This window comes from Acinetobacter sp. V102_4 (assembly GCF_031799005.1).
Classification (GTDB): Bacteria; Pseudomonadota; Gammaproteobacteria; order Pseudomonadales; family Moraxellaceae; genus Acinetobacter; species Acinetobacter calcoaceticus.
On record NZ_JAVQNR010000040.1, the window covers coordinates 1 to 57,620 of the forward strand.

Consider the following 57,620-nt stretch of genomic DNA (forward strand, 5'->3'; position numbering starts at 1 on the left):
ACCAACTGCACCAACTGCACCAACTGCACCAACTGCACCAACTGCACCAACTGCACCAACTGCACCAACTGCACCAACTGCACCAATTGTTTCGATGAAGAAACAATCTAAGGTTTCAAAACAGACAAAAATAAGTAAAGAAGAGTCTGAAGTTATCGATCAAAAGTCTAGTTTAGCGACTACTAAAGAAAAAACAGTAATAAAGGATTCTGCTTCCCAACAAAAGATTGAAGAAAAAGTAAAGTCAAATCCTGTTCCATCTTTGTCTAAGGAAGCCGTTACTTCATCCGTACCCGCACCTAAAAGGGATGAGACGAAGTACACTACCATTGATGGAGTGGAATATGTCAATAATGAATATTTAGAAAATCAAGAGTTTAATCTAGAGGGTAAAAAACGTTTCTATATTATGCCTGATGGGTTAGGCCGTACTGAATCTATTGAGCGAAAAAAAGGGGTTGGTCAGTCTATCCTCGATAATGTATTACATCGGTCACGAGAAGACCAAGTTTCCTCTGTTGTGTTGGCGCCTACATATTTACGACTTTCACAACAAGAATTGGCAAATACTTTTGAAAATGATTTGTGTTTTATTAAAGATGATAACAAATCAATTAAGAAATTGAGCCAGAATAAAGAAGTTGGGCTATGGCCTAGAAAGCCTTTGAAAGAAAAGTTTGAATACGAAGTCGTAAAAGTAGATTCATCTATTAAAAATATACAAGTGGCTTCCTATGCTACAACCAATGACAAGCCTGTATATTATTGGCCACTTGCAGTTTTCTTGGACGAAAAAGGTTGTGTTTTAGAGGGTGCAAGTGGTTTTAAAAGTAAGTCGTATCCTGCAACGATATTACAACATGCGTCGATTTCAGGTGTCTTACAAGTGCCAGACCGTACGCAGTATATTATGTTAACCCCTTTATCTTCGGCTATAGATATGCCGGATCAAGAACTATCTAATCAGGGACAAATTAAAATTTCGGTATTACGTTAAAAATAAATAGGAATGATGATGAGTAAAATTTTTTTATTACCTTTTGCATTATCCACATTGGCAATTGTATTAAATGGTTGCGGTGGTGGTGGCTCAACAATTAATGAAGATCCTACTCAAGGTGGAGGTGAGATTCCAACCACTAATTTGGATTGTAAAGCAACAGATGAGACATGTCTGAATTTTGAATTAAATTATCCAATAGCTGGTTTGAATTTCGACTGTAGCTTATCTCCTAATCAGCGTTATATTACTAAATTGGTTGGTAACTCGGTTGGCGGTGCCTGTAGTATCAGTAGCAGTAAATCTGATGAAACAATTACGCTTTATCTACAAGGCAGTAATACCCACAAGATTGCATTAGGTACGATAAAACTCGATACACTAGGTAAATATGGAACAACACATTTAACAGTTTTAGATATGGCAACAGCATTAACTGGACAAGCTCCAGCTTCAATGAGTAACGCTGATCCAACTATTAAAGTGGCAATAGCTTTGGTTAAGTTATTCCAAAGTATTGGTGTTGAACGTGGCGATAATGTGGTGGGTGATTTACAACCAACCCAATTTACTCAAGATAAGAAAAACCTGTTGACTAGTTTGACACAAGATATAACCGCAACGGAATGGAAGAATGGACAATATGCAACTCTTCTAAAACCTTGGTTAGATGTAAGCAAAGTGTCTGATGCACAAGCTTATGCGCTCGTAGTTCAAGTAACGAATTTGGCAAATGCTGCATTATTTCAGGCAAATGAAGCGACTTATGCAGGGATTGTAGATCCTGTAAGTTCGCCGCTACCACTCGGTTTTTATGGCTGTAATCAGGCATTAGCAGATTGCTTTAATAAATCTACCACTAATTTACGTCATATGATGGCTAATATGTTCATGCTGACTGACCGTGAAGGTTATGCAATGGGTTATGGCTTACAATGGCGCGGTGATGCTACTTTATACAAAGATAAGGACGGAAAGGTGACTGGTGTTGCTCCACCAGTTTTATTGTGGACCAAAGCAAAACCAATGCAAATGCTCGTTGCTCCACAGCAAAATGATTGGCTGAACCCAATTTCAAAAGATATTCAATCGACTCAACCATTACGCTTAAGCGTTGATAGCAATGCAAATAATGATTTGCAAATCTACCAAGGTAAGTTTATGAACGATTATGCTGTTGCGGGAAGTGAAGGTTTTTATAAACAGCTAACACGCTCGACAACAGGAAATATTCAGCATTATGGTTTATGGCGTCAAACAGTAGGCACAGAAAACTATAAGGGTTCACTTGATATTATTAAAGCCAATCCGATTAGTTATCTTGGCAAAGAAATTTTTAAAACAGCAGCTAACGTCAGTTCTGGTCAACGCTATGTCTTCCCATTATATGCGACTTTAACATTCAGATTTGATACTACTGGGATAGCACCTATCGATTTAGGTATTGTCGTTGATGAAAAAGGAAATATTCGTACGGATATTAAACCAAATGCAACTGCAACCGATATGTCTGGTCAATGTGCAACGGTAGCAGACAACGGCTTAATCGATAGTAATGGCGTACAACAGTATCGACTTGGTACTACTGGTGGAACAGAGTCATCTGATAATGATAGTTCTATTACTGTTCGTATGATTTTATCAAATCCTCAGCTAGGTAATCTTAATGGGATTTTGATGGGACTTAACTCTGTGGTGAGACAGGATACTAATCCAGACGATAATGTAAACGATTCAGTTTCAGTAAATGGAGCCAAAATTAACCTCTATAACTTATTAGCAGGTCAAAACAGCAGTAATAGTATTAATTTAAGTGATTATGCGAACAAGACTGCGCGTTGGATTAATCTCTATGCTTTCTATCAAGCTGTTTATAATAATATTAAGGATATTAGCCCAGCACCAACAGATGCTGAAAAAGCTTTGGCTCAACGCCTGTCTGGCACGGTGTCCATTAAACTAGCCAATCAGTCTATTCCAGCTTGTAATGCAATTAAGACAAAACCTTAAAAATAAGAGACAAATAAAAAAGACCGTCTAGCGGTCTTTTTTATTATCTAATTAATTAACCTGTATGATCTAAACGAGTACCTAAAGTTTCAAGATGTGTTGGGAAAGCTTGTTTTTTTCGGTCTTCAAAATAATGTCTTAGTGTGTGTTCAACGCTAGGGAAGGCTAGCTCTCCCCATGGAATTTCATGCTCTTCAAATAAGCGACTCTCGATACTTTCTTCACCTGCACCAAAAATTCCATCTTTCAGCTGTGCTTTAAACAACACATAAATCTGACCAATACGAGGAATATTGTACATACAATAAAGTTGTTCTATTTCTATCTCGGCTTCTGCTTCTTCACGAGTTTCGCGTGCTGCACCTTGTTCCATGGTCTCGAACAACTCCATATAACCAGCAGGCAATGTCCATAAACCATAACGAGGTTCGATAGCACGACGACAGAGTAATACTTTGTCTTCCCATAACGCTAAGGCACCGCAGATTACTTTGGGATTTTCATAATGAATATTGCCACAATGAGTACAAACACGGCGTACTTTATGATCACCTAAAGGAATTTTTTGTTCGGTTTTATGCCCACACGCTACACAGAAACTCATAATTATCATCGAGTATAGAGATGACTCAGCATAACTGAATTTTTAGACTTACGCATCAACTCTATGTCTTAAGTTTATTTTTCAGATATGATGCAAAGAGAGACAAAATAATAGGTGAATGGTATGGAAGAGCACTTGCTAACACAAAAGTTACAGCAAAGATTGCGCTTTTCCACCCGCATACAAGAAGCACAAGCAGCAGTACTGATTGCTATTACAAATGAAAATGATCCTAAGGTACTGCTTACACGCCGTTCAATACATATGAACAACCATGCGGGGGAAGTTTCTTTTCCGGGTGGAAAGCGTGACCCCAGTGATACCAGTAATATCGTTGTAGCGCTAAGAGAAGCTCAGGAAGAGACCGCTTTAAATCCTTTTGATGTGCAGTTGCTCGGCGATTTACCGATGCAACGTGCAAGAAGCGGGCTATCTGTAAAACCTATCGTTGGGCTTATTCCCCCAGAGGTTACTTTAATACCTCAGCCTACCGAAATTGATCGAATTTTTTTTGTGCCTTTGCAAGAATTAATTGATACAAGACCCATGCCTTACGAAGTACGTTATGCCCATCAATCTTTATACTTTCCGAGTTTACAGATTGATAATGAAATTATTTGGGGTTTAACTGCTCGTATGTTAGTTGCTCTGTTTAAATATGGATTGGGTTATCAGAAAGAGTGGCCATTTTTACTCAACTCACCAACATTTGGTATGCCAAAATTTTCTCATAAGAATAAATGATCAGGATCGATAAATTATGATGTATAGCTATCAAGGACAGCACCCAAAAGCATTATATGAACCATGGGATGGTTGGGTTGCTCCAACAGCAACGCTAATTGGGCAAGTGGAATTAGGTCGTCAAGTCAGCATCTGGTTTGGTGCAGTAGTTCGTGCTGATAACTGTGTAGTTCGAATTGGTAATTTTTCTAATATTCAAGAAAATTCTGTATTACATACCGATGCTGGACTTGAGTTAAATATTGGTGAATATGTCACAGTCGGTCATAAAGTCATGCTACATGGCTGCACGATTGGTGATAATAGTTTGATTGGTATGAACGCCGTAATTTTAAATCGGGCTGTGATTGGTAAAAATTGTATCATCGGAGCCAATGCCTTAATTCCTGAAGGGAAAGTCATTCCAGATAATTCAGTGGTGATGGGATCGCCAGGCAAAATTGTTAAAACTTTAGATGAAGACGGTGCAGCAAAAATACGGTTGAGTGCATTGCATTATGCTGAACATTTTAAAAGTTATAGTGATTTAAAAGAATTTCACTTTTAACTCTTTTTTAGCAATATATTTTTTATGCCAAGTTAAATCTTGGCATTTTTATTTAGACAGAGAACGACTCGCCTATCGGAGCCGAGTGGGGTATCATAACTCCCGTTTTTAATCTGATTTAATACTAAGGTTGTGCATGAAATTGCTGGCGTTGGAAACTGCAAATGAGCAGTGTTCTATCTCATTAGTCGATGAAACCCAAGAACTGTTTTTTCAACTCGATACGCGGGCGAAAGCACAAACCCAGACCATTTTGCCGATGATTGAGCAGGGGTTACAACAAACAGGTCTTGAGGTTGCTGGTCTGGATGCAATTGCCTTTAGCCGTGGGCCGGGTTCTTTTAGTGGTGTCCGAATTAATGCAGCTGTGACTCAGGCTTTGGCATGGTCACAAGATTTACCCGTTATTCCCGTTTCGAGTTTGCAAGCTTTAGCACAAGCAGCATACCGACTTGAAGGTTTGGAACAGGTGACTGCAGTTCTCGATGCCCGTATGAATGAAGTTTATATTGCAAGTTTTGTTCTAGATGAGCATGGAATTATGCAATGTATTGATGAAGAAAAATTAATGGGCTATGAGCAAGCGACGGCTTATGCAAAACATTGCTTAATTGGTTCAGGTGCAAAGCTCCTTCAAGCTGATGCAGAGCATCAAACAATCACTGCAACTGCACAAGACATTGCTTCTATTGCACGTGTTTATGCAGCGAAAAAGCAGTGGGTTGATGCTGAACATGCTTTGCCAGTTTATTTACGTGATGATGCATGGAAAAAAATAGCAGATCAGGGTAAAGCAAAATAAAGGCACTACTCATGCACATATATTTTGAAGTAGATTTTCAAGAGCAAGCACAGCATTACCAAGCTGTGCTTTGTTCTAGAGGTGTGACTGTCGATTTGCAACCAGTTGAAAAACTGAATGCACGTTTTTTGCGTTTAAATCCTGAGTTGGCACTTTGTGTAGATGAAAACGGGCTATGGTTATCTGCAAATGGTATGAAAATGCAGCCCGATTGGAAAGCCGAAATTTCCCGTTTAAAACGTGCAAGCCTTAAATCAGAAATGATTGCTCGGGCTTGTCAGTTAGGTGAAAAACCTATCTTAATTGATGCTACGGCTGGTTTAGGCCATGATAGTTTGCTCATGGCCTATCTTGGCGCACAAATACAATTGGTTGAGCGCCATCCAATTTTATTTACCTTACTTGAAGATGCAAAAGTACAAGCTGAACAAGACAGCTTTTTAAGTCAGTTTATGGATCGGATTCAACTGATCTTTGCTGACTCTGCAAGTTATTTACAAGAGTTACAGCAAACAGCTCAAATGGTTGATGTGGTTTATCTAGACCCAATGTTTCCTCAGCGTGATCAGAATCACCAAGCCATCAAAAAACAAGCTCAAGTTAAAAAACAGATGCAGCTTTTACACCTACTTTTACCCGAAGATGGGGAAATGGATTTAGGGGATAATTTGCTGGTTTTGGCACAGAAAGTTGCTAAACGTGTAGTGGTTAAACGCCCACGTCATGCTATTTTCTTGGCAAATCAGGAGCCAGCTCATCAATGGCAAGGAGATGCTTGTCGTTTTGATGCGTATTTTCAGTAGGCTTATGTAAGGTTAGGTTTTATTGCTTGAATAATGCACAAATATATGTGATATAGTTCAAAAGCATGATTGCTAAAATTCTTAGCAGGCATACACTTAAGATGCCTGACAAAAACGAAATTTTTGAAAACCTTTTATGATTGATCTTAAACCCTCCATTAACTTTTGGCATGATTTTAAAAGCAACCAAATTGCCGGAATGTGGCTGTTTTTGGGATCAAGACGTTCTTTACAAATTGTACATCCATCAATTCTTCAGCTCATTGTCTGGGGAATTTTAGGGGGATGTACTAACTCTCTTTATAGCTGGCTTGTGGCTGGTCAAATCGGTGATTTCAATTCACAAGGTTTAATTGGTTACGCACTTTGGCCATTCATTGCTTTAATTGTCGGTATATTTTTATCACAGCGCACCAACCAACCTCGCTTAATGCTAGTACCTACTTTACTTTGGTTAGTTCTAGATACAAATATCTTATTAATTCAATGTTTAATTCAGTATTTAGGTTCTAACGGTTATCTCAATTTTATTCCCGATGCTATTTATAACGGAATTTTACCGAGCCTATTCGTGGCTTTATTCGTATGGCAAAGTTTAGCGGTGATTTGGGTTTTCTCACGTGAGCTCAAGTGGCCTTGGTGGGAACGCGCACTCGTCATGGTTGCGACTATTGCAACGATGGTGGTTTGGCAACTTTCTGTAAAAGATCAACCGATTTGGAAGGTCGAAGATTCGGCTCCGACATTTGCTGAAGATGCTTTTTACGCACAAAGTAAGTTGCTGAACGATTCTTTAGAGCAAGTCCAATATGGCGAGCAGGCAAAAAGTCATTGGTATTTTTTAGGCGTGGCAGGTGATAGCTATCAAGATGTTTTCAAGTCGGAAGTAGTCCGTATTAAAGAACAGTTTGATACTCGCTTTGGTACGGTGGGTCGTTCGATGATGTTGGTCAATAATCCAGATACCCGTACAGAAATCCCGATTGCCTCTAAAACCAGTATAGAGTTAGCCCTACGCCGTATGGGGCAGCAAATGAACCGTGATAGTGATGTGCTATTTCTATATATGACTTCACACGGTGAACAGAATCACTTCGAAATTGAAAATGCGCCATTAGATCTAGGGCAAGTAGACCCTAAATGGTTGCGTGAAACACTTGATAAATCCGGTATTCGTTGGCGTGTAATTGTCATTTCTGCCTGTTATTCAGGAAGCTTTATTCCTGCCTTACAGTCTCCTGATACTTTAATTATTACTGCATCTGCTGCTGATAAAACTTCTTTTGGATGTAATAACGAAGCTGACTATACCTATTTTGGTCGAGCTTTCTTTGATTTGGCTATGAGAGAGCAATCTTCGATGAAAGATTCGTTTAGTACAGCTAAGCAAACGGTAACCAAATGGGAAGTGGCTCAAGGTGTAGAACCTTCAGAGCCTCAGTGGATGATTGGTAAAAATATGGAACTTATGCTACCTCAACTGGAAAAGTATCTATTTCCTCAGCAAAATACTGGTAGTGTAGATATTGCTCAAACAAAAACAGAGGCCAAAAACGATGCAACTCCTGCAAAAAAACCGCTGCTTTGAAGGTGAGCAACGTGTTTACCAATTTGAATCTCAGTTATTAAAAGGGCCAGCTAAGTTTGGTGTGTATTTGCCACCAGCCGCTTTAGAAGGTAAAACCTGTTCAACCTTGTTTTATTTAGCAGGTTTAACTTGTACTGAAGAAACCTTTGCCATAAAAGCGCATGCACAACATATGGCGGCACAATTAAGCCTAATACTGATTACACCCGACACCTCTCCTCGTGGAGAGCAGGTTGCTGCAGGGGATAATTGGGATTTAGGTCAAGGCGCGGGTTTCTATATTAATGCAACGCAAACACCTTGGTCTGAGCATTATCAAATGGAAAGCTATTTGATTGATGAGTTATATCCACTCATTTTGAAAAACTTTCCAGTAAATGCTCAACAAGTCGGTATCTTTGGGCATTCGATGGGTGGTCATGGCGCATTAACTTTAGCGTTTAAATATCCCGAAAAGTTTAAATCGGTATCTGCTTTTGCACCGATCTGTGCACCAACTGAATGTGCGTGGGGTGAAAAAGCCTTTAGTCATTATTTAGGTGCAGATCGCGATAGCTGGTTGGCTCATGATGCCACAGCTTTAGTCTCAAAAAGTGGTGCAGTATTTGACGAAATTTTGGTTGATCAGGGATTGGATGACCAATTTTATGAACAGCTTCACCCTGAAAAATTTAAGCAAGCATGTTTAAAAGCAGGACAACCTTTAACTTTAAGACAACATGCTGGCTATGATCATGGCTATTACTTTATTCAAACCTTTATGGATGAGCATTTACAGTTTCATGCAATCCAGTTAGAAAAGGTAAATGGCTAATTAATGTTGCCATTCCACCTGAAATTCTTGTTGAGCCATGCGGTTTAGATGATCAAGCACGACTTTTTCTAAGTGGTCATGGTCATCTAGCTGACTATCAATAGCAACGTTTAGTTGCTCTGTTTCTGGTGCAAACGTAATGGTTGCTGTAGGCATTAAAATTTTGAAATCTTGTTCAGTCTCTTGTACTTCAAATTTGTGTTTCCAATGATTAACTAGACGTTTTGCAATACGTTTACCATCATTTGTTAATAGATGAGTTGTGCTTTTCATTATCAATCCTCACATTACTTTAATGTACCTTAACAAATTCATTTAGCGCTTAGCATTCTAATGTTGCAACGTAACGTTGCAAGTTTGAAATGTTGCGATTTGAGCAAGGAAGAGCAGGCCAAGTAGGCGGTTTTTTGTTATAATTTTAAGCCTCTCCTTAAACTCTTAGCCAGGTCATCCACTTATGTCCAAGCCTTATTTGATTGCTCCTTCTATTTTATCTGCCGATTTTGCTCGTTTAGGCGAAGATGTAGACAAAGTGTTAGCCGCAGGTGCAGATGTAGTGCATTTTGATGTAATGGATAATCACTATGTTCCAAATTTAACTTTTGGTGCTGGCATTTGTAAGGCTTTAAAAAATTACGGGATTACAGCGCCTGTTGATGTGCATTTAATGGTGTCTCCGGTTGACCGCATTATTGGAGACTTTCTGGAAGCTGGTGCTGATATTATTACGTTTCACCCAGAAGCCTCTCATCACATTGACCGTTCATTACAGCTGATTAAATCAGGTGGTGCAAAAGCCGGTTTAGTATTTAACCCTGCAACGCCATTACACTATTTAGATTATGTGCTTGATAAAGTTGACCAAATTTTAATCATGAGTGTGAACCCTGGCTTTGGTGGGCAAAAGTTCATTCCAATGACCTTAGAAAAATTGCGTGAAGCTCGTAAAATTATTGATGCGAGTGGTCGTGATATTCGTTTAGAGGTAGACGGTGGTGTTGGCCCTGCAAATATTCGTGAAATTGCTGAAGCTGGGGCAGATATGTTTGTTGCTGGTTCAGCCATTTTTGGTCAACCAGATTATAAAGTTGTGATTGATCAAATGCGTGCAGAGCTTGCGAAAGTAGGTAGTGTTAACGCTTAAAAAAAGTATGTTTAATCAAGGGTAGGCTTGTGGATAACTTTGTTTATAACTGTATGGATAACTGTGTTGATAACCATATGGATAAGATGTTGGTAAAATAAACAAAATTAGATCAACTGCTTATTCTCTAGACCGAATGTATGAAAAAAGAACGTTTTGGCGTTCTTTTTTTATGCGGGTTGGATATTTTATTACCTGATTTTTTATTAAGCTTTACTAAAAAATAACCTGTGCAAAAAACGATAATATTGTGTGGACACCTTTTTAGAAATATATGGATGTAAAACTGTAAAAGTGTCATGAAAAATAAAGCTAAATTTGGTTTAATAAGATTTTAGTAAGAGATCTAGATAATTAATGACGATAAAAATTTTAGCGGTAGATATGGATGGGACTTTTCTTAATTCTAAGAAGCAGTACAATAAAGCACGTTTTTTAAAACAGTACGAACAACTCAAACAAAATAATATTCATTTTGTGGTTGCCAGTGGTAACCAACTTGCAAAGCTTGTTACCTACTTTCCAGAAATTAGTCATGAAATTACTTTTATTGCAGAAAATGGTGCACATGTTGTAGATGCAGGGCAAGAAATAGCTTTTGCTCATTTAAGTCAGCAACAATTTATTAAGACATTAAAAGCAATTGATTCAACCTATACATCTAAAATGGTGATCTGCGGAAAGCAGAGCGCTTATGTACACAAGTCTATGCAGGCCGATGACTATGCTAAGGTCGCTCGATACTTTGAAAAGCTAATAGTTGTAGAGGATTTTTATGCATTAAAAGATTTAGTGTGCAAAATTACTTTTATTGCTCAGAAAAACGAAAGTTTTGCTATTTTTCAAGATCTTCAGCAGCAAAGTTTTGTTGCAGATCGATTGTTAGTTCCCGTTTCAAGTGGTTTTGACTTTATCGATCTTATTCTTCCTGACCAGCATAAAGCACATGGTTTGAAGCTTTTATTAGAAAAATGGAAGGTTGAACCTGATCAAGTCGTTGCGATTGGCGATAATAATAATGATATCCAGATGATTAAAGCAGTAGGTTATGGGTTTGCGGTTGAAAATGCAGTAGAAGCTTTAAAAGCAGTAGCGCCTTATGCGGCTGCGAGTAATGAGCATGAGGGTGCATTGCAAGTGATCGATTTAATGCTTAAGCATGAAGCTCCATTTTCTTAATTGATGAAGATCAATTGCCTAGAGTTGAAAATTGTATATCAGTAGAAACTTGGTTATGCTAGTACTATTAAGATTATCCGTTTGCTCTAGGCAATAAACGACAATGGCCCTACAACACCTACGCAAGTATGCTTGGTTTGTGTTCCTAATGACTTTGGTCATTGGGTGGAGTGGTGTATCTATTGCTCAGACGCCTATGCAGCATGATCTTCACACGATGCCATGTCATAGTGAAAAAATGACTGATCACTCTGTACATGTTCAAGCAGATGATCAGACTGTATGTCATCAAACCATGACCCAGTCTCTTCATTCGCACAGTGAGCATTGTAAGGACTGTAACCCCGTACATTGCCAAATTGTGAATCTGGCATTGCAGCAAGCTGTACCAGACCTTGAATCACAATTTGTTCCCATATCGTCTCAATTTAGCAGTATTTATCACGCTCAGCATTTAGCCGGATACTGGCAAGAAATTTTACGTCCTCCTAAAGCTTAATCCTTTCTTACTTATTTTTTAATTAAAAAGGATTACAGCAATGTCTCATAAAACAATTAGCAGCTTAGTCGCTGTATTTGGGCTATTGGTTTCACCATGGTCCCTCGCGGCAATTAAGGAATATCACCTTAATATTAATGAACAACAGGTAAATGTTACTGGCCAACCGCTAAAACGAATTACCGTAAATGGAAAATTTACAGCACCACTCCTTGAGTTTGAAGAAGGGGATGATGCTGTTATTCATGTGCACAACCAATTAAAGAATCAGGATACGTCTTTGCACTGGCATGGTTTGTTATTGCCAGGCTTAATGGATGGTGTACCGGGTTTTAATAATTTCAAAGGAATTGCTCCAAACGGAGATTTTGTTTACCGCTTTAAGGTGAAACAAAACGGCACTTACTGGTATCACGCCCACAGTAAAGGCCAAGAACAAGATGGCTTATATGGCCCACTCGTGATTTACCCGAAAGGGAGAACACCAGTTGCAGCCCATGAAAAAACTGACCGTGATTATGTTGTGATGCTTTCAGATTTTCATAATTCATCTAGCGATAGCATTATGAAGAATTTGAAAAAATCTGCTGAGTATTATCAAAATCGCCGTGAAACCGTATCTGATGTCTGGAAGCAGGTTAAAGCACAAGGCTTAAAAGCAACTTGGCAAGATCGTTCGATGTGGAACCAGATGCGGATGTTAAAAACCGATATGTCTGACGTGACGGGTTATACCTTCTTAGTCAACGGTAAGACACCGCAGCAAAACTGGACAGGTGATTTTAAGGAGGGAGATAAAGTTCGATTACGATTTATTAACGCTTCTGCCATGTCATTTTTTGATGTCAGAATTCCAAACTTAAAAATGACAGTTGTGAGTGCAGATGGGCAGCCAGTCAAGCCTGTGGCAATTGATGAGTTTCGTATTGGCACAGCCGAAACCTATGATGTGATTGTTGAACCTAAACAGGCAAATTATCAGATTGAGGCTGAGTCAATTGACCGTAGCGGCTTTGCTATCGGTACTTTGCATGATGAAAATACTCAGGCGGTTGGTCCAATTCAAATGCCACGACCACGTCCGCGATCTTTATTGACCATGGATGATATGGGCATGAGTCATGGTGATGGATCAAGTGATGAACATGCTAGCCATCAAATGAATATGCAGCATGACATGTCGGCGATGCCTGAAATGAAAAAAGAGACAAGCCATGCCAATCATGATCATGCAAGGATGAACATGGACCATGGCATGAAAGATATGTCATCTGAAGAACATGATCATTCTATGATGCAAATGAAGCACGACATGTCAGCGATGCCTGAAATGAAACACGATATGCAGGCAAAGCCATCTAGCGAGCATGATCACGCTATGATGAATATGAATCATGAAATGCCAGCTCAATCTGAAAGTACGACTAAAAAAGATGAGCCAGTTTATGGCTGGGCAAATGCTTCAACACCAGCGGGAATGAAAGCACTGCAATATAGTGATTTGCAATCTTTAACACCTCAACCAGACACCCGTGCGCCGGAACGCGAATTAGTTATTCGTTTAGGCGGCAACATGGAGCGTTATATCTGGACCATTAATGGCAAGAAATTTAGCGAAGCTGAGCCATTGCAAGTTAAATATGGCGAACGTATTCGCTTGAAGTTCGTGAATGACAGCATGATGGCTCACCCAATGCATTTACATGGCATGTTCATGCAATTGGAAAATGGTCAACAAGCTGAAAACTTGCCAAATAAACATACTGTTATTGTTCCACCAGGAAAGACAGTTACTGCGTTATTGACAGCCGATGCATTAGGAGAATGGGCGATTCATTGTCATCTGCTCTATCACATGAGTGCAGGGATGATGAATAAATTGATTGTGGCTCAAGTGAATGATGGAGCAGTAGATGCATCTCAAGCACCTGTTCAATCTGAAAATGAGAAAGGAGCTAGTCATGCGCATCACTAAGTTATTTTCTCAAATGATATGTTGCGGTGCTTTCTCGAGCATATCTGTATTTACTTTTGCTCAAGAACCTTTAACACATGATCATTTACGCGAACATGGTGGTCAAGTTTATCAGGCGACTACGATTGATACGGGCTGGACTCAAAATGAAGAGGGAGAAGGGAGTTTTTCTTCTGAATTAGAAACTTGGGTGGGAACGGATGAAAATAAATTGTTCATTAAAGCCCATGTTGAAAAGGCCGAGTCAGAAGATACTAATTATGGCGGTTCAGTGCTTTACAGCCGAAATGTAGCTGACTATTGGGATGTACAGGCCGGTGTAAACTATGAGCGTTTACAGCGGGAAGACCAAAAGCAAGATCGCTGGGCTGGTGTAGTTGGTTTACATGGCATGGCACCTTACTTTTTTGAAACCGATGCCTATCTCTATGTAGGTGAAGATCAGTTATGGAAGTTAAGTTTAGAAACAGAAAGGGACTTACTCTTTACCCAAAAGTTAATTGGTAAACCTTATTTAAAAGCAGATGTTGTTTTACAAGATGAATCTCGTTATGCCAGTAAAACAGGGCTGTCGAGTTTACAAGCCGGCTTTCAAACCCGTTATGAAATCAACAAAAAGGTAATGCCATTTGTTGATGTCGGTTATGGTTATGAAAAAGGTTTAAAACAAACTGCTTGGCAAACTGGAACCGACTCTGAACATGGTTGGTATTATGGAGCAGGGTTAACACTTAAATTCTAATTGCAGAACAAAAAGTAAGCTTAACGACATGCCATTGGTTTATACTAATGGCATTGTTTTTTGTGTCAGTTATGGTGCACAGATGGCTTTAGAAAAACAAGAGAATCAAATACATTTAAGTAAAAGTAGTTCTAGCTGCGGGTGCTCAAGCATGCCTTCTCAGGAGTATTCTACGCCAAATGAACCTGTGGCTAAGAAGAGCCAATGGGTGAGTTATTATCATATTCCTCACATGGATTGTGCAGCCGAAGAGCAAATGGTACGGATGGCTTTAGCCTCTTACGCTGACGATATTCAGGAACTTAATTTTGACTTACCAGCACGCCATTTGGCGATTTATCACAGTGCTCAAGCTGAAATGATTACCCAAAGCCTACAGCGTCTAGGATTAGGAGCCGAGTTACAACAAACGCAGCCACATTATGAACCTGTTGAAAAACCTAAAAAGGTTAGAACCAGTTCTTCAATGAATGCAGCACAAAAGCAAGTTTTACAATGGTTATTACTTATTAATGGGGTCATGTTTGTCATTGAGTTTATGGCAGGCATCATTGCATCATCGACAGGGTTAATCGCCGATTCACTCGATATGTTCGCAGATGCTGCAATCTATGGTATTGCCTTATTTGTGGTAGGTAAAAATCTTAATGCTCAATTAAAGGCTGCACATCTTTCTGGTTGGTTGCAGTTCGGCTTAGCCATAATTGTGTTAATTGATGTCCTGCGCCGCTTTATATATGGCAGTGAACCTGTTTCAATTTTAATGATTTTAATTGGTGGATTGGCTCTTGCGGCGAATATTACTTGTCTTTATTTAATGAGTGATCATAAAGAGAGTGGGGCACACATGAAGGCGAGTTATATCTTTTCTGCAAATGATGTCATCGTAAACTTAGGTGTTATTGTTGCGGGAATATTGGTCGCAATGACAGGTTCTCCTTATCCTGATTTAATTATTGGACTCATTATTGTTTTATTTGTTTTAAATAGTGCCCGAAAAATTTTACAGTTAAAAAACCAATAAGATTTTCTAAGACAGGCTAGCTTTAGATAGGGTTTGCCTTCGTTTTTTATTTTAAAGTAAACTGAGTCCTCACATAAAGGAGGAACGACCTCCCCCATAATGGGTCATCATGTCGGGACGACCTGACGTTATAAAAATTAGTGAATGTTATGGCTTGGGCTATTTTAATTTTAGCAGGTGTATTTGAAATCATTTGGGCATATTCTATGAAAATGTCCGAAGGTTTTACACGCTTAACCCCTAGTATTATTACCGTAGTTTTTATGATTTTGAGTGTAGTTCTACTTTCAATTTCAATGAAAACTTTACCTCTTGGCACTGCCTATACGGTTTGGACAGGAATTGGTGCAATTGGATCATTTTTAGTTGGTATATTTTTTCTCAATGAACCCATTGGAGCTATGCGAATGATTGCCGCTGTATTGATTGTGTCAGGTTTGGTTTTAATGAAAGTTTCGTCGCCGTCCTAAGAGAATAAACTATGTTGCTGTCTTATAAGTATATCAATTCGCCTGTTGGGCAATTAAAGCTGGTTGCGAATGAAAATGCTTTAGTGGCAGTACTCTGGGACAATGAAAATCCAAAACGTGTTCGGCTGGCTGAGCTGGTCGAACAAGTTGAACATCCAGTTTTATTAAAAACTGAGCAACAATTAGAAGAATATTTTGAAGGTAAACGCCACCACTTTAATTTGCCGTTAGATTTTGAAGGAACCCTGTTTCAAAAACAGGTATGGGCTGCGTTACTGACAATCCCTTATGGGGAAACAAGAAGTTATAAAGAAATCGCAATTCAAATTGGTAATGAAAAAGCTGTACGAGCAGTGGGCGCCGCAAATGGGAAAAACCCGATTTCGATTATTGCGCCTTGTCACCGGGTAATTGGTGCGGGTGGGGCATTAGTTGGTTTTGCTGGTGGTCTTGATAAGAAAGATATTTTATTAAAGCTAGAGCAACAATGAGCCGTTTTGCGCTCGATTTTTTTAGACTTTTCTACTAAGCTGTCAACAATGATATTTCATGAAGAAGGTGCTTCATTGCATCCCTTTTTTGAAATATTAATCTTATTCATAACAAACTCTGGATGTTCTAAAAATGGCTGTCGGTGACGTAACAATGCCACAAATGCATGTGGTAAAAGGTGTAAAAATTGGCTCAACAGAAGCATATGTACGTTACCCAAACCGACGAGATTTAGTCATTTTTGAGTTTGCAGAAGGTTCAAATGTTGCAGGTGTATTTACCCAAAATGCATTTTGTGCTGCACCTGTTCATGTCTCTAAAGCCCATCTTACCCAAGGTAATCCTCGCTATTTAGTGATTAATACGGGTAATGCCAATGCAGGTACTGGACCTACAGGCTTGAAAAATGCTCAAGATACTTGCGCAAAATTAGCTGAGATTGCTGGGGTAAACAGCTCAGAAATTTTACCGTTTTCTACAGGTGTAATTGGTGAGCAGCTTCCAATGGAGCGTTTACTCGCTGGACTTCGACCTGCATTAAACACTTTGCAAGAGGCTGCTTGGTATGATGCAGCGTCTGGCATTATGACCACAGATACAGTGCCTAAAGGCGCATCTGAACAATTTGAGCTTGATGGCATTACTTACACCATGACAGGTATTAGTAAAGGCGCTGGCATGATTCGTCCAAACATGGCAACCATGTTGAGCTTTGTAGCTACAGACGCACCTATTAGCCGTGATTTAGTACAAAGCTTATTAAAGACAACAGTTGAGCATTCATTTAACCGTATTACGATTGATGGTGATACCTCAACCAATGACTCTTGTATTTTTGTGGCAACAGGTCAGGCGGGTGGAGCTGAAATTACTTCAATTAACGATGCACGATATGCTCAAGTGTTAGAAGTACTGGCTCGTGTTATGAATCGTTTAGCACAGTTAATTGTACGTGATGGCGAAGGTGCAACGAAATTTATTACTGTTGCGGTAGAAGGCGGTGCCAATACCCAAGAATGTTGTGATATTGCTTATAGTATTGCGCATTCACCACTCGTCAAAACTGCACTTTTTGCATCTGACCCGAACTGGGGCCGTATTTTAGCTGCGATTGGCTATGCTGGAGTGAAAGACTTAGACGTATCTAAAATTCAGGTATGGCTAGATGATGTACAAATCTGTAAGGATGGTGGAGCTGCCGAGGACTATACCGAAGAGGCGGGTGCGCGTGTTATGGCACAAACAGAAATTACCATTCGAGTTGATTTAGGACGCGGTCAGGCCAAAGACACGGTATATACCTGTGACTTATCTTACGACTATGTCAAAATTAATGCTGATTACCGTTCTTAAATATCAGTTATAATCAAGCCTCGACAAAGAGGCTTTTTTATTAGCCCCATCTTTTGATATTAAATGATTCAAGTTAGTAAATCATTTAAGCAGTAACGTTATATGCGAGCAGGTATGCCAGCATGAAGGATAGAGAAGACGTTTTATGAGTGATGCGACTTTAATTGCCAACGATGCAAAAAACATTGTACAAGCGCATTTAGACCGTTTAGGTGAGCCAAAAGACAACCGCTTAAGTGAAGAAGCAAAACAACAAAAGTTTGCTCAGATCGAAGCAGAGCTCAAAAAACGTGATGCTGTCCTTGTTGCTCATTACTATTGCGACCCTGAAGTACAGGAACTTGCCGAAAAAACAGGTGGGTGCGTTTCTGATTCTTTAGAAATGGCACGTTTCGGACGAGATCATGCTGCCTCTACACTAGTTGTGGCAGGTGTTAAATTTATGGGAGAAACAGCAAAAATTCTGTCTCCTGAAAAAACAATTTTAATGCCGACACTCGAAGCGACGTGTTCACTCGATTTAGGTTGTCCGGTTGATGAGTTCACGGCCTTTTGTGATCAGCACCCAGACTACACCGTAGTTGTCTATGCCAATACATCGGCTGCTGTTAAAGCACGAGCAGATTGGGTAGTGACTTCAAGCTGTGCTGTCGAAATTGTTGAACATCTTGATAGTTTGGGTGAAAAAATTATTTGGGCACCAGATCAGCACTTAGGCCGCTATATTCAAAAGAAAACCGGTGCTGATATGTTGCTTTGGGATGGCGCATGTATTGTGCATGAAGAATTCCGTGCACGTGGCATTGCTAACATGAAAGCACTGTATCCAGATGCGGCTGTATTGGTACATCCAGAATCGCCAGAATCGGTTGTAGACATTGCAGATGCGGTAGGTAGTACTTCTCAATTGATTAAAGCTGCGCAGACTTTGCCAAATGAAAGACTTATTGTGGCAACTGACCGTGGTATTTTCTACAAAATGCAGCAAGCTGTACCAAATAAGATTTTAGTTGAGGCGCCAACAGCAGGTGAGGGTGCAACTTGTCGTTCATGTGCTCACTGTCCGTGGATGGCAATGAATGAACTCGATGGAATTTTAGAAGTTTTACAAAAGGGCGATCAGGAAATACACGTCGAACCAGCGCTTGCTGAACGTGCCAAAATGCCTTTAGATCGAATGTTAGCCTTTAGTGCATCGTTAAAGCGTTAAAAAACCTCAAAATGCTTGTTAAATATACATTTGATAAGGATTTTTAACTTTTTTTGACAATAGGTGTTGACGTCTGAGGGCGTCGCGCCTAGAATGCACACCGTACCGCACGATGTGCGATACAGCAAAAGCTGAGATAGATCGGAGCATAGCACAGCCTGGTAGTGCACCTGGTTTGGGACCAGGGGGTCGTAGGTTCGAATCCTACTGCTCCGACCACTTAAAATAATATTTTAAGATCGGCGAAGTATCGCATGATAAGCATCATCGGTTAAGCGCCTGTAGCTCAGTTGGATAGAGCATCCGCCTTCTAAGCGGATGGTCACAGGTTCGAATCCTGTCAGGCGCGCCACTCGGTAGCTTGGTACATAGAACTATTTGATGGTGGATGTAGCTCAGTTGGTAGAGCCCTGGATTGTGATTCCAGTTGTCGCGGGTTCGAATCCCGTCATTCACCCCAATTTCGGAGCATAGCACAGCCTGGTAGTGCACCTGGTTTGGGACCAGGGGGTCGTAGGTTCGAATCCTACTGCTCCGACCATATTTAAAAGCGTTCAAGCTTTAGAAATATCCCAAATATTAAAAAGAATTTCTTCTTATCTTATAGATAGAAGGAATTTTTTTGTTTTCTATTTCAAAATTTTAATTCAAACTCACTCCAATATTTGAACTCGTATTCCTTATATACATATAACCTCTGTTATTGATATTTCTGTCTTAACTCATCTTTTTCTTGATCTGATAAAAATGCGATTTTAAGTCCATTTTCCTGAGCTGTATAAATTTGTTCAGGGCTTAATCCTGCCAGTGGGGCAGCACTTAAATATTCATGTTGTATCTCAATACCTTCTACAGCAGGGTCATCTGTATTAATAGTGGCAAGAACGCCATGTTCTAAAAAGGTCTTTAATGGGTGTTGTGCTAGTGAGGGTACTGTGTTGGTTTGAATGTTCGAAGTCAGGCAAGACTCAATGCCAATCTCATGTTTTGCTAAATAATCTAAAAGTTTTAAATCTTGAACTGCTTTAACACCATGTCCAATTCGTTCAGCACCTAATTCTTCAATGGCTTGCCAAATACTTTCTGGGCCGGCAGCCTCGCCTGCATGCACCGTAATGTGCCAACCTGCATCACGTGCTTTTTTAAAGTGATTGATAAATAAGTTGCCCGGAAAGCCAAGCTCATCTCCAGCGAGATCCAACGCTTTAATATCATTTTTATGGACAAGTAGAGCATTTAATTCTTTTTCGCAGGCTTCTTGACCAAACGTACGACTCATAATGCCAATTAAATTCGCTTTTACCCCGTAAGTCTGACTGCCTTCTTTCACACCAGCAATAACCGCTTCAACGACTCCCTCAAGCGGTAGTTGATGCGTCATTCCCATATAACCTGGTGAGAAACGAAGTTCTACATAGTCTAGGCCTTGTTGTGCTGCATCTTGCATGTTTTCAAATGCAATGCGTTTGCAGGCATCTAAACTGGCTAATACTTTTACCCCCCAATCCAACTTCGATAAAAAACTTAATAAGTCAGGTTGGTTGTCAATCACTTGTACGTGTGGGCGTAAAGATTCAATGTCGTAGGCAGGCAAATCTAAATGGTATTGTAACCCTAACTCTAAAATAGTTTGAATACGGATATTGCCATCGAGGTGGCGGTGTATATCTGTAAGGGAAAGTGTTTTTGTAATCATAGGTTTCTTCTTATCTGTTCATATCAATTCATCATGCCTGTTTAGGGGCACTGATAAAAGTTTGGATTTGCTATGTTTTTGTGAAAAGGGGTTTAGTTGAGCTTTTTGAACTTAAGATATTCGTTTAAGTTTTAATTTTGATGACATTGTTCTGGCCTAAGAAGATAACGCAGTCTGTGTAAGATACAAGCACTAAGATTTTTATTGTTTTAATCTCGCTGAGCCTGTCTATTGTTGACTATTTAAGAATGGATTGGCTAAAGAATGGTCATTGGTATTTCGTCCGTTACTTGTAAAGATGAGCAAAGGCTTGCTAAAGACCAAACCGATAAGGCGATTAATTTATCTGTAGAAATCTATTTCTGGCAAGTAAATGAAAAGAAGAAATAGGAAGCGTTCAAATGAAGTCGGTACTTTGTCATCAAGCAAAATTAGAAGTGGTGGACCAACCGAAATTAACTCCTACAAAAGGACAGGTGTTATTAGAAGTGGTTCGATGCGGGATTTGTGGCTCTGATTTGCATATGCAACATCACTGCGACCACATGCATGATTTAGCCGCACGTGTCGGGTTTAATGGTTTAGCTAAGTCTACGGACCCGTTTGTACTGGGACATGAGTTTTGTGGCAAAGTTTTGGATTATGGCCCAAAAACTCGTCATAAATTTAAAGCCGATACACTCGTTTGTGCGATGCCTCTTTTGAATGTAGACCAGCATGGTTATTTATCTACAGGGCTTTCTCCAAATGCTTCAGGTGGTTATGCCGAGCAGGTACTTGCTCAATCGAGCCTGATGTTTGAAGTGCCGAATGGCTTAAATGCAGATAGTGCAGCCATGACTGAACCTATGGCGGTTGCATTGCATGCCGTTCGCCGTAGCCGTGTTAAAACCAGTGAACCTGCTATTGTGATTGGCTGTGGACCTGTCGGGCTAGGTGTTATTTTAATGCTTAAAGCAGCTGGGGTTAAAACTGTAGTTGCCAGTGATTTTTCGCCAAACCGCCGTAAGCTTGCTGAGCAATGCGGAGCTGATATTGTGGTAGATCCGAAAGAAACATCGCCATTTGCTAACTGGAAAGAGTTTGGTTTGCTTGGCAATGTATCTGATGCAATTAACATGGGCATGGGGCTGTTTGATAAGTTGCAAGCGACACGTTTACCATGGTGGCATGGATGGCGCATGATTGATAAGTTAGGTGCTCTGCCAAAACGTCCGGTTATTTTTGAGTGTGTGGGTGTACCGGGTGTTTTACAGCAAATTATTGAAGGTGCACCTTTGTTTTCCCGAATTGTCGGGGTGGGCGTGTGCATGCAAAGTGACAAAATAGAACCCGCACTTGCAATTAATAAAGAGTTAGAAATTCAGTTCGTGTTGGGCTATACACCACTTGAGTTTCGAGATGCGCTACACATGATTGCAGAAGGTAAAGTGAACTGTTCACCACTGATTACCGGTGTTGTTGGTTTAGAGGGTGTTACGAGTGCATTTGAAGCGTTACGCGACCCTGAACAGCATGCCAAAATTTTGATTGACCCGAAACGTAGTGGTTCAGATATTCAATTGATGAGTCATTAATTCAAAGTAAATTACGGTTAATTAAAAAGGTTGTGATCTCATTAATCACAACCTTTTTTTATGAGTATAAATTGCAATATTGGGTGTTCAATAATAGCTATAGAGCTGTGTTACTTTTTAGCTGCTCTAATTCGTAGTAAATCCAGTCGACAAATTTCTGAATGGTCGGTGTGATGTCTTGGCTCGAGTGAATCAGGTAGTACTTTCGGCTGCCTTTTAATTTTTTATTGGAAACAATCACAAGTTCTTTTTTTTGTAGTTCCGACTCAATCAACATTTGCGGAATTAAGGCCATTCCCATGTCATGACTGGCGGCAACGGCAAGCATTGAAAATAACTCGTGGCGTTGTCCATCAAAAGGCTTTGGATGTTGCATGTGATGAGTCAGAAACCATTCTTGCCAAATGCTAGGTCGAGTGGTTTGTTGCAGCAGGGGAATTCTTAGTAAATCTTCGGGGCTTAAATCATAGGTATTTTCATTGATCATGATGGCATCTGGAAAATACTTTTCGATCAGCCTTGGGGAGCATACAGGTACAATTTCTTCATCCATTAAATAATGCGCTTGTATGCCGGGCCAGTGGTCAATTTGCTGCTGCGTACCTGCAAAAATCGCAGCATCAAAAATATTGTCGTTAAATAAAAAAGGCTTGGTGCTGGTTTCTAAGTGAACTGTAATTTCAGGGTGTTTTTGATTTAAAAGATGAAGCTTGGGTAACAGCCAGCGCGTTGCAAAGGTAGGCACCACGCCTAGCTTTAATGTTCCGCCTAAACCTTTATGAGAAATGACATCGGCCGTACATTTCTCTAGTCCTAATAAGTAAGGCTTAATGCTTTTAAAATATTGTTGGCCCGCAATAGTTAACTCGACGCCGTGCCGAGTACGTATGAATAATTCAACACCCAAGAAATCTTCTAGCTGCTGAATTTGGCGAGAGACCGCACTTTGGGTAATACATAACTCTTGCGCAGCATAGGTATAACTTAGATGTTTTGCTGCACTTTCAAAGCAAATCAGGCCCTGAATTGAGGGGATACTTCTTCGCATAAATAAATCCTTTTATTTGTCGTCATATTTCAAAACAGCATATGACCTAAATGCAGATAGCAGAGTTTAGTCTAAAAATAAGCCATTTTTAATGAAATACAACGAATTAAATATTTAAATTTTAACCTTCTTATTTTAAATATGCGTAAGTCGCATATCTGCATGAACATTTATCGTTTGATTACTGCATTTTTCACGCATAACATCGAGTTAAATAAAGAAGATCAAATCAAGCAGAGGATGCGATGAATCACATGGTGACAACAAAAAAAGCAAAAGTTCAATTTAACTGGCAAGACCCATTTTTAATTGAGCAACAGCTTACCGAAGATGAACGCATGATTCGTGATGCGGCTCATGCCTATTGCCAAGAACGCCTGCAACCACGTGTACTTGAACAATTCCGTCATGAAACAACAGATCCGTCTATTTTTCGTGAAATGGGAGAGCTTGGCTTATTGGGACCAACTATTCCTGAGCAATATGGCGGTGCAGGTTTGAACTATGTGAGTTATGGTTTGGTCGCACGTGAAATTGAATATGTCGATTCGGGCTATCGCTCTATGGCGAGTGTGCAAAGCTCATTGGTGATGGTTCCGATTCATGAATTTGGTACCGAAGAGCAAAAGCAGAAGTACTTACCTAAACTTGCCACTGGTGAATACATTGGCTGTTTTGGTTTGACCGAACCTGACCATGGCTCAGACCCGGGCAGTATGATTACACGTGCTAAAAAAGTTGACGGTGGTTATCGTTTAACTGGCGCAAAAATGTGGATTACCAATAGCCCAATTGCCGATGTGTTTGTAGTGTGGGCAAAAGAAGTTTCTGCTGAAGGTAATGTTGGTGATATTCGAGGCTTCATTTTAGAAAAGGGCTGGGAAGGGCTATCTGCGCCTGCCATTCATGGCAAGGTCGGTTTACGTGCATCGATTACGGGCGAAATTGTGATGGATAACGTTTTTGTGCCTGAAGAAAATGCATTCCCTGAAGTTCGAGGATTACGTGGTCCGTTCACTTGCTTAAATAGTGCCCGCTATGGCATTGCATGGGGCGCAATGGGAGCTGCCGAGTTCTGTTGGCATACCGCACATCGATATACAATGGACCGTAAACAGTTTGGCCGTCCGTTGGCTGCAAATCAGTTGATTCAAAAGAAACTGGCAGATATGCAAACTGAAATTGCATTAGGTCTGCAAATAGCTTTACGTTTTGGGCGTATGAAAGATGAAGGTATTGCGTCAGTTGAAGGTACATCTTTAATTAAGCGTAACAACTGTGGAAAGGCACTTGATATTGCTCGTATGGCACGTGACATGATGGGTGGAAACGGTATTAGTGATGAGTTCGGTGTGGCCCGTCATTTAGTTAATCTTGAAGTTGTGAATACCTACGAGGGTACACATGATGTTCACGCCCTGATTTTAGGCCGTGCGCAAACAGGCATCGCGGCATTTAGTAACTAACTCATTCATTTTTAAAAAATAGAGGTGTTCTTTCAAGAGCACCTTTAGGGATTTTTACGCAAAAATTTATGGATAATGACAAGATTCATCGTAAGGATACTCATGTGAAGATGTACCTCTGTGTACTTAAAATTGAATATAAGATGATGAAAAGTATAGAAGATTAAGTCATACAGAAAACATAAGTAGGCTATCGATGACTCATTTGGGAAAATGAGGAACTAAAGATGAACAATGACGTTCAAGTAATATCGAAAGAGTTAAGAAATATATTTCCAAGTAATCTTGGAACATATGAAAAGATTGGACCACATACATGGAAATGGGCGTTGTTATTTGCCTATTTTGCGATGGTGGTCGATGGCATTGATATTATGCTGCTGTCTTATAGCTTGACCAGTTTAAAGGCAGAGTTTGGTTTAAGTACCTTTCAAGCAGGTGCATTGGGCAGTGCTTCTTTGGCAGGAATGGGCGTTGGAGGTATTTTAGGTGGCTGGGCATGTGACAAGTTTGGTCGTGTACGGACCATTGCCAACTCAGTGACCTTCTTTTCGGTAGCGACTTGTTTATTGGGTTTTACGCAAAGCTTCGAGCAATTTATGGCTTTACGCTTTATTGGTGCTTTAGGAATCGGAGCACTCTATATGGCCTGTAATACCTTAATGGCTGAATATGTGCCGACAACTTACCGTACAACCGTATTGGGCACGTTACAGACTGGCCAAACAGTGGGCTATATTGCTGCGACGTTGTTAGCTGGTGCAATTATTCCCGATCATGGCTGGCGTGTTTTATTCTTCCTGACCGTAGTTCCTGCTTTCGTTAATATTTTTCTGCAACGATTTGTGCCAGAGCCAAAATCTTGGCAACTCACCAAAATTCAAAGCTTGCAAGGCAATAGACAGCCTAAAGAAATTGTAGCGACTGAGAAACCAAAAAGTAGCAGCATCTATAAGCAAATTTTTAATAACTTTAAGCACCGTAAAATGTTTTTGTTGTGGATGACTACAGCATTCTTCTTGCAGTTTGGCTATTACGGTATTAACAACTGGATGCCAAGTTACTTAGAAACAGAAGTGCATATGAACTTTAAAAACTTAACCAGTTATATGGTGGGTTCATATACTGCAATGATTTTAGGGAAAATTTTAGCGGGTTATCTTGCTGATAAATTTAACCGCCGTGCTGTTTTCGTGTTTGGAACAATTGCCAGCGCCGTGTTCTTGCCAATCATTATTTTCTTCAATACCCCTGACAATATTTTGTATCTATTGATCACCTTTGGCTTCTTATATGGCATTCCATACGGTGTGAACGCTACCTATATGGCTGAAAGTTTTTCAACTGATGTGCGTGGAACAGCCATTGGCGGTGCCTATAACATTGGTCGTGTTGGGGCAGCGATTGCACCAGCCACCATTGGTTTCTTGGCATCGGGTGGTACGTTTACTATGGCTTTTATTGTGATGGGTGCTGCGTATTTTGTTGCGGGTGTGTTGCCAGGCTTATTTATTAAAGATCGTCAGTACGATCCACAAAAACAATCATAAACAATGACAGGAAGGTGCATTGAGTGCTTTCTAAAAGATAAGGGTATCGTTATGGGTGCATTACAAGGAATTCGGGTTTTAGATTTAAGTCGTGTGCTTGCTGGTCCGTGGTGTGGGCAAATCTTGGCAGACCTTGGGGCGGAAGTGATTAAAATTGAACGTCCTCGAGTTGGTGATGACACCCGCATGTGGGGACCGCCATGGATGCCCGATCAAGATGGAAACATGACACGTGAATCTGGCTATTTTCAGTGTACCAACCGCAATAAATATTCTGTTGCTGTGGACATTACAACATCAGAAGGTCAGGCCTTAGTTTATGAAATTGCCAAGACTGCCGACGTAGTAATTGAAAACTACAAGACAGGATCTTTGGCTAAATATGGTTTGGACTATGCCTCATTAAGTGAGCTCAACCCAAATATTGTTTATTGCTCGATTACTGGGTTTGGGCAAGATGGTCCGCGTGCGGAAGAACCTGGTTATGACTTTATTATTCAGGGTATGTCTGGCTTAATGAGCATTACCGGTGAACCTGATGATGTGGCAGGCGGTGGTGCACAAAAGGTTGGTGTGGCTGTGGTAGATATTCAAACTGGTTTATATTCAACCATTGCCATTCAAGCTGCTTTGATTGCACGCTCGCACACAGGGCGTGGTCAATATATTGATATGTCATTGCTGGATGTGCAGGTCGCGGCATTGGCAAATCAGGGAATGAACTATTTAGCTTCGGGTAAAGCACCGCAGCGCATGGGTAATCAGCATCCAAGTATTGTGCCGTATCAAACCTTTAAGGCTAAAGATAAAGAATTTATTATTGCATGTGGTAACGACAAACAGTTTAAAGATTTATGTATTGCGATTGGTTACCCAGAGCTGCTCGAAAATGAAAAGTTTGTGCGTAATCAAGACCGCGTAAAATATCGAAATGAACTGATTCCTTTATTGTCGAAGCACTTTTTGCAGAAAACTGCCAAAGAATGGGTTGAGATGATTCATGCTTTAAAAGTACCAGTAGGTGTCATCAACTCTATTGAAGATGCCTTGGCTGAACCACAAATTCTGCATCGTAATTTGGTGGTCAATATTCCTCATCATTTAAATGAAAACTTCCAAACCATTGGTTCACCGATTAAGTTGTCTGATACTCCGGTTGAATACCATCATGCACCGCCAGAGTTAGGTGAACATACTGCTCAAATCTTATCGAGATTTAAAACAGTAGAAGAGCTGGCTGCATTAAAGGAGAAGGGCATTATTGATGGGAAAATTGCCTAATTAAAATTCCATCTATTCAATTGCAGCTCTAGGGCTGCAATTATAAATTTTGGTTAATATTAAATAATTGATTAATAGAATTTTTCATGTTTATCGCAAGTGTTTCATCGAAACCATCGACTAAAAAGCGGCTAATTAACCCTTCAATCACCGTATAGATCAGCTCAGATAAAGCTTCACCATTGGGTATATTGCAGTTTTGTGCAATCAGTACTTTAATCCATTGTTTATGGGCTTTAGAAATAGAAATAATGTCTTGATCATCTTGGTTAGATTCAGCGACTGCTCTTACAAATAAACAGCCTTTAAAAAAATCTTGTCTAAACCAATTGGTGTGCCAATCAAGGATTTTATTGATGGCCTCTAACCCCGTTGCATCTCCCACATAGCCTAAAAGGCTTTGCTTAAACCGTTCATCACGAGCAATCAGTACAGATCTCACCAACTGATTTTTATTTTTATAGTACGTGTACATGGTGGTTTTGGAGCAGCCAGATTCGTCGCGTATCAGGTCAACGCCAACTCCGACAAAACTATTTTCGTTAAATAACTTCTCGGCTGTATCTAATATTTTTAAGGCAGATTTTGACATAAAATTTTTCCAAAAAATAAAATAGTACAGATCTGTACTATTTTGGATTTTATCTATATGCTTTTTAAAAAGCAAATTTTTGTTTGAGGAAAAAACCATGTTCTCGATCTTTTATGGCAAAGAAAAACTGGCTCCATCGCCCAATAAAATTGATATTTTAAGAAGTCTTATTGGTGGAACATTGAGCATCTTTATACTTTTGTGGTTGAGTAAGCTCACACACAATATCTTTATCATGGCGCCATTTGGTGCGACTTGTGTACTGCTCTATACTGTGTCCCAATCACCTTTGGCACAGCCGAGAAATATCATATTTGGGCATCTTATCTCGGCTTTTGTAGGTTTGTTTTTCCTAAAATTTGTGGGTGTTTCTATTTTTACAATTGCTTTTTCAGTGGGCTGTGCCATTGCACTCATGCAGATTTTTAAGTGTATTCATCCACCTGCTGGGGCCAATCCTCTGGTTATTTTGCTCACCGCGAGCAGCATACATTACCAGTGGAGTTTCTTAATTTTTCCTGTTTTGGTCGGTGCCGTGTCTTTAGTCTTGGTGGCAATGCTGATTAATAATATTAAAGCGAGCACCAAGTGGCCCATGTATGGCTTAGGAATTTTAAATAGTAAAAAGTAGGGAAGGCATGAAGTATTCTGAGCTTAAAAATAATGAAAGTATTCACTACCTGCATAGTGAATACTTTTGAGTAAAATTATGATTTTTTAGAAATACGCTCTTCGATGGCAAATTTGAGTAAAGAAGCACTGCGGTAAAAACCATGTGCGAACTTACCAAATGGCATGGTAATAAAGAATGTCATGACCGTGGCTAAATGGAAAATCAGTAAAAGTGCCATGTAAGGGGTATTGCGAAATGCCATGAGTGCTAGCCCTGAAGCGCTAACGATAAGTAGAAGGAAAATAAAGCCTCGATCTACAGGTTTTTGCTCGCGGTCACCATGCAATGGGTGGCGTTTAAGATTTAAATAGAGCAAGCCAGATGGCCCAACCACTAGGCCAAGTCCACCTAAAGTGCCCAGAATAACAGGCAAGCTAAAGATAGGGTAAGGCGCATGCAGGTTAAGGAAATAGTGATATAAAGTCGCGACACCTGTGGCTGCAAAGCAAAGCATAAAGCCATAAAAAGTCAGGTGATGGAACACGCGACGGATTTGTGTGTAACGGTCATCTTGTTCATTACAACCTTTGCCATGCCCACCATCTAAATATTTAAGCGTTAATACATTTTGAGTAGCTTGAACAAGGTCTGGTTTCTCAACTTTGCCATGAATGACTTTAGATGTTTGTCGCCAGAATTTACTAATTCCAATGCCGAGCAGAACAATCGCAACTGTAAAGGTCGCTCCAAAAAGTAGAGCTAAAAAGTTATGCGGGAAAATCGCATAGAAATTACCGTGGTAGCCTGCAAATAGGTCGGTGCCTTTGTACCACACCACAGCTAACATACATAAAAAGAAAATAAGTGTTAATGCCGAGACAAAAGGAATCCCGACAGACTTATAAAGTCGGCCTAAAGGCTGAGGTGTAGCAAACTCTTGATAAGTTTCTAAACGTACTTGCGCCATCGCTTTTGGAATATTTACACCAAACTCATGCGGTGGGGCATATTGGCAAGCATGTAAACATGCACCGCAGTTATGGCACAAGTTTGCGAGGTAATGAATATCGGCTTGATTGAACTCAAGGCGCTTAGTCATCGCCGCAAATACAGCACAAAATGACTCGCAGTAGCGACAAGCATTACAAATCTGTAGGGCTCTTTGAACTTCCTGCTCATGGTCAGAGAGCTGAACAACTGGAATTAGGGCTTTAGTACTAGCATTCATGTTCAACTCCTTGTGAAAGTGCATAGTGGGCTGCATTTTTTCCGGCAATGCGTCCAAAGGTCGTTCCAATCGACATGCCGACTCCTGCGGTATAACCCTGACCGAGTACGTTACCTGCCATCATTTCACCTGCAACAAACAGGTTACGGCTGGCTTTATTGTCAAAACGTACCGCAGCATCGTCTTCGACTTTTAAACCTAAATAGGTAAAGGTAATGCCGGGCTTAAGCGCATAGGCATAGAAGGGTGGGCGATCAAGCGGAACGGCCCAATGGGTTTTATTAGGAACAATATTTTGGGTGGTGCAGTCATCTAAAACCGTATGGTTAAAGGTACCTTGCACGCAAGATTGGTTAAATTCTTCTACGGTGTGGCATAAGGTTTTTGCGTCTAGCCCGATTTTTTCGGCCAGTTCTTGAATGCTATTTGCTTTTACCCCCGCAAACACAGGTGGCATAAAGCGACCAATCGCCTTTGAGTCGATAATCGAATAGGCAATTTGCTGAGGCTGTTTGGCAACAAGGCGGCCCCAAATCGCATAACGTTTTGGCCAGAAGTCTTCGCCTTCATCGTAAAAACGTTCGGCTTTGTTATTGACCACAATACCCAGTGAAACGCAGTCAATACGGGTGCAGATGCCGCCGTCATATAATGGTGCACGTGCATCTACAGCGACGCAATGTGATTGTGATGGGTCACCAATAATATCGGCGCCTTGATCTATCATAAATTTGAGCAAGTTGCCCTGATTAAAGCGGGTTCCACGAATAATGAAATTATCGGCAGGCCATTCACCGTTTTCATTTTGTCCCCATGCTTCTCTTAACCATTCCAGATTTGACTCAAAACCACCTGCGGCCAATACACAGCTTTTCGCTTTAAACACACGCCCATCTTCCGCAATTGCAGCTTCAAAATGTCCTTGGTTTAACTTTAGATCTTTAATTTTTGTGTTGTATAAAATGTCGATACCAAGCTCTTGGGCACTACGGTAATACGCATTAATGAGGGCTTTACCGCCACCCATAAAAAAGGCATTGGTACGTGCAACATGCAAAGCACCCGATAGTGGCGGCTGAAAATTCACACCATGTTTACGCATCCAGTCGCGACATGTTGCCGTGCTACGAATGACCAGACGAGCTAAGTGCTCATTAGTTTTTCCAGCAGTGACTTTAAGTAGGTCTTGCCAATATTCTTCTTCTGGGTAGGCATCGACTAATACATCTTGAGGAGCATCATGCATGCAACGGAGATTACGAGTGTGTTGTGAGTTACCACCACGCCATTCTTTAGGCGCTGCTTCTATGACAAGCACAGACGCGCCACTTTCTTTTGCCGTGAGCGCGGCACACAGTGCGGCATTCCCACCACCAATTACAATCACATCATGCATGGATTTCTCCCTTTCTCAGCTAGGGCTAATGTAGCTTTAAAAGGGATGATGAAGTGAGAGGCTAAGCTTGAATGGGTGTTTAGTAAAAATAAACACTAATGGCTTAAGTGTTTATGAGTTTCGCACCGGGCCAGCGCTTTTCATTAATCAGGTTGGTCACACAAGCACGAATCACTACTTTGGTGGCTAAAGTTGCAGGCGAGAGTTCTTCTTCAGACAGACTAATTAAATAGTTAATGCGTTCAATGGCAGGTTCTACAATACGTAGCAAACACAGGTCTTGCCTTGAGTTTAATGAGGCACCGGCAGGTTGAATGGTTGCCATTTCGAGTTGGCTAATGCTTTCCATTAACAAATGCAGCCCATCAATTTCATAGGCCACTTTAAGCTGATGAATTTTCTGTTCGAGCAACAAGCGTAGTCCATGTCGTTGACTCGGTAAAATCAGCGGAAGTTCTTTTAGCTGTGAATGAGTAATGGTTTGAGTGTCTATACAACTTTCAAGGTGGTACTGACTCAGCACTTCTTTAGGTGAGATTAAAAACATCTGTTCTTTGACTAAAGGCTGTATGGCCCACTGTGGGTCGACATCGTCACTAAAGATGATCGCGACATCGAGCTGCCTTGCATTAACTAATGCCTTCAGGTCACCCGATAAGCCTTCAATTAAACGGACTTTAATGTCGGGATAACGGTTTCTCATGAGTTTTAAAAAGTGGGTGCCTATAACCGACGCGACACTCGGTGAAAAACCGACGGTGACATGACCACTTAGGCGTGAAGAATGTGCAGAGTCTACGGCATGGTCTAAGTGTCTAAGCGCCAGTTGAATCTGTTGAAAAAAAGCTAAACCCGCAGGGGTGGGAACTGTACCCAAAGCAGTACGTTGTAAAAGGCGAATAGAAAGCTCGCTTTCTAATTTTGAGATTTGCTGACTTAATGCAGAAGTTCCAATATCGAGATTTTTTGCAGCTTTACCCAAGCTTCCTGACTCGATCACCGCAATAAAATACTTTAATTGTTTGAGTTCCACGGCAAATACTACATAGTCCTTTATTGGTTATTCTACACTGGTTTATCGCTATTCATTTTATTCTATTACGCTGAGTAAACCACCAACAGAGTAAAGGCAACATCACCTCAAGATGTTGCCTTTTAGAGCTTTTATTGTTTAACCTGCTCAAGACCCTGTTCTTCAATAATTTGTGTTGCTTGAGGCGATTTCACAAATTTGATGAGTTCTTTTGCGACTTTTTCATGTTCAGAGTTTTTACCAATGCCTGCTGCAAATACAGTGACTTTTTGATAAGGAGCAGGAATTGGACCGACTAAATCAACTTGACCATATTGGCCAGTAAAAGGTTTGATTTCACTAATTTGCTGGAAACCAATATCGAACTGACCTTCAGCAATACGTTTTGCAACGCGGTCACCGACCACTTTTTCTGCTTTACCAGAAATCACTTTGTACTCGACAGGTGGGAAGCTTGGGAAAACATCTTTTTCAAGATGCGTACCGCTCGCACTTGCTGAATAGCCTATGTGCTTAGCATTTAATAAAACTTTTTCGAATTTTGCCGCAGAGCTAATATCTGGTTTTGGTGCACCTTTAGGCACAGCCATACCAATGCTTGAATTGACTAAAGCACTTTGTGAATTTGGGTCTACATAACCTTTTTCTGCAAGCTTGTTCAGTTCAGGAGCAGCCAACACCACCACATCAAAATGTTCACCACGATCGAGTCGATTTGGAATTGCGGTTGGCGACGCGCCCATTGATGAACCAGATGAAAGGTGAACCGTGTGACCAGTTTGCTTTTCAAATATTGGAATAAGTTTTTCCATAGATGAATAGAAACCGCCTGAACTAATCACTTCGAGTGTATCTGCGTTAGCAAGCGTTGAGCCTAAGCCTGCACCAGCTAGGCAAATGGTCATGAAGATAGGGGACTTTTTCATAGTATCTCACTTTAATGATAGGAGAGCACAGTACGGAGACTTAAGATCTGCCGTACTGTTCATTAAAATTTCAGGTTAAGTTGTTGTTTTAAGCGCTAACCTTCACAGGTTCAGCAATTGGGTCTGCATTCTTCTGCTTAGAACCACGACATAGATATAAGCTTGAGATTAAGCTACATACCGCTGCTAACATCAGCCAGAATGCTGGTGTGCTTGCATTACCTGTGTTTTCGACAAGGTACGTACAAGCCATTGGCGTCATACCACCAAAAATAGCGGCTGCAAGGCTGAACGCTAAAGAGAAGCCAACTGTACGTACACGTTTTGGCATTACTTCGGCAAGTGTTGCTACCATGGTGCCGTTGTACATACCAAAGAAGAATGAGAAGTAAGCAAGCGTAATAATTAGATTGGTAAAGCTAATGTCACTCACTAACCAGCTTAAAACTGGATAAGTTGTAAAGATGGCAAGGGTTGTAATGCCGACTAAAACTGGACGACGACCAATTTTGTCTGAAAGTAAGCCACCCATTGGTAACCAGAAGAAATTGGATAAACCCACAAATACGGTTGCTAAAAGGCTATCCGTTACCGACATTTCTAGAGTACGTTTTGCATACACAGTGGTGTAAACCGTAATGAAATAGAACGTGGTTGTGGTCATGGCACTCATCATCATGCCCGCAAGTACGATGCGCCAGTTGCTCGCAAGCGTGCTGAAAATTTCTTTGGTCGATGGATGAGTTTTTTGCGCTTTAAAGTCTTCAGTTTCTTCTAACGTACGGCGGAATAAGAAGATTAAAGGAATAATCAAACAACCAATTAAGAACGGAATACGCCAGCCCCATTCACCCACTTGAGCAGTAGTTAAAATGGTGTTGAGCCAGTAGCCAAGTAATGCTGCAAATACAACCGCAATTTGTTGGCTGCCAGATTGCCAGCTTGTGATAAATCCACGGTTTTTATCTGTTGCAATTTCAGCTAGATAAATCGATACACCACCAGATTCAACACCTGCCGAGAAGCCTTGTAATAGACGTCCAATCACCACCAAAATTGGCGCAATAATACCAATGGTTTCATAACCCGGTACAAAGGTAATTAAGATGGTTCCGATTGCCATAAGGCTTAAAGTCACAATAAGACCTTTACGTCGACCAACTCTGTCGACATAAGCGCCCAAGAATATAGCGCCGAGAGGACGCATAAGAAAGCCCGCAGCAAACACGGTAAATGTCATCATTAAAGAGACATATTCATTTTCAGAGTGGAAAAATTTTGCTGCGATATAAGTGGCATAGAAACCAAAAAGAAAAAAATCGTACTGTTCTAAAAAGTTGCCACTCGTTACATTTAATATTTTTTTAAAAGTAGCCCTACGGTTATTCACGACATCCATTGGAGACCTCCTTGGCCTGACAAAATGGAAACATTCACGATCTTCAATAGAGGACCTTAAATTGACTCATTCAATAAACCTAAATAGCAAATGGTTTAGAGATGAGATTTAAAGGTGGCCTTCGTAGAAAATGTGATGCCTTGTTTCCAGTTCAAACTACACATCTATAATTCGATAAACAGAAATTCACTTATCATTCGGAGGAAAATGTAATCTTAAAAAGCAGGAGGGAGTGAGAGGGCAAAATTAATTAGGTATTTAATAAAATTAATGACCCTTTATAAAATAATTTCAGAACATGGCCAAATTTGGTTTTGAATCAACTCTTTCACACAGGCTTTAATTGCCGATTTTGCAGCGAGTGCAGCAGGTGATAATTCTTCTTCGGCAAGGCTGACTAAGTAATTGATTCGCTCAACTTCAGGATCGATCAATTTTAGTAATTGAAGTTTATGTTTGTATTCTTGTAGACAGGCACTTCCGGGGCGAACACTTGCAAGGTCAAGGTGAATCAGACTATCCATCAGCAAGTGCAGGCCATCAATTTCATAGACGACATTGAGTTGTCCAATCTTGTGCTCAAGCAGTTTTCTTAAACTATGACGCTGCCGTGGCAACACTAAAGGAATATCACCAATTTGTTGAGACCGAATAATTCCACTTTTGATGCACTCAGCAAGACCGTATTTTTCGAGCACTTCTTTTCGTGCCATTAAATACATTTGCTCGCGTACCAGCGGTTGTATGGACCACTGTTTATCAATTTCATTGGTAAAAATAATGGCAATATCAAGCTGACGTGAATTAATCGACTGAATCAGGTTGCCCGATAGAGTTTCCACAATTTCTAGGCGAATGTCTGGATAGCGTTCAGACATTAGTTTCATTAAAGGGATGCCAATTAAAGCGGTAATGGTGGGTGGAAAACCAAGGCTCACGTGGCCTGAAAGCCGTGCCGAATGAGCAGCATCTACCGCAAAGTTAATCTGACGTAAAATGAGTTGAGAATGTTTTAAAAAGGCGAGGCCTGCGGGAGTAGGGGTCACACCAAAAGCATTACGCTGTAATAGGCGAATGCTTAGCTCTTGCTCTAGCTTGCTAATTTGTTGACTGATTGCTGACGCACCGACATCGAGTTTTTGAGCAGCTTTACCAATACTGCCTGCTTCAACCACCGTCAAAAAATATTTTATTTGCTTGATTTCCATAATAAATGTATTCGCTCATCATCCTTGATTTATAGAGATATGAAGGATTGGGAAATCTATCATGCGCTTTAATATTAACAGCAATAAATACAAAAGTTTCTTAAAAAATTATCTGAAAGTTTTAAATCTTTGTCGTCTTTAATCTTGAGTTCAAAGGAACTTATCTCATTTCAGAGAGGCAATCGTATAATTTTTAAATATGGCATCCACAGTCAACGATTTGGCGTTTGGGGCTAAGCACACCACTCAAAATCTAAATAAAGTGAACAATCAAAATAAAAAAATCCAGGATGGATCCATGATTTTTGTCGTAAGAAATAGAACATTAGTATTGGGAATCGCTTCAATTTGTACAAGTGCATTACAGGCTGCTGCATTTGATAAAACAGGCCAATCCGTATCAGCATTTTTACAACCGGGAAATTACTTTGAAGCCAGTTTAGGTGTGACAGATACTGATTTAAGAGGAGTGGAATCTGGTACTAACCCTTCACATCAGTCAATTTCAGATATTGCCAATACAGATTATCGGCCGACTGCGGCTTTAAAGTTTCAGCTTGCACCACAGTATTCATTTGGGTTGCTTTACGATCAGCCTTTTGGTGCTGACACAGAATATTCAGGTGTAAATGGCTTTGTCGCAACGCCGAAAGACACAGTTATGCTTCCCGGTATTACGACTACAAGCCTTGCAAATGCTACTTCTGGTCAAGTTCCCACAGGAAATGCAAAATCGGAATTTGATATTCAAAGTTTCAGCTTCATTGCAGGATATCAGCCTAATAAAAACTGGAATATTTTTGCAGGGCCGGTTTATCAAACCTTCAAAAGTCAGGTCAATTTAAGAGGCAATGTATTTAGTCTTTATAATGGTTATGACTTTCAAACTAAAACTGTGGGCGATTGGGGCTGGTTAGCTGGACTGGCTTATCAAATTCCTGAAAAGGCCGTTAAAGTTTCGCTTACCTATCGTTCTGCCATTACCCACAAAGTAAACGCAACTGAAAATGCGCCGTTAATTGATATGTTAACGACTCAGCAAGGACGCGATTTAGTTAGCCAACATCTCGACTATATGATTTCTATCGGGCAGATGACCGAGCAAAAGAAAAACTATTTAAATCACATTATTTCAGAGTTACCTAATGGCGAAGGGTCTGGCACAACCAAATTTAAATCTCCAAACTCAGTGAATTTAGAATTTCAAACAGGTTTACGTCAGGGAACTTTATTGTTCGGTAGCTTGCGCTGGGTAAATTGGAGTGATTTGGCGCTACAACCTTACCGTTTTGGTGAAATTTCAGAAGTTGTCGGGGTGCTATCAACACCAAGCCGTCCAGAAGGGTTTAATTTGGTTCGTTATGACGATGACCAATGGACTTTAAATTTGGGAGTAGGGCAACGTTTTTCACCTAAATGGTTAGGCTCTATGTCAGTGGGTTGGGACTCTGGTGCAGGTGATAAAGTCTCAACGGGTGGCCCAACCAAGGGATATTACAACTTAGGAGTGGGAGCCCAATACAGTCCAACATCGCAATACTTTATTTCTGGTGGTGTGAAATATTACTGGTTAGGCGATGCAAAAGGTCAGCTTGGCGCACAGGCGGGTAGTGACTATTACGTGGGTGAGTTTAAGGACAACCACTCGATTGGGTATGGACTCAAGATTGGTTATAAATTCTAAATAATACAAAAAATTAAAAAGGAAGAAACGAATGGATTCATTGGTAATTACCGTATTCTTACCCATAGCTTTGGCCATTATTATGGCCGGCATGGGACTCGAATTAACCCTCAATGATTTTAAACGTGTTCGTCAGCATCCTAAGGCAGTGTTTGTCGCACTGTTTTGCCAGCTAATCGTTTTGGTGAGCATCGCTTTCCTCATTTGTAAGGTCTTTGTTTTACCTCCAATGATTGCGGTGGGGCTGATATTACTCGCCGCTTCGCCAGGTGGTCCAACTGCAAATTTATATAGCTATTTATATAAAGGTGATATTGCCCTCAACATTACTTTAACTGCCATCAACTCGGTGATTGCCGCTTTTACCTTGCCATTGATTGTTAACTTTGCCTTACAACATTTTGTCGCGAGTGAACAAAATGTTGGGCTACAGTTTTCTAAAATCATTCAGGTATTCGTGATTATTTTAGTTCCCGTCGTGATTGGGATGTTGATCAGACATTTTTCGCCTCATTTAGCAGAGAAGCTAAATAAGCCTGTTCGTGTTTTCGCGATCATATTTCTACTTTTTATTGTTTCACTTGCGATTGCCAAAGATTACCAAAAACTTCTCAATTACATTGGGCTAGTGGGTGGAGCCACCTTACTTTTCTGTATTTGTAGTCTTGCGATTGGTTATTTGGTGCCTCGTTTATTTGGTATTAATAGCTTTCAAGCCAAAGCCTGTGCTTTTGAAATAGGAATTCATAACAGTACCTTAGCTTTAACGATTGCTTTAACTGTTATGGCGAGTTCAGACGCAGCTATGCCGGCAGCCGTGTATTCAATCTTAATGTATGTAATGGCAACTCTATTTGGTACATTGTTGAATCGATTAGAAAAGAAAGAATTAGTTAAAAGAAAAGTACTTATTAACTAACTGCAAAGATTATTAAAACGGAGCTTTATTCATAATGAACAAATTTTTTAAAAACAGCCTATTTTTAGGGTTATCGACTTTGATTGCAGGTTATGGAACTGTCCTCCATGCGGAAGTAAACTCATCTAATTTACCTGCCGTCTCACAAAAAGCGTTAACGATTATTGATGGCCAAACAGAATGGTTAAGTAAGGTTTATAAAGATATTCATGAGCACCCAGAACTTGGGTTTATGGAAACGCGTACCTCTGCCATTGTTGCCAAAGAGCTTAAGTCATTAGGGTTTGATGTTAAAACCGGAATAGCCAAGACAGGTGTGGTCGGGATTTTAAAAAACGGTGATGGGCCAACGGTCATGTACCGTGCCGACATGGATGCCAATACGGTTCAAGAAGCGACTGGTTTACCTTATGCAAGTAAAGTGCGGGTAAAACTTGATGATGGAACCGAAACACCTGTTGCACATATGTGTGGTCATGATGCACATGTGACATGGATGCTCAGCATGGCAAAAACCTTAGTCGCTTTAAAAAAAGAATGGAGCGGAACTATTATTTTAGTCGCACAACCTGCTGAAGAGCCTATAACGGGTGCTAAAGCCATGGTGACTGACGGTTTGTGGACAAAATACAACTTACCAAAACCTGATTATTTCTTTGCAGTGCATACCACACCAGCACCTGTTGGAGTGGTCATTAATGCGCCGGGGCCACGCATGGCGGGAACCGATCAGCTCGATGTTTTATTTAAAGGCGTGGGTGGGCATGGTTCATTACCAATGCTAACCAAAAATCCAATTAGTATGGCGGCAAATGCAGTAACTCAATATCAAACTATTATGGGTAACGCAGTCGACCCTCAACAAGCAGCAGTTTTATCGATTGGCTCGATCCAAGCTGGAAATTCGAATAACGTGATTCCTTCTACTGCACTGGTCAAAATGAACTTGCGTTGGTTTGATCCAAAAATACGCGAAACCATGTTAAATAACATTAAGTTCATGAGTGAAGGTGCTGCCGAAATGCAGGGCATGGGTAAAGATCAATTGCCTACTTTTACCTTTAAGGGTTCAAGTACGCCTGTAGTCAATAATAAAGAATTCTCTGCGCGTTTAAATGGACCTTTAAAAGCTTTGCTAGGCGACAAACATGTTCTAACTGATTATCCTGCGGTTATGGGGTCGGAAGATGTTCATCATCTCTTAGGTGATCAAAAAGACATTCCGTTTAACTTTATGTTCATTGGCGTGGCAGATCCGGTTGTGTTTGCAAATGCAGTCAAGCAAGGCAAACCCGCACCTTACATTCCGCACAGTCCGAACTATGTTGTAGATTTAAAAGCCTTGCCTGTCGGGGCTAAAGTCACCACGGTGTCTATGCTTGAACTGTTAAATAAAAAATAAGATATTCATAAAAAAAGATGCACATGAATGCATCTTTTTTTTATCTAAAATTTTTAGAAATTTAAGAGAAAGACAGATGTTTTTCCCGATAGTGTAGCGGTGATAAGTCTGTCCAGCGTCGAAAAGCACGGGTAAAACTACTCACATCGGTAAAGCCAAGAATATAGGCAATTTCGGTAATATTGTGGCTTGAATTTTTGATATACGACAAAGCCAGTTCGTACCGTGTATTGTCGAGTAGCTCGCTATAAGAGGTATTTTCTGCCGAAAGCTTGCGTTGCAGACTGCGTATACTTAAGCCTAAACTTTTTGCAACGTCTTGTTGTTGAAAGTCACCTGTAGATAATTTTTCAATGAGTTTTACTTTCACACGAGCCAATATGTTTTCTTTATCAAACCGTGCGAGATAACGATTAATAATCTCATCATATTCTTGGGTGAGGCTAGGATTCCCACCGTCTAAAGGCTGCTCTATGGTGGCTGTGTCAAACACAATCATGTCTTTGGGCGCATTAAACACAATCGGGGCTTTTAAAATGCTTTTAAAGTTTTCCAGATCTTCTGGCTCTGAGCGTCTTAGTTCAATGCGTAAGGGCGAAAAAACAGAACCTTGTAACGCACGACTTGAACGAATAAAAACAGAGATAAAAGCATCGATAGATTCGGGTTGAACTTCGTCGGGAACATGAATAACGAAATAATGATTTTTTCCCTCGCCATAAAATTCGAGTTCAGGAATGTCGGTCACTATGCGGAAGTAACGAATAATTCTTAAAAACATTTCTTTTAGTGTGGTGCTGGTAATGAGTGAATGGCCCAACACATGAAATGTATTTTGGTTGACTTGGCTGGCAACTTTAAGGCCAAAGCATGAGTCTTGAGTCGCTTGAACGGCTAATTTCCATAAATTCGCAGTTTGTTTTAATGAATAGCGTGCATCTGGATCGTTTAGGGCCTGAACATCTAAACCTGCTTGTTTTAATAAAGGTTGACTATCCACACCTGCTTTCTCAAGCGCTTTTTGAATCGCTTTAACCCAGCTAGCCAGTGCCGTTGCTGTCTGTGGCATGTTATATCCTATAACTTGTGACTCATATTCCTCACCACATTATAAAAGATTTCAAAAATAAAAGATGTTTTGTTTGCCTCTACTTCTGACATTTTGGCATCCATAGCCAATAGATTGGCGTTTCGAGCTAAGCGTACAAAGGTAGATATAAATAAAGTAGGGACATGAGAAAACTGAGGAATAACGGATGACCTACATATATAAAAATCCTGCTGGAATGAGTGATAGTGAAAAAACGGAACACATTAAAAAAGTAGTCACAGCGGAAGGTGTGGCTTTACGCAAGCGCCATCCCATTTTGAACCATCAAAACGCAATAGGGGCGATGATTCTACTTGTTTCCCTCGTTGGAATGATTGCTACAGCGGTACTCTATATCAATCACCAGCTTTCAGCGTGGTTCGCAATTCCAATTATTGCGTTTTTTGCATCTCTTACCCATGAGTTAGAACACGACCTCATTCACTGGATGTATTTTAGAAAGAAACCATGGGCACATCACCTTATGATGGGATTAGTGTGGTTAGCTCGCCCAAGTACCATTAACCCGTGGAAACGCCGTGAGCTTCATTTTAATCACCATAAAAATTCAGGCACTGAAGTCGATTTAGAAGAAAGAGCGCTAACCAATGGAGAGCAGTGGAGCATTCGTCGACTCGTCGCCATCGGTGACAATGGTTTTGCAGTTTTGCTACGCATTATTGCTGCAAGCAATTGGACTGTTAGAAAAGTTATTTTTAAACGTGCGTTCTTAGCTTATTTTCCACTTGGAATTATTCATTGGTCTCTTTGGTATATCTTCTTAGGCTTCCATGCAGTTGATATGGTTTCAAGCTTGGCAAATGCACCGATCGCATGGTCAGCTACAACGCTAAATGTTATGCATGTGATTAATATTTTGACTGTGGTGTGGATTGCGCCAAATGTGCTGCGTACTTTCTGCCTGCACTTTGTGACAAGCAACATGCATTACTACGGTGATGTTGAATTAGGCAATGTGATTCAACAAACGCAAGTGTTAACACCGTGGTGGATGATGCCGTTCCAACTCTTTTGCTTTAACTTTGGTTCGACGCATGCTATTCATCATTTTGTGGTGAAAGAACCATTCTACATTCGACAAATGACTGCGCCTGTTGCCCATAAAGTTATGCGTGATATGGGTGTTCGATTTAACGATGTCGGAACATTTAAAAGAGCGAATCGTTGGAATGTAAGTAATTTATCTGAATCGAATACTTAAAAAATAGATTCTTAACTCGCTTGAATGGACTGAATTCTGTACACAGGACTCAGTCCACAATCTACAGTCTCTTAAAATTCATTGGCTTTATTGAAACTTAGTAAAAAGAAGAATCACACCTAAAATACATAAAATTGAACCAATCACCTTATTAATTTGCACTTGTTTGGCTAACATTTTTTGCCTTAACAGCATGGATGAAAACAGCACAGCCACCAGTGAAAACCACACGAAATGGGCAAAAGACATAAAAAAGCCATAAGCCAAAAGAATCGTTTTAGGCGTAGTTAAACTTACAATTTGAGTATAGGTGCTAATCACAAATAGCGTGGTTTTCGGGTTGAGGGCATTGGTAAAAAAGCCGTATTTTATGGCTTGAAAAGTACCTATAGAAGTTAAGGTAGCTGTGTCTAAAACTGGTTTTTGAGTAAAAGTTTTATAGCCGATATAGATCAAATAAATCGCGCCAATATACTTAACAATATTCAAAATTTGCGGCGTATAAGTCATCACAAACGCAACAGCAATTAATGTATAGGTCACATGCACCAACACGCCAAGCGATATTCCCAGTGAAGTCAAAACGCCTATTTTTCTGCCGTACAAATAACTATTTTTAGTCACAATCGCGAAGTCAGCACCGGGGCTAACCACCGCCAAAATCGTAATAAGAATAACCGCAATAAACTCTGCCATTATCTTGTGCCCTCACTGAAAATGAGGGAATCACTCTGTACTTTTTGGAATGTATATAAGAGGGCGAAAACACTACTTAAAATTGCTATTCTTTTTGCAAGAGATGTCGGGGTTTTAGGTTTGTGAAGATAGATATCGATATTCAATATGTTTTTCATCATCTAAAATAGGTTTTAATAAAGATGATTTTTATTTTGAACAGAAACCTAGAAATAAAAATCGATAAAAACGACTAACCACTCATGAGTTTTTGGAATGATAGAAAGAGTATCGCTGAATTCATTAAAATTTTTCTATTTTGTGGCGAAGTATGGCAGCGTGACTTTAGCTGCAAAGAAATTATTTGTGACGCAAAGTGCGGTCAGCAAACAGATTTATAATTTAGAAGAAGCTTTAAATACGACTTTGTTCGATCGAAAAAACAAAACACTTGTGATGACGGAGTACGGTGAAACTTTATTGAATTGTTGCCATCAGGTTTTTGGTCAACTCGATGAATGTTTAGTACAACTCAGCCAACCTAAAACCGAAAACAAACAACTGGTCTTGTCGTGTGAACCGACGCTTTCGATGAAATGGCTCATTCCACGGTTATCAAAATTTAAAAAGCTCGGTCATGATTTTGAGGTTGTGTTACTCACAGCAGGTGGAGTAGTCGACTTTGAAAAAGATAATATTGATATCGCAATTCGCAGAAATGATTTTGATTGGGGAGAGCATATTTATAGCGAGAAAATTGCCGATGAATACATCGCAATGATTCAAGCAACTACATCATCGGACACAAAAGACGTACTTATCTCGACCTCTAGACCAAATTTTTTCAAAAGCATAAGCCGCATTGCTGAGTTAAAACAGAGTTTAAAAGGGTACGCTAAAGTTGAACTTGAACATTTTTATCTATGTTTAGAAGGATGTTTGGCTGGACTCGGCGCAACGATCATTTCAATTTATATGATTGAAAAAGAGCTAGAGTGGAACGTACTGCAAAAAAAATCACCAGTCGTACAAGACGGTTCAGCCTATTTTTTACTTTCTCATAGAGCTTTTGAAGAAGACCCACGAAAGATTATCTTTCTAGAATGGCTAAAAACAGAGATGAGCGAGAGTCAGCATAAATTACTTTAAGTCTAGGCATTTTATCTAAAGTTATATTGTTTAAATTATTGAAAGTAATAATAAATATTTGAGTTTGTAAAGGTGGTTTGCGAGCGCCGTATATTGAATTTTTGCTGTCTAAAATTCCTCAAGATGAAAAATATTTAACTTCATACTTCTTTATTAAACCCTAAACGTGAATTTCACTCAGTTTTGAATGAGACTAAATCATTTTTATTCATGTTGTGATTGCGGTATAAATCTATTCACGCTCTGAAGCGTTCTAGTAATTCAGTTTTGATAAGACCATAAGGCACAAATCTGACAAGGCTGGAAAGTTTAAAAAGAGCTCGAAATATTTTTAGGTTTATCTCAGAAATTAGGGTACTGATCAAAATGAGTAAAGAATTTACATTTACGATTAAGAGTATTTGTTTCGATGAAAACTATCGTCCAGCAGACAATACGCGTATTACAACCAACTTTGCTAACTTGGCGAGAGGGATGAGCCGTCAAGAGAATCTGCGCAACACATTACAGATGATCGACAATCGTTTTAATACTTTAGCTCATTGGGACAACCCTAAAGGCGATCGCTATGCGGTTGAACTTGAAATCATTTCAGTTGAAATGAATGTTGATGCTGCAAGCCATAACAGTGCGCTTCCTTTAATCGAAATATTGAAAACCAATATTGTTGATAAAAAGACCAATGAACGCATTGAAGGCATTGTGGGCAATAACTTCTCGTCTTATGTACGTGACTATGACTTTAGTGTGCTTTTGTTAGACCACAATAAAAATCAGTCTACTTTTAGCACACCAGAGAAATTTGGCGAATTGCACGGTAACTTGTTTAAGAGCTTTATTAACTCTGAGACTTACAGAGCAAACTTTAAAAAAGCGCCAGTGATTTGCTTAAGTGTTTCAACAACTAAAGTGTACCACCGCACTGAAAATGAACATCCAGTTTTGGGTGTGGAATACAAGCAAGAAGACTATTCATTAACTGATGAATATTTCCAAAAAATGGGCTTAAAAGTTCGCTATTTCATGCCGAAAAACAGTGCTGCACCTTTGGCATTCTATTTTACTGGTGATTTGTTGAGTGATTACACCAACCTTGAGTTGATCAGCACCATCAGCACCATGGAATCGTTCCAAAAGATCTACCGCCCTGAAATTTACAATGCAAATTCAGTTGCTGGAAAATCTTATCAGCCAAGTTTGAAGAACGAAGATTACTCACTTACTCGAATTGTGTATGACCGAGAAGAACGTAGCCGTTTGGCTATTGAGCAGGGGAAGTTTGTTGAAGAGCAATTTATCAAACCATACCAAGCGATTCTTGAGCAGTGGTCTGCTAATTACGCTCCTAATTAATCAACATACGGGTCATTGATCATGAAAAAATTACTACCGACTTCAACTGCTGGCAGCTTACCAAAACCGTCTTGGCTTGCAGAACCTGAAAAGCTTTGGTCGCCTTGGAAACTCGAAAACGAAGGCCTGATTGAAGGTAAAAAAGACGCGTTACGTTTGGCGTTGCACGAACAACAACTTGCTGGCATCGACATTGTGAGCGATGGCGAACAAACCCGCCAACACTTTGTGACCACGTTTATTGAACACTTAAATGGCGTAGATTTTGAGAAGCGCGAAACCGTTCGTATTCGTGACCGTTACGATGCAAGCGTACCGTCTGTTGTGGGTGCTGTGTCTCGTCAAAAGCCTGTGTTTGTTGAAGATGCTAAGTTCTTACGTCAGCAAACTAATCAACCAATTAAGTGGGCATTACCTGGCCCAATGACCATGATTGATACGCTTTACGATGGTCATTACAAGAGCCGTGAAAAACTGGCTTGGGAATTTGCTAAAATTTTGAACCAAGAAGCGCGTGAGTTAGAAGCTGCTGGTGTAGACATCATTCAGTTTGACGAACCTGCATTTAACGTATTCTTTGACGAAGTAAATGACTGGGGCGTTGCAACTTTAGAGCGTGCAATTGAAGGTCTTAAGTGTGAAACTGCGGTCCACATTTGCTACGGTTACGGCATTAAAGCCAATACTGACTGGAAAAAGACTCTAGGTTCGGAATGGCGCCAATACGAAGAAGCTTTCCCGAAACTGCAAAAATCTAACATCGATATTATTTCGTTAGAGTGTCACAACTCACATGTGCCTATCGATTTACTCGAACTCATTCGCGGTAAAAAAGTAATGGTTGGCGCAATTGATGTCGCATCTAACCAAATTGAAACACCAGAAGAAGTGGCTAACACACTTCGTAAAGCGCTTCAGTTTGTAGATGCCGACAAGCTTTACCCTTGCACAAACTGCGGTATGGCGCCTCTTTCTCGTGAAGTGGCACGTGGCAAGTTAAATGCTTTAAGTGCAGGTGCAGAAATCGTTCGTAGAGAACTTACTGGTTTTGAACTCTCTGCTTAATCTTTACCAATAAGTGGTATAAAGGGTTACTTTTTTGATGGCAGTTGATAATCAAACAAGTAACCCTCATTTTACTTACTACATGTCGTTCTACTCAGAATGCATGTCGATAAAGTACCTTCCTGATGGAGTTGGGCGGTATAGCAAACACTCAGGACAAGGTACGATTCAATTTAGGAATAATGTCATGGTTCAAGCAACAGACTTTAGAAATGCAATGTCTTTACTCACAAGTGCAGTTAGTGTTGTGACTACGGCAGGCATGTCTGGCCGTTTTGGATTTACTGCCTCTGCTGTTTGTAGTGTGACCGACACACCACCGACATTATTGGTCTGTATGAACCAATCTGCGAGTTCACATGCACATTTCCTAGATAACAAAATCTTAACTGTGAATGTTTTAGGCGCACACCACGAACATATTTCAAAAGCATTTTCATCTAAACTCACGCCAGAAGAACGCTTTAAACATGGCGCATGGATTGAGTTAGAAACAGGTTCACCTGTGTTAGATGATGCTTTGGTGAGTTTCGATTGCGAGATTGAGCAAGTTCAACAAGTCGGCACACACACTATTCTTATTTGTCCGATTGTGGCGATTAAACAAAGCGAGCATGACCAAAGTTTGGTTTATTTTAATCGTGCTTATCACCAAGTGGGGCAGACCGAGATTGTCTAATCCCACTTTCCGTTTTGTTGTCTCATATTAAAAGTTAAAAGATAGAAACGAATAAGCATGGATCGCTTCTCTCTAAATTTAAAAATACAATTAAATATAATATCTAAAATAATAATTAAGTTAATCTAATGATAAATAATAATAAATTTAAATACTTGTCATAAAAGCTACATTGACACCTCTAAACTCTCAGATTATGCTTTGCGTGCTGGCCTACATTGCCAGCCGGCTTTGACAGGCTGATTTTTCGAGTACATTGAAAAAACTTGTTTTTTTGATGTATACCCACTCGTCTCCCTTTTTGTAGCGGTAGGACGGAAGGGGGACGCCTTGTGCGTGCTGGGTTCTCGAAAACCAGTCTGTCAACCCTCTTTCGTTCTGCCACCATAATTCCAAATGAATGCTTTGGCAGAACTCCCAAAATCAGGAGTTGGCTATGCACATCCATCATTTCTTGGCACTCAATGCCAAAAGCTATAACGACACCACTTAATTCATCTTTAAAAAGTTTGAAGGCTTAACCGCTTTTCAGACTTTAAGTCATTACGACTAAAAACTTATATCAACAATAAAACTTGAGATGTGCCAAGCACCGTCTTACGGCTTTGCTGTGCCTTTTTTTCTCCCAGAAAGGGCACAGGCTTTTTATCTCATTTAGAAACAACAAGAATTTAAAACGGTAAAACTATGCCAACTTTAGAAATATCTTCCAAAAAATTACAGATTGTTCAAACTGCCATCCAACTTTTTACGACGCATGGATTTCACAATACGGGCGTAGACCTGATTGCCAAAGAAACTAAAATTCCAAAAGCCACGCTTTATAACTACTTTCACTCCAAAGAAAGCCTCATAGAAACATGCATAAGCTTTCAAAAAAGCCGACTGAAAGAAGAAGTGCTGGCAATTGTCTATTCACACCGTTACGCAAGCCAAACCGATAAACTCAAAGAAATTGTACGATTACATGTCGATGTGAATAGCCTTTACCACCTTTTGTTTAAAGCCATTTTTGAAATAAAACAGCTTTATCCAAGAGCTTACCGCATGGCTGTTGAATATCGAAAATGGCTACTTCGAGAGCTTTTTGATTTGGTCTTTAGTCTGGAAAGCACTGCATTTTATCCCGATGCCAACATGGTTTTAAACCTAATTGATGGCTTGATGCTACAGGTTTTAAGCTCTAACAGTTTGGATGAAAGGGATGTGGTGTTGGAGAGGTTTTGGGGGAGGGAAACTGAGGCTAAAAGTTTGAAATTGAATTTTTATGATGGGGTGCCTGATTAGCTAAAGTGAAGAGAGTAGCGCTTAATTAATCAGTTTAGTCTTGGGTAAAATGGCAGTATGCTATTGAAAGAGAAAATTAATTAGCCCGAAATATTGGGAAAAGTCTGGAATCGAAAAATGATAAGGAAAAACACCAAGATCGGTGATGTATTTATAGTTAAGTTAGATAATGATGAGAAAAAATATTTTCAATTAATTGCTTTTGATTTAACTCAACTCAATAGTGATGTGATCAGAAGCTTTAAAAAATTATACCCATTGGAAGCTGATATTGATTTATTGGAAATCGTAAACGGTGAAGTAGAGTTTTATGCTCACTGTGTGACTAAGTTTGGATTGAAAATGAATTTATGGGAAAAAGTTGGAAATATTAGAGAGGTTGGTGATATTTCTAATATTCTTTTTCGGGATACGAATGACTATGGAGCAAAAGTGGGGGCAGAGAAGATTAAAGTATCTAACAATTGGTATGTATGGCATATAAATGATGAAGACTTTACTCGTGTAGGGAGGTTAGAGGGAGAAAATCGTAAGGCAGAAATTGGTGTAGTTGTGAATCCTTACGATATTGTTGAGCGTATAAAAACAGGAAAATACGATTTTGTATATCCTGATTTTGAGTAGTAATTAAATACGATTAAGATAACTAGACCTCAATTTATGATGTAAATAAAGAAAGTAAATTATGAAAATTAAGTCTTAATTAGGGCGAATAATGAGGTGTCATTGAATTTAGTGGATTCAATTTTTAGTAATATTATTAATAATTTGGAATCGAAAAATGGCAAGAAAAAATACTAAGATCGGTGATGTCTTTGTTGTTAAATTAGGTAATGATAAGAAAAAATACTTTCAATTGATTGCTTTTGATTTAACTCAGTTGAATAGTGATGTAATTAGAGTTTTCAAAGAAGAATACCCTTTAGAAGGTGATATTGATTTAATAGAAATAGTAAATAGCGAGATAGATTTTTATGCTCATTGTGTGACTAAACTTGGATTAAAAATGAGCTTATGGGAAAAAGTTGGAAATATTCGAGAACTTGGAAATATTAATATCTTATTCCGTAGTAGTGGGGATCATCCAAAAATAGATATATCTAATAATTGGTGGGTGTGGAAAGGTAATGAACCACAACAATACGTAGGGAAATTAGATGGTAAGAATCTATATGCGGAAATAGGGAGCGTTATTCCTCCTGATAGTATTATTCATAGAATAAAAACAGGGAAATATGATTTTGTATATCCTGATTTTGAGTAAAAGTTAATGTTATACCGCTCCCTATAATGCTTACGACCAGATGATCTACTGGTCGTGCTAGGCTAAAAGCTCCTCTGCAACCTTTATAAAGAACTTTCATACTCCACATACCCATCTTCAATGGCAGGAATAATCTCTACAAACTCAAAGTAGGGCACTGTACAAAACTCAGAGTCTCGAATCGCATCAATCACAAAATAATAATCTTGCAGAGATGTCGCCTCAAACACAGCAATATCACTGGCTTTAGTACTAAACGCTTCAACGTCATACCAACGAACTTTTACAGTTGGGTACTTCTTAAAAGTTGGCTCAAGCTTTTGTTTACTAAACTCAGCCCGCTTTTCACGAGCTAAAGCCAACCAAGCGGGTAAAGCTCTTAAATGAATAAAAAAAGTATAGGTTCTAGACATAACCACTCCATGACTGGGCTGAGTTGTCGTTCAACTGAAAAGACAGCATTTGCTTGTCATATCAACATGACTCAGTCAGTATATGAGTGATTACTCACATTAAATACTCGCATTTCGACCTATGTCAGAAACACTTCCAGACCCACGCAAACGCCCGCGTCAAGCACGCTCAGTGGCTACATTTGAAGCAATTCTAGAGGCGGCTGCTCGCATTTTGGAGTCTCTAGGCTTTGCTGGATTTAACACAAATGCCGTGGCCGAACTTGCTGGCGTAAGCATTGGTAGCCTATATCAATACTTTCCATCTAAAGATGCCTTAATAGTCGAGTTAATTCGACGTGAGCGGGCTGAGCTTTCAAATCGTATTATTGAAGCCATACAGCAAAGTGATGCCACAGACCTAAAAGAAAAACTAAAACTCATCATACACGCTGCTGTGCAACATCAATTGAGCCGTCCACAGTTGGCACGAACCTTAGAGTTTGCTTCTGAACTCATTGGAAAAGACATAGAGGAAAGTGAGCATCAGCATGAGCTTGAAACCATAATTTCTGACCTGTTTATACGTTCTGGCATTTCACATGCACAGACGGCCGCACAAGATGTGATTGCTTTAAGTAAAGGAATGATTAACGCGGCAGGTATAGCAGGGGAAAGTGATTTAAATCACTTACAACAGCGAGTTGAAAAGGCTGTATTTGGTTATTTGGATCTCACATAAAGACCATATATTTTTATAAAGATGTAAATGTAAAAAGGGCTACTATTGGCAACCTTTTTTAAGTACATGTGTTGTGCTCTAATATAAATAGAAAATATTTTTGCATTTAATATGCTTTTAATCATGTGTTTTAATTTTATTTTAAATAAATCATTATTGATGAATTTAAATAAATAATATATTTTTACTAATATGATTTTTTAGAGTTTATAGCCTACCACTTCCCCAAGAGGTAGGTTTTTTTTATGGGAATTATTTATTCTAATAATTGAATTTTATAGTTTTTGTAGGTGTTTAATTGGTTTTAAATATATGTGTTTAAAACTCACTTTTATAATTTAAATTATAAGTAAATTAGATGTTTAGTTGCAGTTGTTAAAAATTAATCATTTTTTACTTTATTTTTTCGCAAAGAAAATTATTCTGAAAATTATTTATTTAAAGTATGGAATTTAATATTTTTGATAATTTTTAACTGAGTTTTGGATTGTTTTACAATATTTCAAGAGATTAGATCTTCTAATGAGTAAATTGCCTTTTTCCCACAATGATTTCCAACTTATAATCAGATCAGGTACGAAGTTTTTTTTATATTTTTGTATTGCTTCTAGTGTATCAATATCAATTACAAAGGCAGAGACCGCGTCTGTTAACTCGGGAAAAAGCTTAACAAAAAAAGTTTCTCAACTATTTAAACCCACGCCAGATGAAAGCTACCGATCTGTCGATTTCCAAAAATTAAGCAATTTAGGGTTTGATCAGAGCCAATTTCAACGACTAGGAAATGATGGGAACTATTTACCGACTTCTACTGCGATGTGGAACAATCAAGTCAGCCTAATTGATGCGATTCAATATGCAGTTCAACGAAACCCTAATATTTCTCAAGCTATTTCAACTTTAGCTGGCCAAAACGCGGGTATTGATTATGCTAAGGCTGGTTATTATCCTCAGCTTTCAGGTGGTATTACCACAGGTGATTTGGGTAGTGGTGAGCGGGGGAGACAGTTACTCACGTTATCTGCGACTCAAATGCTTTTTGATTTTGGCAAAGTAAAATCAGGTGTATCGGTTCAGCGTGCCAAAGTACAAGTCGAGCAGGCCAATGTGCTGGTCAGCATTGATGATATTGCACTTGATGTTGCGCAGTCGATTGTCAATATTCAGCGCTATCTTCAATTAAATAAAATTGCCGAGCAGCAAATTGCAGGCATCCAGCGAATTCAGGAAATTGCAAATTTACGTGCAAATGCCGGTATTAGTAGCCAAGCTGACCCAGTTCAGGCACAAACATATTTAGAGTCTGCACAGTCGACACTCATTGCACAGCAATCTTTATTACGTCAGTACCAGCAACATCTAAGAACTCTGGTAGGAGTAGATGTTTTTAATAAGGTATGGGTCATTCCCGATGATTTGGTAAAGCAATCTGGTCTCTATAATGAGCCTGAGTTTAATACCATTCCAAAAATGATTGCAGCGCAAGCGGGTGTTGAAGTTGCTAAAGCACAAAAGGAACAGACCCGTTTAACACGTTATCCGACTTTGGCCGTCAAAGGTTCTGTGAGTCAGGCCATTAATGGCAGAAACCCAAACAATGATAAGGATGATGGTCTGTACAGTTCTGTCATGCTTGAAGCAAGCAGTCAGTTTTATCAAGGTGGGGCGGTTTCTTCTCAGGTCAAAATGGCAAGCTATGCAGAAGAAGCTGCTAAATCTCAGGTCAATTCAGTTTATATGGATGTTCTCGATCAGATCAGAACCAGCCGTGAGCAAATTGAAAATAAACAACGTCAAATGCAGGTGCTGACCAATCGTCAGGCAACGACTGTCCGTACACGTGAACTTTATCAAGAGCAGTACAAACTTGGTACACGCTCATTGGTTGATTTATTGAATGCAGAGCAGGCCATTCATAGTGCCAATTCCGAACTCGAATCTGCACGTTATGACATCTACAACAGTATTGTGCAATACATCTCGGCAACAGGACGTTCCCGCCAAGCCTATGGCTTAAATAATATTTCAATTCAGGGGTTCGAAGTACAACCATGATGACAAAAATAAATTACCAGCCCTGGTTACAGGCGGTCTTAACGATTGCTAAACATTATCGAATTGAGCCTTCAGAAGAAAGAATCCGTTTACAACTTGACTGGAACCAGAATCAAAACCTTGATGATGTTTTACAGTTAATGACACGTCAGGTTGGGCTAAATCTGCGTAAGGTGCCTTTTTCATTAGATTTACTTAATCCGTGGCGCCTACCTGTTCTGGTCGAGTTTCATGACGGGCAGGTCGGTGTTGTTGATAAAGCCGATACCCAAGGAAATGTCAGTATCCAGTTTAGTGGGGATCAGGGACTTTCTCAAAATTTAAGCCTAGATGTCTTAAAAAATACAATTAAGAATGTCTATATCCTGCGTCCTGAAAGCTCCATTCCCGACGCGCGTATTGATGAATATATCAAACCCTATGAAGCAAGCTGGTTCTGGTCAATTGTTCTAAGAGACTGGAAGCGTTACGTTGATATTATGTTTGCCTCACTCATTGCCAATGTACTGGCACTGGCAACCATTGTTTTCTCAATGCAAGTCTATGACCGCGTTGTGCCATCACAGTCCATCCCGACTTTATGGGTGCTGGCAGGTGGTGTACTCATTGCTGCTATTTTTGAGTTTATCTTACGTGTGTCCCGAGTTTATCTATCTGACATTATTGGTAAACGAGCAGATTTACTTGTTTCTGACCGCGTATTTGGTCATGCCTTAAGAATCAAAAATAAAGATCGTTCAAAGTCTACAGGTAGTTTTATTTCTCAGATTCGTGAGCTTGAAGGTGTTCGTGAACTGGTGACCTCTACCACCATTACTGCGATGGCAGATTTTCCATTCTTTTTCCTGTTCTTGACCATCTTTGCCATTATTGGCGGAAAGCTGTTTTGGGTGATGTTGCTGGTTGTACCACTTATGATTTTGCCGGGTATTCTGGTGCAGAAAAAGCTAGCGCAACTCGCACAGGAAGGCATGAGAGAATCATCAATTCGTAATGCCATTCTGGTTGAAGCGGTGCAGGGTATTGAAGATATCAAGCTATTACGTGCCGAATCGCGTTTCCAAAATCAGTGGAACCACATGAATGAAGTTTCAGCCGATATTGCTATGAAACAGCGTAAAATTGTCGGTACCTTAATGGCATGGACCCAAAAGATTCAAGGCTTGACCTACGCATTTGTGGTTTTGGTGGGATGTTTTGCGGTAATGGAGGGTGAAATGACTACGGGTGCGTTAGTTGCCTGTTCAATTTTATCTTCACGAATGTTGGCACCGATTAGTCATATTACTGGTGTATTGGGGCGTTTACAGCAGGCGAAGGTTGCAAAACAGAGTCTGGATGAACTCATGCAACGTCCGATCGATCAGCCAGAGCGTTCACATCTGGTGCATAAAGCTGCTTTAAATGGCGACTATGAATTAAAAAATGTCTTGTTCCAATATAGTGAAGACGAACCACGTCCGAGCCTTGCAATTCGCCACTTAAAAATTCGTGCGGGCGAAAGAGTTGCAATTTTAGGGCGTAATGGTGCAGGTAAATCGACCCTGCTTCAGCTTCTATCTGGCATGCAATTCCCTATTCAAGGTTCAGTGCATTTAGATGGTCTGGATTTGTCTTTAATTGACCCATCTGATGTACGTCGTGATATGGGTTTACTCAACCAGAACGCACATCTTTTCTACGGTACGATTCGTGAAAACCTCACTTTGGGTGCTCCGCTTGCGACAGATGAAGATATTGTTCGGGCTTTAGTGGTGACAGGTGCATTACCTTTTGTTCAAGAGAAAAAAGAAGGGCTCGATCACCTGATTTTAGAGGGTGGCGTTGGTTTCTCGGGTGGTCAGAAACAAGCCTTGTTATTGGCTCGGTTGTTGATTCGTCAACCTAATATTTTATTACTCGATGAACCGACAGCAGCCATTGATGATGTGGCAGAGAAACAACTGATTGATCATTTAAAAGGATGGCTGGCTCATCGGACCTTGGTGGTTGCGACTCACCGCCGCGCTGTTTTAGAACTGGTGGACCGTATTATTGTCGTTAACGAAGGCAAAATCGTGATGGATGGTCCAAGAGATCAGGTCCTTAATCAATCAACAGCCCAACAAAAACAAGTGCAAGGAGGTAATTCATGAGCGAGCCACAACAAGAACAAGAACTCACCCGTTCAATGAATGTCTCTTATAGTGAGCCACCATTACCACGTGCCAGTTTAGTGATCTGGATTGTGGGGATTGGTTTAGTTATTTTCTTTATCTGGGCATGGGTATTTAAACTTGAAGAAGTTTCTACAGGCACAGGTAAAGTGGTTCCATCGTCTAAAGAGCAAGTCATCCAGTCGTTAGAAGGCGGTATTTTAACCAAGCTGAATGTACAAGAAGGCGATATTGTTCAAAAAGGCGAAATTCTTGCGCAATTAGATCCCACCCGTTTGGCATCGAATGTTGGTGAGTCAATATCTTTACTGATCTCTGCTCAGGCAACGTCAGCACGCTTACGTGCAGAGGTGAACGGCACACCTTTGGTTTTTCCAGAAATGGTGCTGAAAGAACCAAAACTTGTACATGAAGAAACAGCACTATATGCGTCCCGCAGAGCTAATCTAGAACAAACACTTGCAGGTTTTAGACAGGCTTTGCAATTGGTACAACAAGAACTGGCAATGACTGAACCGTTAGTTGCTAAAGGTGCGGCCAGTGAGGTTGAAGTTTTACGTTTACGTCGTGAAGCAAATGATCTTAGAAACAAAATGAATGATGTACAGAACCAGTATTATGTGCAGGCTCGTGAAGAGTTATCGAAAGCGAATACTGATATTGAAACGCAGCAACAAGTCGTACTTGGTCGTAGTGACAGCTTGGATCGTGCAGTGTTTAAAGCACCAGTACGTGGTGTTGTAAAAGAAATTGCGGTCACTACCCATGGTGGTGTTATTCCACAAAACGGTAAGTTGATGACCATTGTACCGATTGATGAACAGCTGCTCATTGAAGCGCGTATTTTACCGCGTGACATTGCGTTTATTCGTCCGGGACAAGAAGCACTGGTTAAGATTACTGCCTATGACTACTCAATTTATGGTGGCTTAAAAGGAAAGGTTACGGTTATTTCTCCAGATACGATTCGTGATGAAGTTAAACAAGACCAATTCTATTATCGTGTTTATATCAGAACCGATTCAGACAAGCTTTATAATAAACAAGGTAAGGCATACGGTATTACACCGGGTATGGTGGCAACTGTAGATATTCGTACTGGTCAAAAAACGGTACTGGATTACTTGCTTAAACCATTTAATAAAGCCAAAGAAGCTTTAAGAGAAAGGTGAAATAAATGTATATCTATATAGTTTTTAAATGTTTAAAAGCTATATAGATATTAAGAAAGATAAGATTTTGTTTTAAATGTGTGGTTTTTATTATTTGTGTTTTAAAACATAAAAATATTAAAAGCATATTCTTATTTTAATCTAGCCCTAATTCTTTGAAAAATAATAATTAATAATGTGGGTTTTATTTTGGTTAATAAATAAACTGATTGTTACTACATTTTTTGTGATGTAATTCATGTTTACAATTACTTTGTGCGTTGAGGTTGGCCTTTGTTTTATCTAATTTATTCCTTAATTTGGGCTCTTCTTATTTATTAAAATTTAAGAGCTCTAAATTGGATTGGTTTAATTAAATAATCCTACGAAGGGGAAGAAATATGTCTGAGATAAGGGTAATTTCTAAGGAGAGTCATGAAACCTTAGAAATTACAGCAAAGGATACAGTCTCTCTTTCCGAAGCATCAGTTATTTTAATAAAAGTAAATAAAGATGATGTTTCTGAAATTAGACAAGACGGTAGAAATGCAATTATTACTTTAAAAAATGGTGAACAAATAGTAATAATTGATTTCTTTAACGGTAGTAATTATTCAACCGATAATAGTTTAGTTTTTGAAGACAATAATCATAAATTACTGTGGGTACAGTTTACTGACAGTAATGGGGCATTATTAGATCATATCACTTATAGTTATATCGATAGTATCGAACCATTGCTTTATCATGATGGAGCTGCATCTCCATGGGCATGGTTATCTGTACCGCTAACCGCAGCAGGAATTTTGTGGTGGGCTCATGACAGCGATAAAAATAATAACTTAGACAGCGACTCGGATTCGGACAGCGATTCTGATTCGGACAGCGACTCTGATTCAGACAGCGACTCGGATTCGGACAGCGATTCGGACTCTGACAGTGACTCTGATTCAGACAGCGACTCGGATTCGGACAGTGACTCGGATTCGGACAGCGACTCGGATTCGGACAGTGACTCTGATTCGGACAGCGACTCGGACTCAGACAGCGATTCTGACTCTGACAGTGACTCGGATTCGGACAGCGATTCGGACTCAGACAGCGATTCGGACTCTGACAGCGACTCTGATTCGGACAGTGACTCGGATAGTGACAGCGACTCTGATTCGGACAGCGATTCTGACTCTGACAGTGACTCGGATTCGGATAGCGACAGCGATTCGGACTCAGACAGCGACTCGGACTCAGACAGCGATTCGGATAGTGACAGCGACTCTGATTCGGACAGCGACTCTGACTCTGATAGCGACTCTGACTCTGAC

53 protein-coding genes and 4 tRNA genes are annotated in these 57,620 nt (G+C 39.9%); 43 read left to right on the forward strand and 14 right to left on the reverse strand.

The features are described 5' to 3' along the window. Together filE and RMB13_RS11870 are read left to right on the forward strand one after the other, a co-directional pair. The coding region (gene filE / locus RMB13_RS11865; RefSeq protein WP_311085325.1) for a putative pilus assembly protein FilE at positions 1 to 997 on the forward strand (997 nt) is incomplete at its 5' end. A 12-nt stretch (positions 998 to 1,009) separates the two neighbouring features. Next, complete coding sequence (locus tag RMB13_RS11870; RefSeq protein WP_311085326.1) at positions 1,010 to 3,010, forward strand: protein FilF; 2,001 nt, start codon at positions 1,010 to 1,012, stop codon at positions 3,008 to 3,010. A 55-nt stretch (positions 3,011 to 3,065) separates the two neighbouring features. Here RMB13_RS11870 and RMB13_RS11875 read toward each other — a convergent pair whose 3' ends face one another. After that, on the reverse strand, positions 3,066 to 3,614 hold the full coding sequence (locus RMB13_RS11875; RefSeq protein ID WP_311085327.1) for an NUDIX hydrolase: 549 nt from the start codon (positions 3,612 to 3,614) through the stop codon (positions 3,066 to 3,068). 114 nt (positions 3,615 to 3,728) lie between these two features. On the opposite strand from RMB13_RS11875, the gene RMB13_RS11880 reads away from it, so the two are divergent. The 6 genes from RMB13_RS11880 (at position 3,729) to fghA (ending at position 8,912) form a co-directional block, all read left to right on the forward strand. Further along, the gene (locus RMB13_RS11880; RefSeq protein ID WP_198078295.1) at positions 3,729 to 4,358 is read left to right on the forward strand and encodes a CoA pyrophosphatase; all 630 of its coding nucleotides are present in this window, start codon (positions 3,729 to 3,731) and stop codon (positions 4,356 to 4,358) included. 19 nt (positions 4,359 to 4,377) lie between these two features. Further along, positions 4,378 to 4,905: a gamma carbonic anhydrase family protein gene (locus RMB13_RS11885; protein ID WP_080028148.1), complete on the forward strand. Its 528-nt coding sequence runs from the start codon at positions 4,378 to 4,380 to the stop codon at positions 4,903 to 4,905. A gap of 136 nt (positions 4,906 to 5,041) precedes the next feature. Continuing rightward, positions 5,042 to 5,707, forward strand: coding sequence for a tRNA (adenosine(37)-N6)-threonylcarbamoyltransferase complex dimerization subunit type 1 TsaB (gene tsaB, locus RMB13_RS11890; protein ID WP_311085328.1), 666 nt, complete (start codon positions 5,042 to 5,044; stop codon positions 5,705 to 5,707). An 11-nt stretch (positions 5,708 to 5,718) separates the two neighbouring features. Continuing rightward, positions 5,719 to 6,510 (forward strand): class I SAM-dependent methyltransferase, encoded by a 792-nt coding sequence (locus tag RMB13_RS11895; protein ID WP_311085329.1) that lies wholly within the window; start codon positions 5,719 to 5,721, stop codon positions 6,508 to 6,510. 136 nt (positions 6,511 to 6,646) lie between these two features. After that, on the forward strand, positions 6,647 to 8,098 hold the full coding sequence (locus RMB13_RS11900; RefSeq protein ID WP_311085330.1) for a C13 family peptidase: 1,452 nt from the start codon (positions 6,647 to 6,649) through the stop codon (positions 8,096 to 8,098). Continuing rightward, a complete protein-coding gene (gene fghA, locus RMB13_RS11905) occupies positions 8,067 to 8,912 on the forward strand; it encodes an S-formylglutathione hydrolase (protein ID WP_311085331.1) in 846 nt (281 codons plus the stop codon). Before RMB13_RS11900 ends, fghA begins: the two co-directional genes overlap by 32 nt. Here the strand turns inward: fghA and RMB13_RS11910 are convergent, their stop codons facing one another. After that, positions 8,913 to 9,185 carry a DUF2218 domain-containing protein gene (locus RMB13_RS11910; protein WP_311085332.1) on the reverse strand — a complete coding sequence of 91 codons (273 nt, stop codon included), beginning with the start codon at positions 9,183 to 9,185 and terminating at the stop codon, positions 8,913 to 8,915. Positions 9,186 to 9,369: 184 nt separating this feature from the next. On the opposite strand from RMB13_RS11910, the gene rpe reads away from it, so the two are divergent. From rpe to RMB13_RS11980, 14 genes are all read left to right on the forward strand, one after another. Further along, entirely contained in the window at positions 9,370 to 10,056 is a 687-nt protein-coding gene (gene rpe / locus RMB13_RS11915; RefSeq protein WP_311085333.1) for a ribulose-phosphate 3-epimerase, read from the forward strand. A gap of 357 nt (positions 10,057 to 10,413) precedes the next feature. After that, positions 10,414 to 11,235, forward strand: a complete 822-nt coding sequence (locus RMB13_RS11920; RefSeq protein ID WP_311085334.1) for a Cof-type HAD-IIB family hydrolase — start codon at positions 10,414 to 10,416, stop codon at positions 11,233 to 11,235. A gap of 103 nt (positions 11,236 to 11,338) precedes the next feature. Continuing rightward, a complete protein-coding gene (locus RMB13_RS11925) occupies positions 11,339 to 11,734 on the forward strand; it encodes a hypothetical protein (RefSeq protein ID WP_311085335.1) in 396 nt (131 codons plus the stop codon). A 40-nt stretch (positions 11,735 to 11,774) separates the two neighbouring features. Beyond that, on the forward strand, positions 11,775 to 13,709 hold the full coding sequence (locus RMB13_RS11930) for a copper resistance system multicopper oxidase (RefSeq protein WP_311085336.1): 1,935 nt from the start codon (positions 11,775 to 11,777) through the stop codon (positions 13,707 to 13,709). Further along, positions 13,696 to 14,451 carry a copper resistance protein B gene (locus RMB13_RS11935; RefSeq protein WP_311085337.1) on the forward strand — a complete coding sequence of 252 codons (756 nt, stop codon included), beginning with the start codon at positions 13,696 to 13,698 and terminating at the stop codon, positions 14,449 to 14,451. Before RMB13_RS11930 ends, RMB13_RS11935 begins: the two co-directional genes overlap by 14 nt. Before the next feature lie 28 nt (positions 14,452 to 14,479). Next, positions 14,480 to 15,475, forward strand: a complete 996-nt coding sequence (locus RMB13_RS11940) for a cation transporter (RefSeq protein ID WP_311085338.1) — start codon at positions 14,480 to 14,482, stop codon at positions 15,473 to 15,475. A 149-nt stretch (positions 15,476 to 15,624) separates the two neighbouring features. Next, complete coding sequence (locus RMB13_RS11945; RefSeq protein ID WP_311085339.1) at positions 15,625 to 15,945, forward strand: multidrug efflux SMR transporter; 321 nt, start codon at positions 15,625 to 15,627, stop codon at positions 15,943 to 15,945. Between the two features lie 11 nt (positions 15,946 to 15,956). Further along, positions 15,957 to 16,436 (forward strand): methylated-DNA--[protein]-cysteine S-methyltransferase, encoded by a 480-nt coding sequence (locus RMB13_RS11950; protein ID WP_311085340.1) that lies wholly within the window; start codon positions 15,957 to 15,959, stop codon positions 16,434 to 16,436. A gap of 133 nt (positions 16,437 to 16,569) precedes the next feature. Further along, complete coding sequence (argJ, locus tag RMB13_RS11955) at positions 16,570 to 17,790, forward strand: bifunctional glutamate N-acetyltransferase/amino-acid acetyltransferase ArgJ (protein ID WP_017387676.1); 1,221 nt, start codon at positions 16,570 to 16,572, stop codon at positions 17,788 to 17,790. Between the two features lie 145 nt (positions 17,791 to 17,935). Beyond that, complete coding sequence (gene nadA / locus RMB13_RS11960) at positions 17,936 to 19,000, forward strand: quinolinate synthase NadA (protein ID WP_005042977.1); 1,065 nt, start codon at positions 17,936 to 17,938, stop codon at positions 18,998 to 19,000. Between the two features lie 142 nt (positions 19,001 to 19,142). Beyond that, positions 19,143 to 19,219: transfer RNA gene (locus RMB13_RS11965), tRNA-Pro, on the forward strand. A 56-nt stretch (positions 19,220 to 19,275) separates the two neighbouring features. After that, a tRNA-Arg gene (locus RMB13_RS11970) sits at positions 19,276 to 19,352 on the forward strand. 32 nt (positions 19,353 to 19,384) lie between these two features. Beyond that, a tRNA-His gene (locus tag RMB13_RS11975) sits at positions 19,385 to 19,460 on the forward strand. A 4-nt stretch (positions 19,461 to 19,464) separates the two neighbouring features. After that, positions 19,465 to 19,541 (forward strand) — tRNA-Pro (locus RMB13_RS11980). A 159-nt stretch (positions 19,542 to 19,700) separates the two neighbouring features. Here the strand turns inward: RMB13_RS11980 and add are convergent. Further along, a complete protein-coding gene (gene add / locus RMB13_RS11985) occupies positions 19,701 to 20,696 on the reverse strand; it encodes an adenosine deaminase (RefSeq protein WP_311085341.1) in 996 nt (331 codons plus the stop codon). A 401-nt stretch (positions 20,697 to 21,097) separates the two neighbouring features. Here add and RMB13_RS11990 point away from each other — a divergent pair, with 401 nt between their 5' ends. After that, entirely contained in the window at positions 21,098 to 22,273 is a 1,176-nt protein-coding gene (locus tag RMB13_RS11990) for a zinc-binding dehydrogenase (RefSeq protein ID WP_311085342.1), read from the forward strand. 97 nt (positions 22,274 to 22,370) lie between these two features. Here the strand turns inward: RMB13_RS11990 and RMB13_RS11995 are convergent, their stop codons facing one another. Continuing rightward, entirely contained in the window at positions 22,371 to 23,321 is a 951-nt protein-coding gene (locus tag RMB13_RS11995) for a LysR substrate-binding domain-containing protein (protein ID WP_311085343.1), read from the reverse strand. 245 nt (positions 23,322 to 23,566) lie between these two features. Between RMB13_RS11995 and RMB13_RS12000 the strand changes: the two genes are divergently transcribed. From RMB13_RS12000 to RMB13_RS12010, 3 genes are all read left to right on the forward strand, one after another. Further along, entirely contained in the window at positions 23,567 to 24,787 is a 1,221-nt protein-coding gene (locus RMB13_RS12000) for an acyl-CoA dehydrogenase (protein WP_004641353.1), read from the forward strand. Positions 24,788 to 25,014: 227 nt separating this feature from the next. Beyond that, entirely contained in the window at positions 25,015 to 26,337 is a 1,323-nt protein-coding gene (locus RMB13_RS12005) for an MFS transporter (RefSeq protein WP_311085344.1), read from the forward strand. A gap of 51 nt (positions 26,338 to 26,388) precedes the next feature. Next, a complete protein-coding gene (locus RMB13_RS12010; RefSeq protein WP_311085345.1) occupies positions 26,389 to 27,618 on the forward strand; it encodes a CaiB/BaiF CoA-transferase family protein in 1,230 nt (409 codons plus the stop codon). A gap of 40 nt (positions 27,619 to 27,658) precedes the next feature. Here the strand turns inward: RMB13_RS12010 and RMB13_RS12015 are convergent, their stop codons facing one another. After that, positions 27,659 to 28,210: a TetR/AcrR family transcriptional regulator gene (locus RMB13_RS12015; RefSeq protein ID WP_311085346.1), complete on the reverse strand. Its 552-nt coding sequence runs from the start codon at positions 28,208 to 28,210 to the stop codon at positions 27,659 to 27,661. 97 nt (positions 28,211 to 28,307) lie between these two features. Here RMB13_RS12015 and RMB13_RS12020 point away from each other — a divergent pair, with 97 nt between their 5' ends. Then, the gene (locus RMB13_RS12020; protein ID WP_311085347.1) at positions 28,308 to 28,841 is read left to right on the forward strand and encodes an HPP family protein; all 534 of its coding nucleotides are present in this window, start codon (positions 28,308 to 28,310) and stop codon (positions 28,839 to 28,841) included. A 76-nt stretch (positions 28,842 to 28,917) separates the two neighbouring features. Here RMB13_RS12020 and tcuB read toward each other — a convergent pair whose 3' ends face one another. From tcuB to RMB13_RS12050, 6 genes are all read right to left on the reverse strand, one after another. After that, positions 28,918 to 30,051, reverse strand: coding sequence for a tricarballylate utilization 4Fe-4S protein TcuB (gene tcuB, locus RMB13_RS12025; protein WP_311085348.1), 1,134 nt, complete (start codon positions 30,049 to 30,051; stop codon positions 28,918 to 28,920). Continuing rightward, the gene (gene tcuA / locus RMB13_RS12030; RefSeq protein ID WP_311085349.1) at positions 30,041 to 31,447 is read right to left on the reverse strand and encodes an FAD-dependent tricarballylate dehydrogenase TcuA; all 1,407 of its coding nucleotides are present in this window, start codon (positions 31,445 to 31,447) and stop codon (positions 30,041 to 30,043) included. Before tcuA ends, tcuB begins: the two co-directional genes overlap by 11 nt. 103 nt (positions 31,448 to 31,550) lie before the next feature. After that, complete coding sequence (locus RMB13_RS12035) at positions 31,551 to 32,480, reverse strand: LysR substrate-binding domain-containing protein (protein WP_151826909.1); 930 nt, start codon at positions 32,478 to 32,480, stop codon at positions 31,551 to 31,553. Positions 32,481 to 32,611: 131 nt separating this feature from the next. Continuing rightward, positions 32,612 to 33,406: a substrate-binding domain-containing protein gene (locus RMB13_RS12040; protein WP_004773588.1), complete on the reverse strand. Its 795-nt coding sequence runs from the start codon at positions 33,404 to 33,406 to the stop codon at positions 32,612 to 32,614. An 88-nt stretch (positions 33,407 to 33,494) separates the two neighbouring features. Beyond that, entirely contained in the window at positions 33,495 to 34,805 is a 1,311-nt protein-coding gene (locus RMB13_RS12045; RefSeq protein ID WP_004794402.1) for an MFS transporter, read from the reverse strand. A gap of 278 nt (positions 34,806 to 35,083) precedes the next feature. Beyond that, positions 35,084 to 36,013 (reverse strand): LysR family transcriptional regulator, encoded by a 930-nt coding sequence (locus tag RMB13_RS12050; protein WP_004641378.1) that lies wholly within the window; start codon positions 36,011 to 36,013, stop codon positions 35,084 to 35,086. Between the two features lie 298 nt (positions 36,014 to 36,311). On the opposite strand from RMB13_RS12050, the gene RMB13_RS12055 reads away from it, so the two are divergent. From RMB13_RS12055 to RMB13_RS12065, 3 genes are read left to right on the forward strand one after another with little or no spacing between them, the layout of a single operon-like run. Continuing rightward, a complete protein-coding gene (locus RMB13_RS12055) occupies positions 36,312 to 37,697 on the forward strand; it encodes a long-chain fatty acid transporter (protein WP_311085350.1) in 1,386 nt (461 codons plus the stop codon). Positions 37,698 to 37,728: 31 nt separating this feature from the next. Beyond that, on the forward strand, positions 37,729 to 38,616 hold the full coding sequence (locus RMB13_RS12060; RefSeq protein WP_005042919.1) for a bile acid:sodium symporter family protein: 888 nt from the start codon (positions 37,729 to 37,731) through the stop codon (positions 38,614 to 38,616). Positions 38,617 to 38,650: 34 nt separating this feature from the next. After that, positions 38,651 to 40,018, forward strand: a complete 1,368-nt coding sequence (locus RMB13_RS12065) for an amidohydrolase (protein WP_311085351.1) — start codon at positions 38,651 to 38,653, stop codon at positions 40,016 to 40,018. Between the two features lie 61 nt (positions 40,019 to 40,079). Here RMB13_RS12065 and RMB13_RS12070 read toward each other — a convergent pair whose 3' ends face one another. Then, positions 40,080 to 41,087 (reverse strand): AraC family transcriptional regulator, encoded by a 1,008-nt coding sequence (locus tag RMB13_RS12070; RefSeq protein ID WP_311085352.1) that lies wholly within the window; start codon positions 41,085 to 41,087, stop codon positions 40,080 to 40,082. Positions 41,088 to 41,304: 217 nt separating this feature from the next. Here RMB13_RS12070 and RMB13_RS12075 point away from each other — a divergent pair, with 217 nt between their 5' ends. Beyond that, positions 41,305 to 42,330, forward strand: a complete 1,026-nt coding sequence (locus tag RMB13_RS12075; protein WP_311085361.1) for a fatty acid desaturase — start codon at positions 41,305 to 41,307, stop codon at positions 42,328 to 42,330. A gap of 87 nt (positions 42,331 to 42,417) precedes the next feature. Here the strand turns inward: RMB13_RS12075 and RMB13_RS12080 are convergent, their stop codons facing one another. After that, positions 42,418 to 43,026, reverse strand: a complete 609-nt coding sequence (locus RMB13_RS12080) for a LysE family translocator (RefSeq protein WP_311085353.1) — start codon at positions 43,024 to 43,026, stop codon at positions 42,418 to 42,420. Positions 43,027 to 43,281: 255 nt separating this feature from the next. Here RMB13_RS12080 and RMB13_RS12085 point away from each other — a divergent pair, with 255 nt between their 5' ends. The 7 genes from RMB13_RS12085 to RMB13_RS12115 all read left to right on the forward strand — a co-directional run bounded on the left by RMB13_RS12085 (position 43,282) and on the right by RMB13_RS12115 (position 49,802). Then, positions 43,282 to 44,154, forward strand: coding sequence for a LysR family transcriptional regulator (locus tag RMB13_RS12085; protein ID WP_311085354.1), 873 nt, complete (start codon positions 43,282 to 43,284; stop codon positions 44,152 to 44,154). 366 nt (positions 44,155 to 44,520) lie between these two features. Next, on the forward strand, positions 44,521 to 45,507 hold the full coding sequence (locus RMB13_RS12090) for a DUF1852 domain-containing protein (protein WP_005042907.1): 987 nt from the start codon (positions 44,521 to 44,523) through the stop codon (positions 45,505 to 45,507). A 21-nt stretch (positions 45,508 to 45,528) separates the two neighbouring features. Beyond that, positions 45,529 to 46,572, forward strand: coding sequence for a methionine synthase (locus RMB13_RS12095; RefSeq protein WP_005048816.1), 1,044 nt, complete (start codon positions 45,529 to 45,531; stop codon positions 46,570 to 46,572). A 187-nt stretch (positions 46,573 to 46,759) separates the two neighbouring features. Continuing rightward, complete coding sequence (locus RMB13_RS12100) at positions 46,760 to 47,251, forward strand: flavin reductase (RefSeq protein WP_056483724.1); 492 nt, start codon at positions 46,760 to 46,762, stop codon at positions 47,249 to 47,251. Positions 47,252 to 47,938: 687 nt separating this feature from the next. Beyond that, positions 47,939 to 48,538 (forward strand): TetR/AcrR family transcriptional regulator, encoded by a 600-nt coding sequence (locus tag RMB13_RS12105; protein ID WP_311085355.1) that lies wholly within the window; start codon positions 47,939 to 47,941, stop codon positions 48,536 to 48,538. A gap of 117 nt (positions 48,539 to 48,655) precedes the next feature. Next, complete coding sequence (locus tag RMB13_RS12110; protein ID WP_270903947.1) at positions 48,656 to 49,162, forward strand: hypothetical protein; 507 nt, start codon at positions 48,656 to 48,658, stop codon at positions 49,160 to 49,162. 157 nt (positions 49,163 to 49,319) lie between these two features. Continuing rightward, the gene (locus RMB13_RS12115; protein ID WP_311085356.1) at positions 49,320 to 49,802 is read left to right on the forward strand and encodes a hypothetical protein; all 483 of its coding nucleotides are present in this window, start codon (positions 49,320 to 49,322) and stop codon (positions 49,800 to 49,802) included. A gap of 83 nt (positions 49,803 to 49,885) precedes the next feature. Here RMB13_RS12115 and RMB13_RS12120 read toward each other — a convergent pair whose 3' ends face one another. Beyond that, positions 49,886 to 50,215 (reverse strand): darcynin family protein, encoded by a 330-nt coding sequence (locus tag RMB13_RS12120; RefSeq protein WP_311074031.1) that lies wholly within the window; start codon positions 50,213 to 50,215, stop codon positions 49,886 to 49,888. A 121-nt stretch (positions 50,216 to 50,336) separates the two neighbouring features. Here RMB13_RS12120 and RMB13_RS12125 point away from each other — a divergent pair, with 121 nt between their 5' ends. The 5 genes from RMB13_RS12125 to RMB13_RS21840 form a co-directional block, all read left to right on the forward strand. Further along, positions 50,337 to 50,936: a TetR/AcrR family transcriptional regulator gene (locus RMB13_RS12125; protein WP_311085357.1), complete on the forward strand. Its 600-nt coding sequence runs from the start codon at positions 50,337 to 50,339 to the stop codon at positions 50,934 to 50,936. Positions 50,937 to 51,458: 522 nt separating this feature from the next. Continuing rightward, positions 51,459 to 52,991 carry a TolC family outer membrane protein gene (locus RMB13_RS12130; RefSeq protein ID WP_311085358.1) on the forward strand — a complete coding sequence of 511 codons (1,533 nt, stop codon included), beginning with the start codon at positions 51,459 to 51,461 and terminating at the stop codon, positions 52,989 to 52,991. Beyond that, on the forward strand, positions 52,988 to 55,126 hold the full coding sequence (locus tag RMB13_RS12135; RefSeq protein ID WP_311085359.1) for a type I secretion system permease/ATPase: 2,139 nt from the start codon (positions 52,988 to 52,990) through the stop codon (positions 55,124 to 55,126). The genes RMB13_RS12130 and RMB13_RS12135 overlap by 4 nt, the downstream gene beginning before the upstream one ends. After that, complete coding sequence (locus tag RMB13_RS12140; RefSeq protein WP_311085360.1) at positions 55,123 to 56,319, forward strand: HlyD family type I secretion periplasmic adaptor subunit; 1,197 nt, start codon at positions 55,123 to 55,125, stop codon at positions 56,317 to 56,319. The genes RMB13_RS12135 and RMB13_RS12140 overlap by 4 nt, the downstream gene beginning before the upstream one ends. Positions 56,320 to 56,699: 380 nt before the next feature. After that, the coding region (locus RMB13_RS21840; protein WP_409070790.1) for a BapA/Bap/LapF family prefix-like domain-containing protein at positions 56,700 to 57,620 on the forward strand (921 nt) is incomplete at its 3' end.

Bases quoted from the DNA above. Each gene is read 5' to 3' on its own strand.
- RMB13_RS11870 (WP_311085326.1), top strand. From the start codon at position 1,010: ATGATGATGAGTAAAATTTTTTTATTACCTTTTGCATTATCCACATTG.
- RMB13_RS11875 (WP_311085327.1), bottom strand. From the start codon at position 3,614: ATGAGTTTCTGTGTAGCGTGTGGGCATAAAACCGAACAAAAAATTCCT.
- RMB13_RS11885 (WP_080028148.1), top strand. From the start codon at position 4,378: ATGTATAGCTATCAAGGACAGCACCCAAAAGCATTATATGAACCATGG.
- tsaB (WP_311085328.1), top strand. From the start codon at position 5,042: ATGAAATTGCTGGCGTTGGAAACTGCAAATGAGCAGTGTTCTATCTCA.
- RMB13_RS11895 (WP_311085329.1), top strand. From the start codon at position 5,719: ATGCACATATATTTTGAAGTAGATTTTCAAGAGCAAGCACAGCATTAC.
- RMB13_RS11900 (WP_311085330.1), top strand. From the start codon at position 6,647: ATGATTGATCTTAAACCCTCCATTAACTTTTGGCATGATTTTAAAAGC.
- fghA (WP_311085331.1), top strand. From the start codon at position 8,067: ATGCAACTCCTGCAAAAAAACCGCTGCTTTGAAGGTGAGCAACGTGTT.
- RMB13_RS11910 (WP_311085332.1), bottom strand. From the start codon at position 9,185: ATGAAAAGCACAACTCATCTATTAACAAATGATGGTAAACGTATTGCA.
- rpe (WP_311085333.1), top strand. From the start codon at position 9,370: ATGTCCAAGCCTTATTTGATTGCTCCTTCTATTTTATCTGCCGATTTT.
- RMB13_RS11920 (WP_311085334.1), top strand. From the start codon at position 10,414: ATGACGATAAAAATTTTAGCGGTAGATATGGATGGGACTTTTCTTAAT.
- RMB13_RS11925 (WP_311085335.1), top strand. From the start codon at position 11,339: ATGGCCCTACAACACCTACGCAAGTATGCTTGGTTTGTGTTCCTAATG.
- RMB13_RS11930 (WP_311085336.1), top strand. From the start codon at position 11,775: ATGTCTCATAAAACAATTAGCAGCTTAGTCGCTGTATTTGGGCTATTG.
- RMB13_RS11935 (WP_311085337.1), top strand. From the start codon at position 13,696: ATGCGCATCACTAAGTTATTTTCTCAAATGATATGTTGCGGTGCTTTC.
- RMB13_RS11940 (WP_311085338.1), top strand. From the start codon at position 14,480: ATGCCATTGGTTTATACTAATGGCATTGTTTTTTGTGTCAGTTATGGT.
- RMB13_RS11945 (WP_311085339.1), top strand. From the start codon at position 15,625: ATGGCTTGGGCTATTTTAATTTTAGCAGGTGTATTTGAAATCATTTGG.
- RMB13_RS11950 (WP_311085340.1), top strand. From the start codon at position 15,957: ATGTTGCTGTCTTATAAGTATATCAATTCGCCTGTTGGGCAATTAAAG.
- argJ (WP_017387676.1), top strand. From the start codon at position 16,570: ATGGCTGTCGGTGACGTAACAATGCCACAAATGCATGTGGTAAAAGGT.
- nadA (WP_005042977.1), top strand. From the start codon at position 17,936: ATGAGTGATGCGACTTTAATTGCCAACGATGCAAAAAACATTGTACAA.
- add (WP_311085341.1), bottom strand. From the start codon at position 20,696: ATGATTACAAAAACACTTTCCCTTACAGATATACACCGCCACCTCGAT.
- RMB13_RS11990 (WP_311085342.1), top strand. From the start codon at position 21,098: ATGAAGTCGGTACTTTGTCATCAAGCAAAATTAGAAGTGGTGGACCAA.
- RMB13_RS11995 (WP_311085343.1), bottom strand. From the start codon at position 23,321: ATGCGAAGAAGTATCCCCTCAATTCAGGGCCTGATTTGCTTTGAAAGT.
- RMB13_RS12000 (WP_004641353.1), top strand. From the start codon at position 23,567: ATGAATCACATGGTGACAACAAAAAAAGCAAAAGTTCAATTTAACTGG.
- RMB13_RS12005 (WP_311085344.1), top strand. From the start codon at position 25,015: ATGAACAATGACGTTCAAGTAATATCGAAAGAGTTAAGAAATATATTT.
- RMB13_RS12010 (WP_311085345.1), top strand. From the start codon at position 26,389: ATGGGTGCATTACAAGGAATTCGGGTTTTAGATTTAAGTCGTGTGCTT.
- RMB13_RS12015 (WP_311085346.1), bottom strand. From the start codon at position 28,210: ATGTCAAAATCTGCCTTAAAAATATTAGATACAGCCGAGAAGTTATTT.
- RMB13_RS12020 (WP_311085347.1), top strand. From the start codon at position 28,308: ATGTTCTCGATCTTTTATGGCAAAGAAAAACTGGCTCCATCGCCCAAT.
- tcuB (WP_311085348.1), bottom strand. From the start codon at position 30,051: ATGAATGCTAGTACTAAAGCCCTAATTCCAGTTGTTCAGCTCTCTGAC.
- tcuA (WP_311085349.1), bottom strand. From the start codon at position 31,447: ATGCATGATGTGATTGTAATTGGTGGTGGGAATGCCGCACTGTGTGCC.
- RMB13_RS12040 (WP_004773588.1), bottom strand. From the start codon at position 33,406: ATGAAAAAGTCCCCTATCTTCATGACCATTTGCCTAGCTGGTGCAGGC.
- RMB13_RS12045 (WP_004794402.1), bottom strand. From the start codon at position 34,805: ATGGATGTCGTGAATAACCGTAGGGCTACTTTTAAAAAAATATTAAAT.
- RMB13_RS12050 (WP_004641378.1), bottom strand. From the start codon at position 36,013: ATGGAAATCAAGCAAATAAAATATTTTTTGACGGTGGTTGAAGCAGGC.
- RMB13_RS12055 (WP_311085350.1), top strand. From the start codon at position 36,312: ATGATTTTTGTCGTAAGAAATAGAACATTAGTATTGGGAATCGCTTCA.
- RMB13_RS12060 (WP_005042919.1), top strand. From the start codon at position 37,729: ATGGATTCATTGGTAATTACCGTATTCTTACCCATAGCTTTGGCCATT.
- RMB13_RS12065 (WP_311085351.1), top strand. From the start codon at position 38,651: ATGAACAAATTTTTTAAAAACAGCCTATTTTTAGGGTTATCGACTTTG.
- RMB13_RS12070 (WP_311085352.1), bottom strand. From the start codon at position 41,087: ATGCCACAGACAGCAACGGCACTGGCTAGCTGGGTTAAAGCGATTCAA.
- RMB13_RS12075 (WP_311085361.1), top strand. From the start codon at position 41,305: ATGAGTGATAGTGAAAAAACGGAACACATTAAAAAAGTAGTCACAGCG.
- RMB13_RS12080 (WP_311085353.1), bottom strand. From the start codon at position 43,026: ATGGCAGAGTTTATTGCGGTTATTCTTATTACGATTTTGGCGGTGGTT.
- RMB13_RS12085 (WP_311085354.1), top strand. From the start codon at position 43,282: ATGATAGAAAGAGTATCGCTGAATTCATTAAAATTTTTCTATTTTGTG.
- RMB13_RS12090 (WP_005042907.1), top strand. From the start codon at position 44,521: ATGAGTAAAGAATTTACATTTACGATTAAGAGTATTTGTTTCGATGAA.
- RMB13_RS12095 (WP_005048816.1), top strand. From the start codon at position 45,529: ATGAAAAAATTACTACCGACTTCAACTGCTGGCAGCTTACCAAAACCG.
- RMB13_RS12100 (WP_056483724.1), top strand. From the start codon at position 46,760: ATGGTTCAAGCAACAGACTTTAGAAATGCAATGTCTTTACTCACAAGT.
- RMB13_RS12105 (WP_311085355.1), top strand. From the start codon at position 47,939: ATGCCAACTTTAGAAATATCTTCCAAAAAATTACAGATTGTTCAAACT.
- RMB13_RS12110 (WP_270903947.1), top strand. From the start codon at position 48,656: ATGATAAGGAAAAACACCAAGATCGGTGATGTATTTATAGTTAAGTTA.
- RMB13_RS12115 (WP_311085356.1), top strand. From the start codon at position 49,320: ATGGCAAGAAAAAATACTAAGATCGGTGATGTCTTTGTTGTTAAATTA.
- RMB13_RS12120 (WP_311074031.1), bottom strand. From the start codon at position 50,215: ATGTCTAGAACCTATACTTTTTTTATTCATTTAAGAGCTTTACCCGCT.
- RMB13_RS12125 (WP_311085357.1), top strand. From the start codon at position 50,337: ATGTCAGAAACACTTCCAGACCCACGCAAACGCCCGCGTCAAGCACGC.
- RMB13_RS12130 (WP_311085358.1), top strand. From the start codon at position 51,459: ATGAGTAAATTGCCTTTTTCCCACAATGATTTCCAACTTATAATCAGA.
- RMB13_RS12135 (WP_311085359.1), top strand. From the start codon at position 52,988: ATGATGACAAAAATAAATTACCAGCCCTGGTTACAGGCGGTCTTAACG.
- RMB13_RS12140 (WP_311085360.1), top strand. From the start codon at position 55,123: ATGAGCGAGCCACAACAAGAACAAGAACTCACCCGTTCAATGAATGTC.